Origin of the sequence: Micromonospora sp. CA-248260 (assembly GCF_050942205.1) — a bacterium.
Lineage (GTDB): Bacteria > Actinomycetota > Actinomycetes > Mycobacteriales > Micromonosporaceae > Micromonospora > Micromonospora antibiotica.
Genome location: NZ_CP192021.1, coordinates 3,136,259 through 3,193,239 on the forward strand (window position 1 = coordinate 3,136,259; position 56,981 = coordinate 3,193,239).

50 protein-coding genes (2 of these 50 running past the window's edge) are annotated in these 56,981 nt (G+C 72.7%); 26 read left to right on the forward strand and 24 right to left on the reverse strand.

Features of this window, described 5'->3' with window-relative positions:
- Window positions 1-1,305: the 5' portion of a ricin-type beta-trefoil lectin domain protein gene (locus tag ACQP2H_RS13880; RefSeq protein ID WP_363819342.1), read on the reverse strand. Its footprint begins 174 nt before the window's first position; 1,305 of the gene's 1,479 nt are visible here — the first part of the coding sequence; the start codon lies at window positions 1,303-1,305; its stop codon lies off the left edge, out of view.
- Window positions 1,306-1,639: 334 nt separating this feature from the next.
- On the opposite strand from ACQP2H_RS13880, the gene ACQP2H_RS13885 reads away from it, so the two are divergent.
- From ACQP2H_RS13885 to ACQP2H_RS13895, 3 genes are all read left to right on the forward strand, one after another.
- Window positions 1,640-3,280 carry a beta-1,3-glucanase family protein gene (locus ACQP2H_RS13885; RefSeq protein ID WP_433233092.1) on the forward strand — a complete coding sequence of 547 codons (1,641 nt, stop codon included), beginning with the start codon at window positions 1,640-1,642 and terminating at the stop codon, window positions 3,278-3,280.
- Window positions 3,281-3,501: 221 nt separating this feature from the next.
- Window positions 3,502-4,056, forward strand: coding sequence for a sigma-70 family RNA polymerase sigma factor (locus ACQP2H_RS13890; protein ID WP_208566204.1), 555 nt, complete (start codon window positions 3,502-3,504; stop codon window positions 4,054-4,056).
- Between the two features lie 100 nt (window positions 4,057-4,156).
- Window positions 4,157-5,221, forward strand: coding sequence for a zf-HC2 domain-containing protein (locus ACQP2H_RS13895; RefSeq protein WP_219461363.1), 1,065 nt, complete (start codon window positions 4,157-4,159; stop codon window positions 5,219-5,221).
- 118 nt (window positions 5,222-5,339) lie between these two features.
- Here ACQP2H_RS13895 and ACQP2H_RS13900 read toward each other — a convergent pair whose 3' ends face one another.
- Window positions 5,340-5,777: a DUF4913 domain-containing protein gene (locus ACQP2H_RS13900; protein WP_219461365.1), complete on the reverse strand. Its 438-nt coding sequence runs from the start codon at window positions 5,775-5,777 to the stop codon at window positions 5,340-5,342.
- Window positions 5,778-5,815: 38 nt separating this feature from the next.
- Window positions 5,816-6,619, reverse strand: a complete 804-nt coding sequence (locus ACQP2H_RS13905) for a transglycosylase SLT domain-containing protein (RefSeq protein ID WP_219461368.1) — start codon at window positions 6,617-6,619, stop codon at window positions 5,816-5,818.
- 184 nt (window positions 6,620-6,803) lie between these two features.
- Here ACQP2H_RS13905 and ACQP2H_RS13910 point away from each other — a divergent pair, with 184 nt between their 5' ends.
- The 9 genes from ACQP2H_RS13910 to ACQP2H_RS13950 all read left to right on the forward strand — a co-directional run bounded on the left by ACQP2H_RS13910 (window position 6,804) and on the right by ACQP2H_RS13950 (window position 16,193).
- Window positions 6,804-7,337: a hypothetical protein gene (locus ACQP2H_RS13910; protein WP_433233095.1), complete on the forward strand. Its 534-nt coding sequence runs from the start codon at window positions 6,804-6,806 to the stop codon at window positions 7,335-7,337.
- Window positions 7,334-7,672: a hypothetical protein gene (locus ACQP2H_RS13915; RefSeq protein WP_208566200.1), complete on the forward strand. Its 339-nt coding sequence runs from the start codon at window positions 7,334-7,336 to the stop codon at window positions 7,670-7,672. Before ACQP2H_RS13910 ends, ACQP2H_RS13915 begins: the two co-directional genes overlap by 4 nt.
- Window positions 7,673-7,788: 116 nt before the next feature.
- A complete protein-coding gene (locus ACQP2H_RS13920; RefSeq protein ID WP_255597559.1) occupies window positions 7,789-8,151 on the forward strand; it encodes a hypothetical protein in 363 nt (120 codons plus the stop codon).
- The gene (locus tag ACQP2H_RS13925; protein WP_433233097.1) at window positions 8,148-8,858 is read left to right on the forward strand and encodes a hypothetical protein; all 711 of its coding nucleotides are present in this window, start codon (window positions 8,148-8,150) and stop codon (window positions 8,856-8,858) included. Before ACQP2H_RS13920 ends, ACQP2H_RS13925 begins: the two co-directional genes overlap by 4 nt.
- On the forward strand, window positions 8,859-10,124 hold the full coding sequence (locus ACQP2H_RS13930; RefSeq protein ID WP_433233099.1) for a hypothetical protein: 1,266 nt from the start codon (window positions 8,859-8,861) through the stop codon (window positions 10,122-10,124).
- Window positions 10,121-11,614, forward strand: a complete 1,494-nt coding sequence (locus ACQP2H_RS13935) for an SCO6880 family protein (RefSeq protein WP_219461381.1) — start codon at window positions 10,121-10,123, stop codon at window positions 11,612-11,614. The genes ACQP2H_RS13930 and ACQP2H_RS13935 overlap by 4 nt, the downstream gene beginning before the upstream one ends.
- Window positions 11,611-13,347: an ATP/GTP-binding protein gene (locus tag ACQP2H_RS13940; protein WP_357533720.1), complete on the forward strand. Its 1,737-nt coding sequence runs from the start codon at window positions 11,611-11,613 to the stop codon at window positions 13,345-13,347. Before ACQP2H_RS13935 ends, ACQP2H_RS13940 begins: the two co-directional genes overlap by 4 nt.
- Before the next feature lie 5 nt (window positions 13,348-13,352).
- Window positions 13,353-15,137, forward strand: coding sequence for a type IV secretory system conjugative DNA transfer family protein (locus ACQP2H_RS13945; protein ID WP_357534028.1), 1,785 nt, complete (start codon window positions 13,353-13,355; stop codon window positions 15,135-15,137).
- 63 nt (window positions 15,138-15,200) lie between these two features.
- Window positions 15,201-16,193, forward strand: a complete 993-nt coding sequence (locus ACQP2H_RS13950; RefSeq protein ID WP_219461384.1) for a hypothetical protein — start codon at window positions 15,201-15,203, stop codon at window positions 16,191-16,193.
- A gap of 193 nt (window positions 16,194-16,386) precedes the next feature.
- Here ACQP2H_RS13950 and ACQP2H_RS13955 read toward each other — a convergent pair whose 3' ends face one another.
- The 3 genes from ACQP2H_RS13955 to ACQP2H_RS13965 all read right to left on the reverse strand — a co-directional run bounded on the left by ACQP2H_RS13955 (window position 16,387) and on the right by ACQP2H_RS13965 (window position 20,117).
- Window positions 16,387-16,983: a polysaccharide deacetylase family protein gene (locus tag ACQP2H_RS13955; RefSeq protein WP_357533716.1), complete on the reverse strand. Its 597-nt coding sequence runs from the start codon at window positions 16,981-16,983 to the stop codon at window positions 16,387-16,389.
- Window positions 16,984-16,991: 8 nt separating this feature from the next.
- A complete protein-coding gene (locus ACQP2H_RS13960) occupies window positions 16,992-18,185 on the reverse strand; it encodes an endo-1,4-beta-xylanase (protein ID WP_433233102.1) in 1,194 nt (397 codons plus the stop codon).
- Between the two features lie 306 nt (window positions 18,186-18,491).
- Window positions 18,492-20,117, reverse strand: a complete 1,626-nt coding sequence (locus tag ACQP2H_RS13965) for a glycoside hydrolase family 43 protein (protein WP_219461395.1) — start codon at window positions 20,115-20,117, stop codon at window positions 18,492-18,494.
- A gap of 244 nt (window positions 20,118-20,361) precedes the next feature.
- Here ACQP2H_RS13965 and ACQP2H_RS13970 point away from each other — a divergent pair, with 244 nt between their 5' ends.
- The 5 genes from ACQP2H_RS13970 to ACQP2H_RS13990 all read left to right on the forward strand — a co-directional run bounded on the left by ACQP2H_RS13970 (window position 20,362) and on the right by ACQP2H_RS13990 (window position 25,763).
- Window positions 20,362-21,654 (forward strand): extracellular solute-binding protein, encoded by a 1,293-nt coding sequence (locus ACQP2H_RS13970; protein ID WP_208566191.1) that lies wholly within the window; start codon window positions 20,362-20,364, stop codon window positions 21,652-21,654.
- A 54-nt stretch (window positions 21,655-21,708) separates the two neighbouring features.
- Window positions 21,709-22,707: a carbohydrate ABC transporter permease gene (locus ACQP2H_RS13975; protein ID WP_219461401.1), complete on the forward strand. Its 999-nt coding sequence runs from the start codon at window positions 21,709-21,711 to the stop codon at window positions 22,705-22,707.
- On the forward strand, window positions 22,704-23,543 hold the full coding sequence (locus ACQP2H_RS13980) for a carbohydrate ABC transporter permease (protein WP_208566189.1): 840 nt from the start codon (window positions 22,704-22,706) through the stop codon (window positions 23,541-23,543). Before ACQP2H_RS13975 ends, ACQP2H_RS13980 begins: the two co-directional genes overlap by 4 nt.
- Window positions 23,544-23,637: 94 nt before the next feature.
- Window positions 23,638-24,624: a LacI family DNA-binding transcriptional regulator gene (locus tag ACQP2H_RS13985; RefSeq protein ID WP_244251979.1), complete on the forward strand. Its 987-nt coding sequence runs from the start codon at window positions 23,638-23,640 to the stop codon at window positions 24,622-24,624.
- A 398-nt stretch (window positions 24,625-25,022) separates the two neighbouring features.
- Entirely contained in the window at window positions 25,023-25,763 is a 741-nt protein-coding gene (locus tag ACQP2H_RS13990) for a cellulose binding domain-containing protein (RefSeq protein WP_219461403.1), read from the forward strand.
- Window positions 25,764-25,899: 136 nt separating this feature from the next.
- Here ACQP2H_RS13990 and ACQP2H_RS13995 read toward each other — a convergent pair whose 3' ends face one another.
- The 4 genes from ACQP2H_RS13995 to ACQP2H_RS14010 form a co-directional block, all read right to left on the reverse strand.
- Entirely contained in the window at window positions 25,900-26,364 is a 465-nt protein-coding gene (locus ACQP2H_RS13995) for a hypothetical protein (RefSeq protein WP_433233106.1), read from the reverse strand.
- A 74-nt stretch (window positions 26,365-26,438) separates the two neighbouring features.
- Window positions 26,439-27,566: a glycoside hydrolase family 53 protein gene (locus ACQP2H_RS14000; protein WP_208566185.1), complete on the reverse strand. Its 1,128-nt coding sequence runs from the start codon at window positions 27,564-27,566 to the stop codon at window positions 26,439-26,441.
- A gap of 165 nt (window positions 27,567-27,731) precedes the next feature.
- Window positions 27,732-29,975 carry a M4 family metallopeptidase gene (locus ACQP2H_RS14005; RefSeq protein WP_357533709.1) on the reverse strand — a complete coding sequence of 748 codons (2,244 nt, stop codon included), beginning with the start codon at window positions 29,973-29,975 and terminating at the stop codon, window positions 27,732-27,734.
- Window positions 29,976-30,174: 199 nt separating this feature from the next.
- The gene (locus ACQP2H_RS14010; protein ID WP_433233109.1) at window positions 30,175-31,005 is read right to left on the reverse strand and encodes a PIG-L family deacetylase; all 831 of its coding nucleotides are present in this window, start codon (window positions 31,003-31,005) and stop codon (window positions 30,175-30,177) included.
- A gap of 88 nt (window positions 31,006-31,093) precedes the next feature.
- Between ACQP2H_RS14010 and ACQP2H_RS14015 the strand changes: the two genes are divergently transcribed.
- A complete protein-coding gene (locus ACQP2H_RS14015; RefSeq protein WP_219461416.1) occupies window positions 31,094-31,720 on the forward strand; it encodes a DUF1349 domain-containing protein in 627 nt (208 codons plus the stop codon).
- Between the two features lie 135 nt (window positions 31,721-31,855).
- Here the strand turns inward: ACQP2H_RS14015 and ACQP2H_RS14020 are convergent, their stop codons facing one another.
- From ACQP2H_RS14020 to sthA, 3 genes are all read right to left on the reverse strand, one after another.
- Window positions 31,856-33,049, reverse strand: a complete 1,194-nt coding sequence (locus ACQP2H_RS14020) for an RNA ligase RtcB family protein (RefSeq protein ID WP_219461421.1) — start codon at window positions 33,047-33,049, stop codon at window positions 31,856-31,858.
- 184 nt (window positions 33,050-33,233) lie between these two features.
- Window positions 33,234-34,445 (reverse strand): ROK family protein, encoded by a 1,212-nt coding sequence (locus tag ACQP2H_RS14025; protein WP_357533701.1) that lies wholly within the window; start codon window positions 34,443-34,445, stop codon window positions 33,234-33,236.
- A gap of 153 nt (window positions 34,446-34,598) precedes the next feature.
- Window positions 34,599-36,002: a Si-specific NAD(P)(+) transhydrogenase gene (gene sthA / locus ACQP2H_RS14030; protein WP_208566178.1), complete on the reverse strand. Its 1,404-nt coding sequence runs from the start codon at window positions 36,000-36,002 to the stop codon at window positions 34,599-34,601.
- A gap of 324 nt (window positions 36,003-36,326) precedes the next feature.
- On the opposite strand from sthA, the gene ACQP2H_RS14035 reads away from it, so the two are divergent.
- A complete protein-coding gene (locus ACQP2H_RS14035) occupies window positions 36,327-38,036 on the forward strand; it encodes an LLM class flavin-dependent oxidoreductase (RefSeq protein ID WP_433233112.1) in 1,710 nt (569 codons plus the stop codon).
- 161 nt (window positions 38,037-38,197) lie between these two features.
- Window positions 38,198-38,335, forward strand: coding sequence for a hypothetical protein (locus ACQP2H_RS14040; protein WP_219461432.1), 138 nt, complete (start codon window positions 38,198-38,200; stop codon window positions 38,333-38,335).
- 60 nt (window positions 38,336-38,395) lie between these two features.
- Here the strand turns inward: ACQP2H_RS14040 and ACQP2H_RS14045 are convergent, their stop codons facing one another.
- Complete coding sequence (locus tag ACQP2H_RS14045; protein ID WP_357017466.1) at window positions 38,396-39,418, reverse strand: glycoside hydrolase family 43 protein; 1,023 nt, start codon at window positions 39,416-39,418, stop codon at window positions 38,396-38,398.
- 220 nt (window positions 39,419-39,638) lie between these two features.
- Between ACQP2H_RS14045 and ACQP2H_RS14050 the strand changes: the two genes are divergently transcribed.
- Both ACQP2H_RS14050 and ACQP2H_RS14055 read left to right on the forward strand, forming a co-directional pair.
- Window positions 39,639-40,511 (forward strand): endonuclease/exonuclease/phosphatase family protein, encoded by an 873-nt coding sequence (locus ACQP2H_RS14050; RefSeq protein ID WP_357533695.1) that lies wholly within the window; start codon window positions 39,639-39,641, stop codon window positions 40,509-40,511.
- A 130-nt stretch (window positions 40,512-40,641) separates the two neighbouring features.
- Window positions 40,642-42,186 (forward strand): NAD(P)-binding domain-containing protein, encoded by a 1,545-nt coding sequence (locus ACQP2H_RS14055; protein ID WP_219461441.1) that lies wholly within the window; start codon window positions 40,642-40,644, stop codon window positions 42,184-42,186.
- Here the strand turns inward: ACQP2H_RS14055 and ACQP2H_RS14060 are convergent.
- From ACQP2H_RS14060 to ACQP2H_RS14080, 5 genes are all read right to left on the reverse strand, one after another.
- Window positions 42,170-42,769 carry a nitroreductase family protein gene (locus ACQP2H_RS14060; RefSeq protein WP_255598079.1) on the reverse strand — a complete coding sequence of 200 codons (600 nt, stop codon included), beginning with the start codon at window positions 42,767-42,769 and terminating at the stop codon, window positions 42,170-42,172. The two genes, ACQP2H_RS14055 and ACQP2H_RS14060, sit on opposite strands and share 17 nt — an antisense overlap.
- 177 nt (window positions 42,770-42,946) lie before the next feature.
- Entirely contained in the window at window positions 42,947-44,095 is a 1,149-nt protein-coding gene (locus ACQP2H_RS14065; protein ID WP_219461448.1) for a carboxylate-amine ligase, read from the reverse strand.
- Window positions 44,096-44,169: 74 nt separating this feature from the next.
- Window positions 44,170-45,306: a M20 family metallopeptidase gene (locus ACQP2H_RS14070; RefSeq protein WP_219461451.1), complete on the reverse strand. Its 1,137-nt coding sequence runs from the start codon at window positions 45,304-45,306 to the stop codon at window positions 44,170-44,172.
- Window positions 45,307-45,383: 77 nt separating this feature from the next.
- On the reverse strand, window positions 45,384-46,637 hold the full coding sequence (locus ACQP2H_RS14075) for an RNA polymerase sigma factor (protein ID WP_433233115.1): 1,254 nt from the start codon (window positions 46,635-46,637) through the stop codon (window positions 45,384-45,386).
- A 9-nt stretch (window positions 46,638-46,646) separates the two neighbouring features.
- Window positions 46,647-47,048 carry a YciI family protein gene (locus ACQP2H_RS14080; RefSeq protein WP_208566168.1) on the reverse strand — a complete coding sequence of 134 codons (402 nt, stop codon included), beginning with the start codon at window positions 47,046-47,048 and terminating at the stop codon, window positions 46,647-46,649.
- A gap of 142 nt (window positions 47,049-47,190) precedes the next feature.
- Here ACQP2H_RS14080 and ACQP2H_RS14085 point away from each other — a divergent pair, with 142 nt between their 5' ends.
- From ACQP2H_RS14085 to ACQP2H_RS14095, 3 genes are all read left to right on the forward strand, one after another.
- On the forward strand, window positions 47,191-47,397 hold the full coding sequence (locus tag ACQP2H_RS14085) for a hypothetical protein (RefSeq protein WP_433233117.1): 207 nt from the start codon (window positions 47,191-47,193) through the stop codon (window positions 47,395-47,397).
- A 115-nt stretch (window positions 47,398-47,512) separates the two neighbouring features.
- Window positions 47,513-48,280, forward strand: coding sequence for a neutral zinc metallopeptidase (locus ACQP2H_RS14090; RefSeq protein WP_219461458.1), 768 nt, complete (start codon window positions 47,513-47,515; stop codon window positions 48,278-48,280).
- A gap of 119 nt (window positions 48,281-48,399) precedes the next feature.
- A complete protein-coding gene (locus ACQP2H_RS14095; protein ID WP_219461460.1) occupies window positions 48,400-49,047 on the forward strand; it encodes an HAD family hydrolase in 648 nt (215 codons plus the stop codon).
- Window positions 49,048-49,162: 115 nt separating this feature from the next.
- On the opposite strand, the gene ACQP2H_RS14100 is transcribed toward ACQP2H_RS14095, so the two are convergent.
- The 5 genes from ACQP2H_RS14100 to ACQP2H_RS14120 all read right to left on the reverse strand — a co-directional run bounded on the left by ACQP2H_RS14100 (window position 49,163) and on the right by ACQP2H_RS14120 (window position 55,831).
- A complete protein-coding gene (locus ACQP2H_RS14100; protein ID WP_357533681.1) occupies window positions 49,163-51,715 on the reverse strand; it encodes an ABC transporter permease in 2,553 nt (850 codons plus the stop codon).
- On the reverse strand, window positions 51,715-52,482 hold the full coding sequence (locus ACQP2H_RS14105; RefSeq protein WP_219461466.1) for an ABC transporter ATP-binding protein: 768 nt from the start codon (window positions 52,480-52,482) through the stop codon (window positions 51,715-51,717). Before ACQP2H_RS14105 ends, ACQP2H_RS14100 begins: the two co-directional genes overlap by 1 nt.
- A 388-nt stretch (window positions 52,483-52,870) precedes the next feature.
- On the reverse strand, window positions 52,871-53,476 hold the full coding sequence (locus ACQP2H_RS14110; RefSeq protein WP_244251971.1) for a response regulator: 606 nt from the start codon (window positions 53,474-53,476) through the stop codon (window positions 52,871-52,873).
- 152 nt (window positions 53,477-53,628) lie between these two features.
- A complete protein-coding gene (locus ACQP2H_RS14115; protein ID WP_357017437.1) occupies window positions 53,629-54,822 on the reverse strand; it encodes a sensor histidine kinase in 1,194 nt (397 codons plus the stop codon).
- 97 nt (window positions 54,823-54,919) lie between these two features.
- Window positions 54,920-55,831: a RecB family exonuclease gene (locus ACQP2H_RS14120; RefSeq protein ID WP_433233121.1), complete on the reverse strand. Its 912-nt coding sequence runs from the start codon at window positions 55,829-55,831 to the stop codon at window positions 54,920-54,922.
- 82 nt (window positions 55,832-55,913) lie between these two features.
- Here ACQP2H_RS14120 and ACQP2H_RS14125 point away from each other — a divergent pair, with 82 nt between their 5' ends.
- Window positions 55,914-56,981, forward strand: partial view of a site-2 protease family protein gene (locus tag ACQP2H_RS14125; protein ID WP_308290713.1) — the 5' portion only. It continues 87 nt past the right edge of the window; only the first 1,068 of its 1,155 coding nucleotides appear in the window; its start codon is at window positions 55,914-55,916; the stop codon falls past the right edge of the window.

The following is a 56,981-nucleotide window of genomic DNA, read 5'->3' on the forward strand; positions in this document are numbered from 1 at the left end:
GGCGACCTGCACGGGGGTGCCGTCCTTCTTCTCACCCCAGGCCACGTCGAGGCAGAGTCCGTTGGCCCGGACGGTGCCGTCGGATCGGAAGTCCCACCACTGCGACTTCTCCTCCCGACACTTGCTCAGCACGGCGCGTACCCCGTCGCTGGTGCCGGCGGTGACGCACAGCCCGGTCTCCTTGCCCACCAGTTGCTTCGTGCCGGCCGGCCGGGTCGGTGCCGGCGTGGGCTTCTTGCCCGGCGGGCTCGCGGGGGGCGTCGTCGGGGCGGCCGGGCTGCCGCTCGGGGTGGGCGACGGCGTCGGGCTCGGCGTGGGCGACGGACTGGGCGACGGCGACGCCGCCGCCCGGAGCCGGCTGTCGAGGGCGTAGTAGTCGGTGTGTTCCCGTACGGTCCGCAGGAACGCCTGCGTCCCGGCGTCGAGGTCCCCGCCGGACTGCCGGACGGCGGCGGGACCGTTGCGGTACGCGGCCAGCGCCAACAGCGACGGGTCGCCCTCCAGCCCCGACAGTTCCCGGTGCAGCCCGCACAGGGCGGCACCGGCCGCCGGGATCGCCGCCTGCGGGTCCCAGGCCGAGGTGTCGGTCGGGCCGTACGCCTGCCAGACCTCGGGGCGGAACTGCGCGACGCCCCGCTGACCCTCGGGGCCGAGCAGGTTGACGTCGAAGCCGGACAACGCCATCAGCTGCGCGGCGACCAGCGGGGGCGTGACCTCCGGGCAGACCGAGCCGGCCCGGACCACGAGCGCGGTGTAACCGCCGGGCACCGCCTTGGGCTGCTGGACACCGCTCGACGGGCGGGGCTGACCGGAACCGCCGAACGCGGTCAGCTTGCCGTAGTAGGCGGCGTACCCGCTGGCCTGGTCGACGTACTCGACGGCGTCGGCGGGCACCCCCTTGGCGTCACGTACCTCGTCGAGGCCGGTGTGGAACGCGGCCAGGGACAGCCGCCAGGCCTCACCGGGCACGTTCGCCAGCCGGACCTGCCCGTTGAGGTCACACATGAGGTGCGCCAGGGCGAGGATGTTGGCGGCGGGATCGGAGCGTTCCGCACCGGGCCACGGCGCCCACGACTTCCACGCGGCGGCGTCGAGACCGGCGATGCCCTGACCACCGGAGGCGGTCCGGGTGGCCCGGCCGTCCAACCCTGATTCGGCCATCAGCTGACCGGCCAGCCGGGCCGGGGTGAGCGTCGGGCAGGACCGGGCGGCGGCCTGGATGGTCGTCAGGTGTTCCGTGGAGACGGGTCGACCGGTCAGGTCGTCGTCCCGGGCCGAGGCCGCGCCCCAGCCGACAGCGGCCACCACCGTGGACAGTACGGCCAGGCCGGCGACCAGGCCGGCAACGGTCCGACGGGGGATCGACCCCAGTCGGGAGCGTAAGGAGGGGTGATCGGATTTCACGGGGAGGTGTCCCTTCCGGCGTGACGGCATCGCTGTGGTGACGGACGCGCGATGTCCTTGGTTCACCGGGCTCGGATCGGATCGGATGATTTTGGTCCGGTCGACATTGAACCGAGGGGGGTACCGGGCCGTCAACGTGGCTACCGCCGGGCCCGGCCGATGTCACACCGGGTGCCGGCGGCGATGGCCGTCGTCGATCGGAGCTGTGATGCTGACTCGCCGCAGGATACTCGGGATGGGACTCGCGGGTGCCGCCGTGGTCGGTGTGCCGCTGGTGGCGGCCCCGTTGATCTCCCGGGCGCGGGCCTCGGGCGGCCTGCCGTTGAACGTGGTGAACAGCACAGGCCGGTTCGCCAACTCGGCGATCCGGATGTACGTCGTCGGCACCCACGCGGAGACCGGCGCGATGGGCTACGTCCGGGAGAGCGGGATCTTCACGCCGGCCGACCCGGCGCACAACGGACCGGACGGCGTCGCCGACATCGGTGTGCCGCTGGCCGGCTCCGGTGTGACCCGGTTCGTCCTGCCGATGATGTCGGGTCGGATCTACTTCGCCATCGACGGTCACCTGAGGTTCACGGTCGTCACCGACGGCAACGGGCGGCCGGCGTTGCAGTACCCGGTCGGCTGGGTGGCGGACGACCCGAGCTTCGGGGTGCTGCACGACTGCTGCGAGTTCACGTACAACGCGAGCGGGATGTTCTGCAACACCACCATGGTGGACATGTTCAGCATCCCGATGTCGATCCGGTTGCACGGCGACGTGGAGCAGGCCACCGGCAAGCTGGTCGACGGCGGCCGGGACGCGATCTTCGCCGAGCTGGCCCGCCAGCCCGGGTTCGAGCGGCTGGTGGTCGGCGACGGACTGCGCGTCATCGCCCCCGGCAAGGGCATCGAGACGGGCCGCTTCGACCCGGGATACTTCGACGGCTACATCGCCGAGACCTGGGACCGCTACAGCCGCTCCGAGCTGCGCGTCAGAGGTCCGTTGGGCAGCTACCGGGGGCGGGTGGTCGACGGGCGGTTGACCTTCGACGACGGGGCGCGGTCGTTCGACCGGCCCTCGACGTTGAACGTGTTCCACTGCGACGGGGCGCTCGCCGCGCCCAACGACGGGCACTACGGGCCGGTGGCGGCGATCATCGGGGCCGGGTTGAACCGGTCGGTGCTCGACCAGCCCGACCAGCCGACCACCAACCGGGACGCCTACTACCAGCACCCGGTGACCAACCACTACGCCCGGGTGCTGCACCGGCACAGCGCCGACGGCCGGGCGTACGGTTTCCCCTTCGACGACGTGGCCGACGACGCGTCGTACATCCAGGACACCGCGGCGCACGAGGTGACGGTCACCCTGACCCCGTTCGGCGCCGGTCCGGGGGAGGCCCCGCCACAGCAGGCCGGCGGGCCGGTGGTCGTCGAGCGGGCACCGGTGGTCGTCGAGCCGGCCCCGGTCGTCGTCGCCGGGCAGCGGGGCGTGGGCCAGGAGATCGCGGCGGCGGGCTTCGACCGGCAGCAGGGCGTCCGGACGGAACCGTCCGGCGAGGGCGGCGAGCACCTGGGGTTCCTCGCCCACGGCGACTGGGCCGGCTACCGGGGGGTCGACTTCGGCCGCGAGCCGGCGACGCAGTTCCAGCTGCGGGTGGCCTCCGGCGCCCCGCAGGGGGTGTCGGGCCTGATCGAGGTACGCCTCGACGCCCCGGGCCTGCCACCGGTGGGCAGCATCGCGGTGGCCGGCACCGGCGGTTGGCAGAGCTGGGTCACCGTGCCGGGCAACCTCGCCCCGGTGACCGGTGTGCACGACGTCTACCTGACCTTCGCCAGTGGGCAACCCGAGGAGTTCGTCAACGTCCGCTGGCTGCGTTTCACCCGATGAGCCCGGCCACCCTCCTCGCCCCCGTGGAGCATCCCGACCGGTGCGTCGGGGCCACGGCGTCCACCACCCTGCACCGACGGTTCCGACCGGCCACACGATGGCCTGGTGGACCGTCCGATGAGCACGGTTATGCTCTCTTCCTAGGCGGGCTCGACGTCGAGACGACGGCGCGGCCGTACGGGCACGACCCGTACGTCAGGGGGAGGCGTTCTGTGTCGGCGGTGCCCAACGAAGCGCCCGGGGTGACCGGCGACGCGGCGACCGAACGGGCCTCCCCCGAGGCCCTGATGCGGGCGATCCACGAGCAGTACCGGGGGCCGCTGCTGCGGTTCCTCACCCGGTTGGTCCTCGGCCGGCAGGAACTCGCCGAGGACCTGGTCCAGGAGACGTTCCTACGCACCTGGCGCAACCTGGAGACCCTGGCCGAGGACCCGCGTCGGATCGCGCCGTGGCTCTACACGGTCGCCCGGCACGTGGCCATCGACGCGATGCGCGCCCGGCAGTCCCGCCCGCCCGAGGTGGCCATCCCCGACCTCAACCGGCTCGCCTCGGCCGAGGACGAGATGGACCGGGTGGTCAGCACCCACACGGTCCGGCTGGCGCTGCAACAGATCAAACCGGAGCACCGCGAGGTGCTGGTCGAGATGTACTACAAGGGTTCGTCGGTCGCCGAAGCCGCGCAGCGACTGGGCATCCCGGAGGGTACGGTAAAGTCCAGGACGTACTATGCGGTGCGCGCGCTGCACGCAGCGATCGGCCCGACCGAGTCCTCCTGATGACGCGACGTGTCGATCTCCCGTTCGACCCCCCGGACGCTCACCGTCCCGGGGGTCGTCACACCGTCATCGGTGTCTCCGGGTCGAAAAGGAGGGCGTGATGCGCACCGGCGGCGAACACCCCACCGCTGAGCACTCCGCCCTGGCCCTCTATCTGCTCGGCGCGCTCGACGACACCGACCGGGTCGCCTTCGAGGCCCACCTGGCCGGGTGCGGGGAGTGCCTGTCCGCAGCCGGTGAGATGGGCAGCGTGACCAGCGCCCTCGGCGGGTTGGCCGCCGCCGACTGGGACGACCTGGGTGGCCTGCCGGAGTTCGCGCCACCGGCGGAGTTCCTCCCGCCGGCCGGCCACACACCCGCCCCGGGCCTCGCCCCACCGGCCGGGCCGCCGCCGGCTGTCGGCCCCGACGTGCCGGCGGCGTCCGCCCCGGTAGTGGTGCCGAGGCAGCCGGTGCCCGACCCACCGACCCGCGCCTCCGACCCACCCCGCACCTCCGACCCAGCACCCCGCACCACCGACGCACCCCGCGCGGCTGAGCCGGTCGCCACCGTCACCGGTGCGGACCCGAGCGCCGGGGTGACCCCGCCGAGGGCAGCGGATGAACCGGCCGGGACGGCCCGGCGTGGCGCTCGCCGGGGCACCGGTCCGCGTGCCGACGCCGGCCGTCCGGTCCGGAATCGGCCGTCGGGGAGCCGCCCCGGCGGGGACCGACCGGGGTCGGCGTCCGCAACGGGTGGCACCCGGCCGGATTCGGCCCGCCGTCGTCGGATGCTGTTCTGGGGTGGGGTGGCCGCCGCCCTGGTGGCCGTCGTCCTGGCCGGTGGCGTCGCGGCCGTCACCGGGTTCGGTGGCCATAGCGCAGTGGTGCTCACCGCGACCGGCGAGGCCCCGGCCCAGGGGGTGAGCCTCTCGGTGGCGATCACCACCGACGAGGGGCGCGGCTCCACCATCCGGATCACCGCCACCGGGCTGCGTCAGGGCCTGCGGTACCGGCTGTTCGCGGTGACCCGCGACGGCGTCACGCACGTGGTGCGGGACTGGACCGCCTCGACCGGGCCGCAGGAGGTGACCGGCGAGTTGTCGCTGCCGGTCGCCGACCTGGCCTTCGTCACGGTGGGCCTGGTGGACGGCACCGCCGTCGTCACCGCACCGATCTCCCGCTGAGCCGGCCGGTCTCCCGCTGAGCCGGCCGGTCTCCCCGGCCGGCCGGGTAGACCGGATGCGGCGACGTCGCGGGTGGATCGCGGACGAGACCCCGCCCCCGTCGTCGGGCCACCGTCGGTCAGTACGGGTCGGTGTGCGGGACCTCCTTGGCCCGGTGTGCTCCCGCCTTGCACCCGGCGAACGGCCCGGTCGGGCTACGCAGACTGTTCAGCACCGGTTCCAGATAGTCGCGGTGCCAGTTCGCCGGGCCGCACAGCCCGGCGTCGGGCCCGGTGAGTTCCTGCCAGGCGAGCCACAGGCCGTGCAACTGCGCCACCGCCTCGGGGTGCTGCCACCACCGCCCGCACCACGGCGCGGTCGAGGACGCCTCCCGCGCGTAGATCGGCACGAGCAACAGCCGGACCCAGTTGCTGAGCAGCTCCAGCTCCTCGGCGTACTCCTCGTCGCGCAGGTAGAGGATGAACGGCGAGGTCGGCGGCGCGTCGCTCGGCGGTGGGCCGTCGTCGGGGCGCTGTTGCCGCCCGGCGGGGCGTTGGTCCTGCGGGGTCACCGTCATCGGAACTCCTCATCGGTCGGTCAGCGGGTCGGTCGGGGTCAGTCGCCGGTCGGCGACGCGCTGGGGGAGGCGGTCGGCGGGAACGACGGCGGTGGACCGCCGAGCCCCTGGTACTTCGCGAACAGGGAGCGGACCTGCGCCAGGTAGAGCTGCGCCGCGTTGGTCGAGGGCACACCACCGGACCGGCGTACCTCGTCGATGCCGACGGCGTACGCGGCGAGCGTCAGGTCGAGCACCTCACCGATCGCCTGGCCGTCGTCGATGAGGGCCTGAGCCTGCCCGGCCAGGGCGCAGACGTGCTTGGCCTGTGCCGCGATCGAGTCCTCCTCGTCGGTCGCGTCGGTGTCGCCGTCGTCGTCGGTGTCCTCGCCGTACTGGGCGAAGACCGCGGGCGGGAGCTGGGAGATGCCCTTCTCCCCGTTCGCGCCGACCTTCGCCGGGTCCCATCCGGAGGCCACCTCGATCTGCGCGGCGATCACCACGGGCCCGATCTGGGTGCAGGTCTTCCCGGCGCCCTCGATGCTGTCCACCAGGCCCTCGGGCACCTGGTCGGGGTCGAGGGTCCCCTTGCCGTCGCCCTGCGCGGCGGCCAACGAGTCGTCGGCGACGCTGACCGGGTCGGCCGACCCACCGCCGCCCCCGAAGAACAGGATCAACGCGACCAGCGGGGCCAGCAGCACGCCCAGCGCGCCGATCACGAAGACGGCGGCCGCGCCGACGACCCCGACCACCGGCGTGGCCAGGCAGCTCAGCCCGGCCGCGACGGCCGCGCCGATCAGGGCCGCGCTGCTGCGGTTGGACCCTTGCGTCGGCTCCGCGCCGTCGTTGTCGGACGTTGCCATGTCGCCTCCCAGGCTGCTCACCATCGCGGTGGAAAAAGTTGGTCCCCGGCGTGAACCGGGGGGCGGGAGCCCCCGTAGAGGCGTCCGTCGACTGCCCGGCCCGCCGTGATGACGGGACCGGACCCGGGGTGGTTCAACCGGGACGCCGACGAACTGGAGCGACATTTGGCGAGGAGGTGGGTGCATGGGGTCCGCGACGATGAGCGACCCGGCATCGCGGATGTCACCGGGGCCGTTGTCCGCCCGGACCGGTCCCGGGCCGGTCGCGTCGCCCCGGCGGTCGCTGTCCGAGGTGGGGCTGGGCTGGATCGCGGCGCACGGTGGTGCCGGCGCGACGACGCTCAGCCGGCTCTTCGGCGGCACCGACCTGGGCTGCCGGTGGCCGGACGCGGCGCGGGCGGAGCCGGCCACGGTGATGCTGGTCGGCCGGACCGACGCCGAGGGGATGCGGGCGGTGTCCCGGGCGCTCAACGCCCTGCGGGAGGGCCGTCACCCGCCCGGGATGCGGCTGGCCGGCCTGGTGCTGCTGGCCGACGCCCCGGGCCGGTTGCCGCCGGTGCTGGCCCGCCGGATCCGGGTGTTGCGGTCGGTCGCGCCGGTGCACCGGGTGCCGTGGATACCCGCCTGGCGGCTGGGCCAGCAGCCCGCCCGGATGCCCAAGCCCCTGGAACGGCTCCGGGCGGCGACCGGCCTGGCCAGGGACGGGAGTCCGTCATGACCGTCGGGTACGGCGTGGACCGGCTCGCCGGCCACCTCCTGGCGTTCGGCCCGGGGGCGGCGCCCTCCCCGTTGCCGAGCCTCAAACCCCCGCCGCCGTACAACCCGGCGGGTGGTGCGGCCGACGACCTGCTGAACCTGCTCGCCTGGGGGGTCAGCGCGGCCGGTGTCGCCGGGCTGCTCATCCTCGGCATCTCGATGGCCATCCAACTCAACCGGGGCGTTCCCGGGGAGATGAGCGACCACTTCCGTGGGGCGGTGTTCGTCGCGATGGGCTGCGTGCTCGGCGCGACCGCCGGACCACTCGTCATGTTCTTCGGTGACCTCGGACTCTGAGCCGGATCGCCGCCGGCCGGACAGCGCACCCCGCACTGCCGGCCCGTTCCACCCCGTCACCGCCGGAGCGTCGTCGACGCCTCCGGTGATGCCACCTGCCCGAAGGAGCTGTTCCGATGTCGTTCACGAGCCTGTCCCAGTACGCCGCCGCCTACCTGGTCGCCCGCTTCCCGATGGCCCTCGACCCGGAACCCGCCGGGGGTGGGGGGATCAACCCGACCCCCAACGCGCCGGGGCAGCTGACCACCCTGGTGAACAAGCTGCTGGGCCTGATCGCCTGGGCCGGCACCGCCGCCGGGGTGGCCGGGGTGCTGATCACCGGCACGATGATGGCGATCTCGGTGAAGCGGGGCGAGAGTTCCGAGCACATGTCCCGGCTCGGTCTGGTGCTCGGTGGCTGCATCCTGGTCGCCGTCGCGGGCCCGCTGGCGAACTTCTTCCTCGGCGGTGCCGGCACCACCGCAGGCCAGCCACAGTGACCGGCGGGCGCGGCCGGACCCCGGCGGACCCGCCGTTCTGGACCGAGCGCGGCTGGATCCTCTCGGTGGCGTTCCTCGCCGGCATGGCGCTGCTGGCGGCGGGGGCCTGGATGTCCGGGGCGGCCCGGGAGACCCCGGCCGACCCGGTGGCCCGTAACGCCGCCGCGCAGGTGGCGCAGTGTCCGCCCCGGACGGTGGTCGCGGCGGGGCCGGCGGTGCCGCCGGACGACGTGGCGTGGCGGACCCTCGACGGTGGGGACCGGGTGCCGGTCTCCGCGACCCAGGGACCGTCGCGTACCGCCGACGGGGTGTTGGGCTGTTTCGCGCACACCCCGATCGGTGCGGTGCTGGCGGCACACGCCGTGCCCACCCAACTGGCCGGGGCCACCTGGCGGACGGTGGCCGACCGGCAGGTGGTGCCGGGACCGGGCCGGGACGTGCTGGTGGCCCGGCTGGAGGCCGCCGCCGGGGTCGTCACCAGTCGTGGCGGGGGCAGCTACGCCGGCTTCGCCCTCGCCCGGTACGCGGCCGACACGGCCCGGGTGCAACTACTGGTCAAGACCGGTGCCGGCGGCTACGTGGCGACCCTGGTCGAGCTGCGTTGGGACGCCGGGGACTGGAAGGTGGCGCCGTCGCGGGCCGGGGTGGTGCACGCCTCGCTGGGCACGGTCACCGGCAGCGCCGGCTACACACTCTGGAGGAAGTAGATGGGCGGGTGTTCGCCTCCCAATCCCCTGGACATCATCACCGGCTTCTTCTCGTTCCTCGGTGACCCGATCGGCACCCTGGTCCGGATGATCGCCAACCTGATGCTGGCCGCCGCGATCTCCATCTTCGCCGAGTTGAGCGTCTCGGTGCCGACGCTGGGCACCACGACCGAGGGCGGCCCGGACGACGTGCCGAGCCTGATCAGCGACCAGATCGAGTGGGTCGTGACCTATCTCGCGATCGGGTCGGTGCTGTTCGCCGCCGCCCGGATGGCGATGGAACGCAAGGGCACCGCCGGGCGGACCGCGTTGCAGGGCTTCCTGCGGGTCATCCTGGTCGCCGGGGCCGGCTCGTGGGTGGTGGGCCGGGCGGCCAGCCTCTCCGACGGTTTCTCCGACCACCTGCTCAGGTCCGCGGCGATGGAAGTGATCATGGGGGTGCCCTGTGTGGACAACGGCTCCTCCATCGAGTCGTTCCTGCTGCTGGTGCTGGCCTTCCTGCTGCTGATCGCCGCCATCGTGCACGTGCTGATGCTCTACCTGCGGCTGGGCGTGATGACCATCATGCTCGGCACCCTGCCGCTGGCCGCCGCCGCGTCGATGACGAACTGGGGGGCCGGCTGGTGGCGCAAGCACATCGGCTGGACGATCGCCTGGCTGCTCTACAAGCCCTCCGTCGGTCTGATCATGTTCTCCGGGGCGGAGATGCTCGCCGTCGGCAGCCGTACCCAGAACTCCTCGCACATCCGCATCGCCGGCATCGGCGTCCTGCTGCTGTCGGCGGTCGCCCTGCCGGCGCTGCTCAAGATCGTGGTGCCGGCCACGGCGGCGCTGGGCACCGGTGACCCGACCGGGACCGCCGTCTCGGCCGCGGGCGGCATGGTCGCCTCCGGCGCGAAGCGGGTCGCGGGGTCCGCCCTGTCCTCGGGCGGCGGGGGTGGCGGCGCCCCGTCCGGGGCGCGCGGACCGCAGGGCCGTCGGGGCGACACCGGCGGGCAGGGCCCGGCTGGCAGCGAGGACGCACCGGCCGTACCGGCGGCACCGGTGGCGGCAGCGCAGCCGCCGCGGGTTCCGCGGCCCGGCTGGCCGGACCGGTCGGGGTGGCGATCGACGGGGCGCAACGGGCGGCCCGGACCGGTCGGAACATGGCGGCCGGCACGGTGTCGGGCGCGGACGGCGACGCCGGCCACAACTGACAGCGCGGACCGCCGCCGACCGGACGACCCGGTCGGGCGGCGGTCCGGTGAGACGAGGGAGAGGCAATGACGACCGAAGCCGTCATCGAACCGACGTACGGCAACTGGCGTCGGCCCCGCCGGGCCGGGCTGGGCCCACTCGGCCTGGTCGGCACCGTCGGGGTGTTCGGCGGGCTGGTGCTGGTGCTGCTGGCCTCGCTGGCGTCGCTGCAGGCGGCGTTCGTGGTCGGCGTGCCGCTCGTGGTGGCCCTGCTGCCGATGGCCGTACGCACCCAGGACGGCCGTAACCTGTACCAGCTCCTGGCGTTGCGGATCGGCTGGTCGCGTCGGGTGTCCCGCCGGGAGCACCTGTACGTCTCGGGGCCGCTCTCGGCCCGACCGGGTGGCCGCTTCCCCCCGCCCGGCCTGCTCAGCGGGGTGCTCGCCCGGGAAGGCCGGGACGCCTACGACCGACCGTTCGGGGTGCTGCACCACAAGAGCCGCAACCTCTACACGATCGTGCTGCGGTGTGAGCCCGACGGCGGTTCGCTCGTCGACCCGGAGCAGGTCGACACGTGGGTGTCGCTGTGGGGCGAGTGGCTGTCCCGGCTCGCCCACGAACCGGGGCTGCGCGGGGCGTCGGTGGTGGTGGAGACCGCCCCGGACCCGGGGACCCGGCTCGCGGCGGAGGTGCTGCCCCGGCTGGACGCCGCCGCCCCCGCCGCCGCCCGTGCGGTGCTGGAGGAGGTGGTCGAGGACTACCCGTCGGCGTCGTCGGAGATGAACTCGTACATCACCCTCACCTACGCCCCGGTGGGTGGGCCACGGCGGGACCCGGAGGACGTGGTCACCGACCTGGCCATCCGGGTGCCGAGCCTGCTGACCGGGCTGATCGGTGCCGGTGGGGGTGTCGCCGAGCCGCTGACCGCCGAGCAGATCGCCGAGGTGGTCCGGGTGGCGTACGACCCGGCCTGCGCCGCCGAGGTGCTCAGCGTCCGGGCCGAGCACGGGCGGACCGGCCTGGAGTGGGCCGACTGCGGGCCGGTCGCCGCGGTCGAGTCGGTGGACGCCTACCAGCACGACTCCGGGGTGTCCCGGACCTGGCTGCTCACCCTGGCCCCCCGGGGCACGGTGCGCTCCAGTGTGCTGCGCACCATGCTCGACGCCTCCGCCGGGACCCGCCGCAAGCGGGTGGCGTTGCTCTACCGGCCGATCGACCCGGCGACCTCGGCCCGGATCGTCGAGGCGGATCGGCGGACCGCGCAGTTCATGGCCACCTCCGGGCGGGGCATGGTGCAGGCGCGGGCCGCCGCCGAGGTACGCGCCGCCGAGCAGGCCGCCGCCGAGGAGGCCACCGGGGCGGGGTTGGTGGAGTTCTCGCTGATGCTGACCGTCACGGTCGACGACCGCTCCCAGCTCGACGACGCGTCGGTGCTGGTGCGCAACATGACCGGGGCCACCCGGATCGCGATGCGGCCGGCCCACCGGATGCAGGCGGCGGCGTTCACCTGCACCCTGCCGACCGGAATCCTTCCGTGGGAGCAGACCGTGCTGCCACACGAACTTCAGGAGGCGATGTGACCGGCGCACCGGCACTGCGCGCGGGTGGGCTCGGGGCGGGTTGGCCGGTCGGGACCTCGGGGGCGCGGACCGCGCTGGCCGGGGTGGTCGGCGACCCGGACGACGAGGCCCCCGTTGCGCCGAAGAAGACCCGACCGGCCCGGCCCCGCCGTGAGCTGCCCCCCTCGGCCCGGGGCTGGGAGGGGCCCGGCGGTGGCCGGGTCGGCTACCTGGACGCGCCCACCATGTGGCGGGCCACCACCGTGCAGGCGTGCGGGCTGTGGCCGTTCTCGGCCGGCTCGGGGGCGCCGATGTCCGGGGTGCCGCTCGGTCAGCACCTGTTCACCGGCGCCACGGTCTGCGGTGATCCGATCTCCTGGTTCACCCGGGCCCGCTACATCTCCAATCCGTCGCTGTTCATGCTGGGCATGCCCGGCCTGGGCAAGTCGACCCTGATCAACCGGATGGCGGTGGGCCTGGCCGCGACCGGGGTGGTGCCGCTGGTGCTCGGCGACCTCAAGCCGGACTACGCCGACACGGTCCGCGCCCTCGGCGGTCAGGTGATCCCGATCGGGCGTGGCGTCGGCGGGATCAACGTGCTGGACCCGGGGGCGATGGGGTTGGCCGCCGAACGCATCGGCGGCCGGGCCGGCCGGGCGCTGGCCGCCGAGACGCACGGTCGGGTGCTGAACATGGTGGCGGCGCTGCTGACCATCGTGCGCGGCCGGGCGCTGGACGACCACGAGCAGTCGGTGCTCTCCGCCTGTCTGCGGCACCTGCGGGAACGCACCCCGCAGGGCCGGGCCCCGCTCCTGCCGGACCTGCTGCGGGTGTTGGAGGAGGGGCCCGACCGGGTCCGGGCGGTGACCCTGGACCGGGGGCAGGAGAGCCGCTACCGGGACGCGGTGGACCCGCTGCACCGGTCGTTGCTGGGCATCCTCGACGGTGCGTTGGGTGACACCTTCGGCTCGTCCACCTCCACCCGGATCGACCCGGACGCCCCCGCCGTGTGCATCGACATCTCCCGGATCGGGGAGTCCGACACCCAGCTCACCGCGGCGGCGATGCTGGCGGCCTGGTCCGAGGGCCTGGGCACGGTCGCCGCGTCGCACGCGATGGCCGACGCCGGGCTGGCCCCGCGCCGCTGGTTCTTCACCATCCTCGACGAGTTGTGGCGGCCGCTGCGGGCGGCGTCCGGCATCGTCGACCGGATCGACGCGCTGACCCGGCTCAACCGGTCGCTCGGCCTCGGCGATGCCAAGATCACCCACACCCTCAAGGACGCCGAGGCGTTGGGCTCCGACGCCGACCGGGCCAAGGCGCGCGGCTTCGTGGAACGGGCCGGGATCGTGGCCTGCGCCGGGCTGCCGGCGGCGGAGATGACCGACCTGGGTCGGGTGATCGGCCTGTCCAAACGGGAGATCGAGCTGGTCTCCTCCTGGTCGTCGCCGCCGGGCTGGGCGAGCACCGGCAGCAACGAGGAGCCACCGGGGCGGGGCCGGTTCCTGATCAAGGTGGGTGGCCGACCCGGCATCCCGATCCGGGTCTCCATCACCGACACCGAGCGCCGGCTGCACGACACCAACCAGCGCTGGGTGCAGAACGGGTACGCCGCCCAGCAGGCCGCCGAGCGGGCGGCGGCCCGGCAGGCGGCCTTCGAGGTTGAGGCGGAACTGGGCAACCTGGCCACCCGGCCGGAGCTGGCCCACCTCGCCGACCAGGTCGCCGCCGGTGAGCGGGGGTGGCACGCGTGAGCCGGATGTCGTCGGGCTCGCCCCGGGGCGCGGACCTGTTCTTCTGGGCGTTCTGCCTGGTGGTCCTCGCCAACGCGGCACTGTTCACGGTCGCCTGGCTGGGCGGCACCCTGGGCGCCGGGGTGACCGGACACGGCTGGCAGACGCCGCCGTTCACGCTCGGCGCGTACTTCATGGTGATCTCCGGTGCGGCCGGCGCGCTCTGGCCCGGGGCGTCACCGTACGCGCTCTACTCCGGGATGCTCGTGGTGGCGCTGCTGGTGGTGGTGCCGGCGGTGCTAGTCGGTCGCCGGCTGCTCGACCTGCGCGGGCGCGGCGTCGGGCTGGCCCGGGTGCGTGACCTGGCCCCGCTGACGCCCGCCGGGATCGCGGCCCGGGCCCGGGAGCTGCGTCCCTCGCTGGCCGGGGTACGGCAACTCGCCCCGGACGACACCGGCAACCTGCTCGGTGACCTGTCACCCAACGGCCCGGAGCTGCGCTCCTCCTTCGAGGACGTGGAGCTGGACCTGATGGCCCCCCGGGCCGGCAAGTCCACCGGCATCGCGGTGCCCCGGGTGCTGCGGGCCCGGGGCGCGGTGCTGCTCACCTCCAACAAGTCCGACGTGTACGCGGTGACCCGGGCCGAGCGGGAACGTGTCGGTACGGTGTGGACCTTCGACCCGCAGGGCATCGCGCACGTTCCCCGCCAGATGTGGTGGGACATCCTCGCCGACTGCGTCACCATCGAGGGGGCCCGCCGGTTGGCCGGTCACTTCGTGGCGTCGGTCAACGACGACACCGCCAAGAAGGATTTCTGGATCTCGGCGGCGCAGAACACCCTGACCGCGCTCTTCCTGGCCGCCGCCCGGGGCCGGGCCCCCGTCGCCGAACTGCTCGGCTGGCTGGCCGACCCGGCCGACCGTACCCCGATCGACCTGCTCCGCGACGCGGGTATGGCGGCGATGGCCGAGCAGTTGCAGGGCACCGTACGCGGGGCGGTGGAGACCCGCGACGGCATCTACGAGACGGCCCGGCAGTGCGTGGCGTGCCTGCTCGACCCGGAGATCCTCGCCTGGGTCTCCCCGGACCCGTACCTGCCGCAGTTCCGCCCGGACCGGCACGTGCTCGGCCGGGACACCCTCTTCCTGCTGTCCAAGGACGGCGGCGGTTCCGCCGCCGGGGTGATCGCCGGCCTGGCCGACGCGACCCTGCGGGCGGGGGTGGTCGCCGCCGAACGGATGGGTGGCCGGCTCGACCCGCCGATGACGGCGGTGCTGGACGAGGCGGCGAACGTGTGTCGGATCTCCGACCTGCCGGACCTCTACTCGCACCTGGGATCGCGGGGGATCAACGTGGTCACCCTGTTGCAGAGCTACCGGCAGGGGTCCCGGGTCTGGGGTGAGGCCGGGATGGACGCGCTGTGGGGCGCCGCCACCATCAAGCTGCTCGGCGCGGGCCTCGACGACGCCGACTTCGTGGAGAAGGTCTCCAAGCTGGTCGGTCAGCACGACGTCAGCACGGTGAGCGTCTCCCGCAGCCGGGACGGTTCGTCGCGGTCCACCTCGTACCGGCAGGAACACGTGCTGCCGCCGGACCGGATCCGGGCCCTGCCGAAGGGGACCGCGCTGCTGCTCGCCACCGGCATCCGGCCGGCGGTGATCACGTTGCGGCCCTGGTACAAGGAGCCGGACGCGGGGCGGATCTCGGCGCAGGCCCGGCAGGAGGTCGCGGCGATCACCGAGCGGGCCGCCGGCAAGGCCACCGCGACGCCGTGGCAGGCGAACTGGCGAGAAACCCCGACCGCCGGCTGAACCGGGACGCCGGGCCGGTCGTAATGAGCGTGTCAACCGCTGGTCGAGCATCAAGGAGCCCAGGTGTCCTCACCCCATCAGCCACCACCGGGCGGGAGCGGAAGTCCCACCGGCAGCGAGAGCTACAGCGTCCACTACCCGCCCACCCCGACCGAGTCCGAGCCGCAGGTCGTCTACTCGCCGAGCGTCTACAGCCAGGTCAGTTACACCCCGGGCGCCTACACGCCGAGCAACTACAGCCAGGGCGCCCCGAGCACCTCGTCGGTGCAGTCGGGCTACGGCCAGTACACCGCCGACGACTACCGGGCCGAGGTGGGCCAGCCGTACAGTTCGTCGACCTCCTCGGGCCGCAGCAGCCCCGGCCCGGGGGACTCGATCAGCGTCGAGTGGGGCGCGGGGGAGACCAGCGAGCACCGGCTGGGTCAGAACCGGGTGGAGACCTGGGCGCAGCGGGCCGGCCGGTGGGTCGTGGAGAACGACGAGCGGATCGTCAACTTCGTGTCGTTGGTCGCGTCGCCCGGGGTGCAGGGCAGCGCCGGCCTGCGCGGCAACGCGGTGGCCAACAGCGTGGGCCTGGCCCTGGCCGCCGGCCCCGGCATGTACGTGGTGGGCAAGGAGGTGGTCAACTCGTTGCGCAACGGCCGGCAGGGTGACATGGTGCGGGCCGCCTACGGCGCGGTGGCCGCCGCGGGCGCGCTCACCTGGGGCGTCGGTTACGCGCCGGGTCAGGACACCACGGCCGGCAACGCCGGGGCGATCGTGCACGGCGCGGGCTCCGCGTTCATGGTCACCCGGGGCCCCCGGGAACAGCCGGGGCGTCCCCGGCAGGACACGGAGGCCCGGGGGGACGTCGCCGACACCGCGAGTTCGCACCGCAGGGGCGGGGCCACCTCGCGTAACCACACCTCCCGTACCCACACCTCGCGGACCAGCGGCCGCGACAGCGGCTCGTCGCACGAGCCGGTGAGCCGGCGCAACGGGTCCGACCGCACCCGTGACCAGCACCGGCGCGGCGGCGGTGGCAACAGCGGTGGTGGCGGGGGTGTCGTCCGGTAGGTCACGCCTGCCGTGACCGTCCAGGTCGGGGTGCCGCCGCGTCCAGGGACGTGGACCGGCGGCACCCCGACGGCGTGGTGGGTGGGCGGGTACACCCCGACCCCTCCACCCACCACCCGCACCGGCCGTAACCGGTCGGCCGGTACGTTTCGCCTGCTGCCGGCCCGATCCGCCGGGGCGGGCCGGCAGCGGATCAGTCGGCCGGCAGGGTGAACCGCCAGCGTCGTGCGCGCAGCACGGGCGCGACCCGGTCGACGGCGGCGACGCTCTGGCTGCGGTCCCCGCCGCCGTCGTGCAGCAGCACCACCGCGCCGGGGGTGACCCCGTCGAGGAGCCGGCGGACGAGCTCGTCGGTGCCCGGCGGTTCCCAGTCACCGACGGCCAGCCGCCAGCCGAGCGGTCGCATGCCCAACGCGGCGGCGACGCCGGGACTCGCCCCCCAGGCCCCGTAGGGCGCACGGAAGTAGCGGATCCGGGCATCCGGTACGGCCCGCCGGATGGCCTCGTTGGTCTCCCGCAGATCCGCCTCGATCCGGCCGGGCGACCAGGTGGTCATGTCGTCGTGGTGCATGCTGTGGTTTCCCAGCCGGTGACCGTCGGCCACGATCCTGCGGACCACCTCGGGGTGGGCCTCGACCTGCCCACCGCAGAGGAGGAACACGGCCGTGATCCGGTGCCGCCGCAGGACGCCGAGCAGGCGCAGCGTGTCGGTGGGGTTCGGGCCGTCGTCGAAGGTGAGGCTGACCGTCCGTCCGCCGCCCCGGGCCGTGTCGAGGATGTCGGCGCCCACCGGCCGGCCTACCGGCGCGGCTTCGGCGTGGCCCGCATCCGCACGTACGGTGGGCCGGCGTAGATCAGGTCGGCCTTCATCACCTGGTACGCCCGCTTGGGCTGGTAGTTCTCGTCGTAGATGGTGGCCAGGCCCTGCGGCGGGTCGTCGAAGGTGCCGGGTACCCAGGAGTGCCGGTCGGTGAACCCCCAGACGGTGAACGACAGGCAACGCGGCTCGGCCAGGCAGGCCTGCAACAGCACGTGGAAGTTCGCGGCGGACGCCTGGAGCCGTGGGTTGATCTCCTCGGAGTCGCCGGCCTGCACCCCGTCGGTCAACCGGCTGCGCACGTCGACCTCGGTGAACGCGGTGGACAGCCCCAACCCGGCGAAGCGGTGCAGCGCGTCGGCGACCTGAAGGGTGTCGTAGTTGCCGTACTGGGTGCCCAGGTGACCCTGGCTGCCGACCCCGTCGATCGGCACGCCCCGGGCCAGCAGGCCCTTGACCATGTCGTACACGAACTGGGTCTTGTCGTTGGTCGGGTCGCCGGAGCCGAACGCCTCGATGTTGTAGTCGTTGTAGAACAGCAGGGCGGTCGGGTCGGCGGCGCGGGCCCAGCGGAACGCGTCGGCCACGTAACCCGGGCCGAGGTGCTCGGCCCAGAAACCCTTGTAGTGCAGGGTGGACGGGGTGTCCCAGGGGTCGCTGACGGCCTCGTTGACCACGTCCCACTGCCAGATCTTGCCCCGGTAGCGGCTGGCGACGGTGGTGATGTGCTGGCGCAGGATCGACCGCAACTCGGTGGTGTCGATGGAGCCGTCGGCGACCCCGTCGGTGAGCCACTTGGGCAGTTGGCTGTGCCAGACCAGCACGTGGCCCCGGACCTTCTGGCCGTTGCGTCGGGCGGTGGCGACGAGTTCGTCGGCCGCCGACCAGTCGTAGTTGCCCCGGGTCGGCTCCAGGGACTCCCACTTCATCACGTTCTCGGCGGTGACCGTGGAGAACTCGTCGCGCACGATCTCCCGGTAGCGGGGCTCGGCGGGGTCGTCGAGGGCCGCCATGTCGACTGCGGTGCCGACGTACAGGCCGTGGCGCTGGCCCAGGGCGCGCAGGCTCTGCGCGGTCGGGTCGTACGGCCGCTGTGCGGTGGCCGGTACGGCGTTCAACACGCCGGCGGTCGCGACGGCGACCAACCCGGCAGCCATCCACCGTCTGAGTATCATCTGCGGTCCTTTCCCGAGGCGCGTCGACGGGTCGACGGCGGCGAGGGCGGGGGAGGGGCGCGGCACCGCCACGGCGGGACGTGTGGCGGGCCGCACCGGAGCCAACCGATAGTTGTGCATCGATTTCCGGAAGCCGACTGGAACGTTACGAGCGCGAGCCCACCGGGTCAACCATCGAAACTTCCGGAACTCCTGGTCAGGCCGTCGACCGGTCGTCGCAACAGTTTCGAGATCCGGCCCCCCGGTATCCCGGGCACGGCCACGACCGGCCCCACCCGGAGCCGGTCGTGACGGGTGTGGGAGCGGTCAGTGCTCCCGGTAGGTGGCCCGGTCGAAGTCGGCGTGGCCGCCGTCGCCACCGAGGTCCTGGACCCAGAGACCCAGGAACGCCCCGGTGAACCCCCAGGCTGCCGGCTCGCCGTCGATGATCAGGGCGGCGTGCTCGTCGGACAGGATGGTCGCGTCCAGGTCGATCGGTAGCTGCTGCCAGCCCGCGCCCAGGTCGTAGCCGAAGCGCACCACCGGGCCGTCGAACTCCGCCCGCAGACCCACCCGGGTGGCCCCGTCGGTGTCGACGGTCAGCTCCGGATAGGCGGTACGCCGGCCGTTGTCCGAGCTGAGCAGCTCCAGCACCGTCCGACCGTCGTCGGCCCGGGTCAGGTAGAGGTGGTGCCAGTTGAGGGTGTTGTAGTAGGCGGTGATGCCGGCCAGCTGACGGTGGTCGACCGGGTCGAACTCGACCACCGTGTCGAGGGTGCACCGGGTCGCGCCGACCCGCCGGGCCACCAGACTGGGGGCCTGCCGGCCCACCGGGGACTGCCCACCGTGCACCCGCAGGTGCGACGGGCGCGACCGCAGGTCGATCCAGTCCGGGGTGGCCGGCCGGCGCAACGTCGACCACGCCGGGCCCAGCTCGGCGGCGTCGAAGTCGTCGGTGGCGGGCTCCGCCGGCCACGGGTGCGCCGGCAGGTCCGGCGCGGCGACCTCGTCCGCCGGCACGCCGCCGGGGATCCGCGGCCAACCGTCGGTGGGCCACTCGACGCGCTGGATGGCCGTCTCCCGGCCCAGCACGCAGCTGCCCAGCGGAGAGTAGGGACGGCCGACGAGGTGGGCCAGGTACCACCCGCCGTCCGGGGTGCGCACCAGGCTGCCGTGGCCGGCCTTCTGCAACCGCAGCTCGGGCCGGCCGACGGAGGTGAGCAGCGGACCGTCCGGGTCCACCTCGTACGGTCCGAACAGCTCCCGGGACCGGGCCACCGTGACCTGGTGCTCCCAGCTGGTGCCGCCCTCCGCGGTGATCAGCCAGTACCAGCCGTCGTGGCGGTAGAGGTGCGGGCCCTCGGTGACCCCGACCGGGGTGCCGGTGAACAGGATGCGGGGCCGGCCGACGAGGCGGCGTGCGGCCCGGTCGTACTGCTGGATCTCGATGCCGGCGAAGCGGTCCCGGCCGGGCCGCCAGTCGGCGCTCATGGCGAGCAGCCAGCTGGTGCCGTCGTCGTCGTGGAACAGGGCGGCGTCGAAGCCACGCCCGTGCAGCTTCACCGGGTCGGACCAGGGTCCGGTGATCTCGGGCGCGGTGACCAGGAAGTTCTGCGGGTCCCAGTAGCCGCTGGCGAAGCTGGCCACGTCGCTGTAGACGAGGTGGAACAGGCCGTCGTGGTAGGTCAGGTCGGGCGCCCAGATCCCGTTGGAGTCACCGCAACCGCGCAGGTCGAGCAGGCGGCGGTCGGTGACGACCCCGCCCAGCGCCCGCCAGTGCACGAGGTCGCGGGAGTGGTGCAGCCGGACCCCGGGGTACCACTCGAAGGTCGAGGTGGCCAGGTAGTAGTCGTCGCCGACGCGCAGGATCGACGGATCCGGGTGGAACCCGGCGAGGACGGGGTTGCGGATCGACCGGGCAGCGGTCGCCACTTCAGCGGTGTCGGTCGACACGGGCACTCCTCGGGCAGCTCTCGAAACTTTCGGAATCATGGCCATGGTCGGTGAGGCCCTGCACACGCTAGCCGTTTTCGCCGCGATAGGACAGAGGTCTTGACCCGCGCGGAAACAGCTCGTAGCGTGCCCGCCATCGATCGGTAATACCGGCGACGCTCTGAAAGTTCCGGAGATACACGTTTCGAAATCGCCGGCTCGACCGGCACCCGAGCACCTCGTGAGTCCCCCGAAGGGATGGATCATGACCGCCCACCTCTCCCGCAGATCGCTGCTCGGCCTCGTCGGCGCCGGTGCCGGCGCGTACCTGCTCAGCGGCTGCAGCGACGACGCCTCCGACGACCCGGACGCCCCGCAGACGATCAACTGGTGGCACATCCAGAACACCGAGCCGATGCTGCCGGTCTGGGCGGCGGTGGCCCAGGAGTACCAGAGCGCGCACAGCAACGTGAAGATCGAGATCCAGCCGCTGGAGAACGAGGCGTTCAAGGCCAAGCTGACCACCGCCACCCAGGCCGGCTCCCCGCCCGACCTGTTCCAGTCCTGGGGCGGCGGGGTGCTCAAGCAGCAGGTCGACGCGGGTCTGGTCAAGGACCTCACCGAGACCATCGCCCCGTGGAAGGACGGCCTGCTGCCGCTGTCCCTGGAGCCGTACACCGTGGACGGCAAGATCTACGGGGTGCCGTTCGACATCGGGATGGTCGGCTTCTGGTACAACAAGGACCTCTTCGCTCAGGCGCAGATCACCGCGCCGCCGGCCACCTGGGCCGAGCTGCTCGACGTGGTCCGCAAGCTCAAGGCCGCCGGGATCACCCCGGTCGCGCTGGCCGGCAAGGACAAGTGGCCCGCCCACTTCTACTGGGCCTACCTGTCCATGCGCATCGGCGGGCTCGGTGCCCTCCAGCAGGCCGCCAAGGACAAGAACTTCGAGACCCCCGACTTCGTGGCCGCCGGTGAGCGGCTCAAGGAACTGGTCGACCTCCAGCCGTTCCAGAAGGGCTTCCTGGGCGCGGAGTACGGCTCCCCGGACGGCCAGGCCGCCACGATGGGCAACGGCCGTGCCGCGCTGGAGCTGATGGGGCAGTGGGCCCCGTCGGTGCAGGCGTCCAGCTCCACCAGCAAGAAGGGGCTCGGCGACAAGCTCGGCTTCTTCCCGTTCCCGGCCGTCGACGGCGGCAAGGGCACGGCCACCGAGGTGTTCGGCGGCGGCAACGGCTTCGCCGTCGGCAAGGACGCCCCGCCGGCCACCCTGGACTTCCTCAAGACCCTGCTCAGCGTCGACGTGCAGCGTCGCAGCACCAAGACCGGCGCGGTGCTGCCGACGGTCAAGGAAGCCACCGACGCCGTCGCCGACCCGAACAACAAGGTCGTCGCGCAGACGCTGGCCGCCGCCACCGGCTTCCAGCTCTACCTCGACCAGGCCTACCCGCCCGCCGTCGGCCAGCAGGTCAACGACAGCGTCGCCGCGCTGGTCGCCGGCAGCAAGTCGCCGGCGCAGATCCTCAAGGACATCACCCAGGTGGCGAAGACCCAGTAGTACCGTCCCACCCCATCGATCACCAGCCGCCGGCGAGAACTGAGTGGAGCAGGCATGACCACGCCATCGATCCTGTCGAATGCGGGACCCGGCGGCCGAGTGACCGAACCGTCGGGGCCGGGGCCGGGCGGCGTACGCCGTACCGGCCGCCGGCCCCGGCCGGGCCGTCGCCGGGCCCTCGCCGTCTTCCTGGCCCCGTCCCTGGTGCTGTTCCTGCTGCTGGTGCTGGCCCCCATCGTGGTGGCCGGCTACGCCAGCCTCTACAAGTGGAACGGCTTCGGTCTGCCCGAGAACTTCATCGGGCTGGACAACTACACCCGGGCCTTCGGCGACCCGGTGTTCCGGGGCGACCTGTGGCACGGGCTCGTGCTGATCGTGCTCTCCCTGGCGGTCCAGCTGCCGGTCGCGATGGGCCTGGCGATGCTGCTCAACCAGCCGCTACGGGGGCGCGCGATCTACCGGGTGATCTTCTTCGCCCCGTACGTGCTGTCCGAGGTCACCACCGCGGTGCTGTTCAACCTGGTGTTCTCACCCAACCGGGGGTTCGGTGACGCCATCTCCCGGTTCCTGGGGGCCGACGCCGGGGCCGTCTTCGCCGACCCGGACACCGTCCTGTACGCCGTCTTCCTGGTGGTCTCCTGGAAGTACTTCGGCCTCTACATGATCCTCTTCCTGGCGGCCCGGCAGAACATCCCCAAGGAGCTCAACGAGGCGGCGGTCACCGACGGGGCCAACGCGTGGCAGGCGTTCCGGCTCGTCACCCTGCCGCTGCTCGGCCCGACCATCCGGATCAGCGTGTTCCTGTCGGTCATCGGCACCATCCAGCTCTTCGACATGGTCTGGGTGCTCACCGGCGGTGGGCCGATCCACGCCTCGGAGACCATGGCCGTGACGATGTTCCAGTTCGGCTTCCGCCGCTTCGAGGTCGGCTACGCCAGCGCGATCAGCATCATCATGTTCCTGCTGAGCCTCGTCTTCGCCCTCATCTACCAGCGCGTCGTCCTGCGTCGGGACACCGAGGGCGCCCTCACCGTCCAAGGAGACCAGCGATGACCACCTCGGCGAACCCGGCCCAGCGGGGCCGCCGCCTCCTGTTGCACCTCGTCTGCATCGCCGTCGGCGCGCTCATCGTCGTGCCGGTCTGGTTCGGGGTGATCGGTGGGTTCAAGGACAACGGGCAGCTCTCCACCAACCCGCTCGGCCTGCCCGACCCGTGGGTGCCGGGCAACTACGTCGAGATCTTCACCGCCGGGGTGTTCTGGCGCAACGTGGGCAACAGCGTCCTGATCGCCGTGGCCAGTACGTTCGTCGTGGTCGCGGCGGCGGCGATGGCCGCGTACGTCTTCGCGCGGTTCGCCTTCCGGGGGCGGGAGTTCCTGGTCACCATCTTCGCGATCGGGCTGATGTTCCCCTTCGCGGTGGCGATCCTGCCGCTGTTCATCCTGCTGCGCGGGATGGGGCTGTTGGACAACCCGCTCGGGGTGATCCTGCCCCAGGCCGCCTTCGGCCTGCCGATCACCATCATCATCCTGCGGCAGTTCTTCCGGAGCATTCCCGGTGAGGTCGAGGAGGCGGCGACCCTCGACGGCTGCGGTCCCTTCGGGTTCTTCTGGCGGGTGCTGCTGCCGATGGCCCGGCCCGCCCTGGCCACGGTCTCGGTGCTGGCGCTGGTGAGCAGTTGGAACAACTTCATGCTGCCGCTGGTGGTGTTCACCGACCAGAGTTGGTGGACGCTTCCCCTCGGGGTCCAGGCGTTCCAGGGGCAGTACTCCGACGACACCGCCAAGGTGCTCGCGTACGTCGTGTTGTCGATGATCCCGGCGCTGGGCTTCTATGCCATCGCCGAACGTCAGCTCATCGGTGGGCTCTCCGGCAGCGTCAAGGGGTGACCCCGACCTGCTGCGATAGCCTTCTGCGACCGTAGTTCCCCCGACCGAAAGGGTGACCGTGGGCTCCGAGAACGGCAGGAACGTCACCATCGCGATGATCGCGCGGTTGGCGGGCGTCTCGGTGCCCACGGTATCCCGGGTGATCAACGGCCGGTCCGACGTCGCCCCGCAGACCCGGGAACGGGTGGAGGAGTTGCTCACCCGGCACGGCTACCGCCCCCGCTCGGCGGCCCGCCGTACCCAGTCCGCCCTGATCGACCTGGTCTTCAACGACCTGGACAGCCCCTGGGCCGTGGAGATCATCCGGGGCGTGGAGGACGTCGCGCAGGCCAGCGGCGCCGGGACCGTCGTGTCGGCGATCCACCGGCGGACCTCGTCGGCCAAGCAGTGGCTGGACAACATGCGCACCCGCTCCACCGAGGGGGTCATCTTCGTGACCTCGATGGTGGAGCCGCCGTTGCAGGCGGAGCTGCGCCGGCTGCGGCTGCCGGTGGTCATCGTCGACCCGGCCGGCGTCGCCCCCCAGGAGGCCCCGACGATCGGGGCGACCAACTGGGCGGGCAGCCTGCGCGCCAACCAGTACCTGCTCGGCCTGGGTCACCGGCGGATCGGCTTCATCGCCGGCCCGCCGCAGCTGATGTGCAGCCGGGCCCGGATGGACGGCTACCGGGCCGCGCTCGACGCCGCCGGTCTCGCCGTCGACGACCGGCTGGTCCGGCCGGGTAACTTCTACCACGAGTCCGGTTACACCGCCGGCATGCACCTGCTGGGCCTGCCCGAACCGCCCACCGCGATCTTCGCCTCCAGCGACCAGATGGCCCTCGGGGTCTACGAGGCGGTCCGCAAGCGTGGCCTACGGGTGCCGGACGACGTCAGCGTGGTCGGCTTCGACGACCTGCCGGAGGTCCGCTGGTGCTCGCCGCCGCTGACCACGATCCGGCAGCCGCTGGCCGAGATGGGCATGCTGGCCGCCCGGACCGTGCTGCGGCTGGCCCGGGGCGAGACGATCGAGAGCCCCCGGGTGGAGCTCGCCACCGATCTGGTCGTGCGGGACAGCGCCGCCGCGCCGCGTATCCGCTGATCCGGGCCGGGTCGGCGGTCGGCCGATCGACGCCGGAGGGTGGTCCGTAGCGGCCGGTCGGCCGGTCCGGGCGGCCCGATCGGACAGCATTGCATCGACAGTCATCGAATGCCAGACTGTTCTGGCGTCGTCACGCTCGGGAGCCAGCGTGACCACTCGTGCGCCGATTCGTCGGACACGCGAGGTGGCCGCGCCACCCCGCGCCGGGCAGTCCGCGACGGTGACCACCGGTCGGTCCTCCGCGCCCGTCGACCGGGCCGTCCGGCATCCGCCCGGCCATGACAGCCGCTGATCGCGCAGCACCTCACCCGCCCACCGCACGGTGGGCGACAGTCCCGGATCCGGCACCGCGGGCCCGTCCCGGCCGTCGGTGCCCCCGCAACCCCTCGGAGGTACGGATGCTCCGCACGCTCGGCGTGGTGCTGGCGACCACGACCCTGACCCTGGCCGGTTGGGCCGGCACACTCACCGGCGCCCAGGCCCAGCCGGCGCTCTCGGCCACGCCCCTTCCCACCCCCACCTACGCGTGCCCCCCGGCGCTGCCGGTCTCCGGGCAGTTCATGTCGGCCAGCGCCACGAGCATCACCGTCCGGTACTCGATGCTCATGACCCCGCCGTGCGGCTACAACCCGCCGATGACCCTGGTCCTCTTCGCCAGCCGGGAGGACGCGACGGCCTGGCTGAACCCGGTGGCCTCGGCGGTGTCCGGCCCGGAACGGCAGGGTGAGATCACGGTCACCGGGCTGACCCCGGACAGCGAGTACTGGTACCGGTTCAGCGCCGGGGAGAAGCACGACCCGTACGTCATCAACGGTCCGGTCCGGACGCTGCCGGCCGGGTCCGCGTCGTGCCGGGCGACGATCACCTTCGACAACCGCTGGACCGGCGGGTACGCCGCCACGGTCACCGTGCGCAACACCGCCGAGGAGACGCTCAACGGCTGGCAGGTCACCTGGCGGTGGTTGGGCGACGAGCGCATCTCGGCCCTCTGGAACGGTGTGCTCACCATCTCCGGTCCCGACGTCACGGTGCGCAACGCCTCCTGGAACGGCACGCTGGCCCCGGGTGGCAGCACGACGTTCGGCATGCTCGTCTGGACCAACGCGCCGGGCCCGCTGACGCTGAACTGCGGCCGGTGACCGTCGACGCCGGCCGGCAGGCGACGGCCGGGCCGGCGCGCGGGCGCACCGCACGGGACTGAGGTCCGCACCGGCGGGCCGCCACCCACCGGGGTGGCGGCCCGCCGTCGGCGCGGCCCGCCGCCCCGGTGACCCGTCAGCCGGTCAGCGACTGCCTGATCCGCGCGTACTCGGCGGCCATCTCCGGTGTGGCCAGGAAGTCGTCGAGCGCGGCCGAGACCCGGTGGTCGACCTCCTCGACCGAGCGCAGGGCGAGCTCGTGCAGCTCGCCGCGCCGGTGCCCCTCCAGGTACGTGGTCCAGTGTTCGAGGGCCGACAGGGCGATCAGCGGGCCGGGGTCCATGTCGCCGTCGGCGAGGATGCCCTCGTCGATGCGGTCGAGGTGGGAACGCAGCTCGCCCGCGTCGGCCGTGGCGATCCGCTCCCGCGCGGCGGCCAGCGCCGCCCACGCGTCCTCGTCGAGGTCGTCCGCGCCGGCCTCGTCGATCAGGTCGGCCGCCAACAGGCGGGTGACGGTCGCCAGCCCGAAGGCGTGCAGGGCGTCCTCGTCGGCCGCGTCGACCAGCCCCCGGATGGCCGCATCGCACTCGTCGTATCGCACCGCGCCAGGGTAGTGCCCGGTCGGCGGGCCACCGCCGGTGGCCCGCCGACCGGGACGGAAGCCTTCCGCCCGGCCTACGGCCGCCAGCGGATGCTCGGGTTCACCTGACCGGTCCAGTTGAAGATGGCCATGTTGTCCCACTGGTTGCCGGTGCCGTTGATGTTCGCCGGGTCCCAGCCGTTTCCCGGCACCGCGTACCAGGTCGGCTCCCAGTAGAAGACCCCGACCGCGCCGGCGTTGCGGGCGGTGTCCTGCACCCAGGAGAACTCGGTGGCCTGGCCGCTCCAACTCGCCTGGTGACCCGCGCAGGGTTCGGTGCCGTTGATCGCGTTCGCCTCGTTGTCGGCGTTCGCGGCGGTGAACGGGTACGCCGTCTCGGTGAGCACCACCGGCTTGCCGTACCGGGTGCGGACGTCGGTGATGACGTTGTAGAGGTTGGCCAGCGTGCCGTGCCACATGCAGTAGTAGGACAGGGCGGTCAGGTCCCACTGCACGCCCTTGGCCCGGATGCCGTCGTAGAACCAGCGGGCGTGGTCCATGCTGTCCGCGTTCGCGGTGTGGATGATCACCTGGGTTCCGCCGTTGCACGCCTTGGTGGCCTGGTAGCCGGCCTTGAGCAGCAGGCTGAGGTTGGTGAAGTCGTTGTTGACGACCTTGCCGTCGTTCCAGAGCATGCCGACGTTGATCTCGTTGCCGATCTGCACGCTGTCCGGGGTGGTGCCCTGGTTGCGCAGGCTGGTGCAGACGTCGGAGGTGTAGTTGTAGACGTCGGTCTGGAGCTGGCCGATGCCGTGGTTGGCCCAGGCTGCCGGCTTGTACTGCTTGCCCGGGTCGGCCCAGGTGTCGGAGTAGTGGAAGTCGATCATCAACTTGAGGCCCTTGGCCTTGACCGTCTTCGCGTACGCCAGCACCTTCGCCTTGTTGTTCCAGCCGCTGGCCGGGTTGTTCCACACCCGCAGCCGGACGTAGTTGACGCCGAGGCCCTTGAGGATGTCGAGCGGGTCGCGGGCGGTGCCGCCGGCGTCGTAGTATCGCGCGCCGAGGTCCAGGCTGCGCTGCACGGAGGAGACGTCCGCGCCGAGCATGGTCAGGGTGTTCGCGGCCGACGCCGACGTCGGCGGGCCGAGCAGGGCGGCCGGCAGGGCGACCGCCGCGAGGAACGCGACGGCCCAGGCCCGCAGGCGGGAGCGGTACGGAGTCATCCGGACCTCCTCGGTGGTGGGGTGGTGGTGGGGGACCTGCCGGCGTCGGGGCGGCGACACCAATAGACAGACTTGACTATAGCGGGGTGTGGGGCGGTCGACTCCGTGCCGGCGACGCGAAGCGGGCCACCCGGAAGCCCGGATGGCCCGCCCGCCGTGCCACTGTCAGAGGTTCAGGCTCCAACTGTTGACGTAACCGGTGTCGAGGCTCGCCGCGTCCTGGACCCGCAGCTTCCAGCTCCCGTTCGCCACCTCCGAGGAGAGGTTCACGGTGTACGTCTGGTCGATGTTGTCGGTGCTGCCCCCGGAGCGGCTCTGCAACGTGTACACGCTGCCGTCCGGGGCGACCAGGCTGACCACCAGGTCACCGATGTAGGTGTGCACGATGTGCACCTCGACCTTGCTCGCGGTCGACGGGGTCGCCGCGCAACCGCTGATCACGATGGTGCTCTCCACCGTCGAGTTGTCGGCGATCGGCACGTCGGTGCCGTTGGTGCCGGAGCAGCCCGGCAGCCCGTTCACCGTCAGGTTCAGGGTGGCCGTGCGGGCGATCGAGGGCGAGGTGCCCACCACCGTGATCGCCACCGTGCCGCTGCCGGCAGTGGCGGCGGCGGTGACCGTGACGGTGGTCGACCCACCGGCGGTGACCGACGTCGGGCTGAACGAGACGGTCACCCCGGCCGGCAGCGGGCCGGTCGAGAAGGTGACCGTCTCGGCGGTGCCCCGGACGACCGTGGTGGAGACCGTGGCGGTGCCCGAGGTACCCGGGTTGAGGGTGAGCGTCGTCGGGGCGACCGAGACGGAGAAGTCGTTGGCGGCGCAGGACTCGGTGCCGGTCACGTTCACCGAGGTCCAGGCGGCCATCACCGCCTTGTACTCGGTGGAGCACAGGCCGTACAGGTCGGTGGCGGCCGACAGGGTGTGCAGCCGGGCGGTGTTGGTCGGCTGGGCGGTGTTCACGTAGCGGGTGTTCGACACGAAGTACGCGTCCAGGGCGCGGAACCAGATCTTCTCCGCCTTCTGCCGGCCGATGCCGGTGACCGGCGGGGCCGACCCGCAGAGCGGCGAGGTGCCGTACGAGGTCGCCCCGGAGCCCTCGGCCAGGTTGAAGAAGAAGTGGTTGGCCACGCCGGAGGAGTAGTGCACGTCGATGCTGTTGGTGCTGCTCGACCAGCAGCCGTGCGAGGAGCCGTCCAGCGTCGGGTTGTACATGTAGCGCAGCGGGGTGCCGTTGCCGTTGATGTTGATCTTTTCGCCGACCTGGTAGTCGCCCGGGTCGGCGGTGGTGTTGGCGTAGAACTCCACCATGTTGCCGAAGATGTCGCTGGTGGCCTCGTTGAGGCCGCCGGACTCGCCGGAGTAGGTCAGGCCGCCGGGCACCACGTTCTCGGTGACACCGTGGGACATCTCGTGGCCGGCCACGTCGAGCGAGACCAGCGGCTTGGCGTTGCCCGCGCCGTCGCCGTAGGTCATCTGCGCGCCGTCCCAGAAGGCGTTGACGTAGGCGTTGCCGTAGTGCACCCGGCTCGGCACGCCGGTGCCGTTGCCGAAGATGCCGTTGCGGCCGTGCACGTTGGTGAAGTAGTCGAAGGTCGCCGCCGCGCCGAAGTGCGCGTCGACCGCGGCGGACTGCCGGTTCGAGGGTGCCCCGGTGCCCCACACGTTGTCGGCGTCGGTGAACGTGGTGCAGGTCGACGTGCCGTTGTTCATGTCGCAGGTCCGACCGTTGCCCCGGGTCGGGTCGATCAGGCTGTACGTCGCACCGGACAGCGTAGTGTCGACCGCGACCGGGCCGGCGTAGACGCTGTTGCCGGTGCCGACGACGGACTCGATCTCGTCGTACGAGCCGATCCGGGCGCCGGTGAGCGCGTCGCTGATCACGTGCAGCTTGGAGGGGGTCTGCCCGTCCGGCGCCCAACCGGTGACCACGGTTTCCCAGGCGAGCCGCCCGGTGCCGCTGCTGGCGTCGACGAACAGCTCCGCCGCGCCGGTGCCGGTGACCTTGCCGGAGAACTCGGCGGTCGCCGCCTTGCGCGCCTTGGCGGCGGTGACCTTCGGGGTGGTGGCGAGGGTCAGCGGAGCGGCCAGGCCGACCGAGCTGCCCGCGTAGTCGCCGTCGGCCTCGGTGCGGATCACGAAGTCCCCGCCGTAGACGCGCAGCCCGTCGTAGGTGCGGGTGTAGCGGACCGCGCCGCCGCCCTTGGCGTCCCGCCGGCTGCTGTGCACGGCGTAGCGGTCCTTCGCCGAGGACCTGACGGCTCCGGCGTGATCCTTGAGGGCGGTGTCGGCGGCGGCGACCAGCGCCGGCCCCGGGGTGGATGGTGGGGCTGCGGACACGCTCGTGGTGGTGACCACGAGACCGCTGCCGACCAGCATGGTGACGCCGGCCAGCGCTAGGGCTGATCTCAAACTGACCTCCCCAATCCGAGATGCTCTCGCATCTTTCGATAGCGAGATCATCGTCGGCTGTGGAGAGTCTGGGAAGACAGTTGTCGATGGCTATTCATACCGAGTTGCCCATCCGGGCGATGGTATGACCGACGAGTTGTGCCGGGGGCGTTCCATCCCTGTTACGGACGGAACACCCCGGCAACACCCGCTCGCGCCGTCAGCGCAGGCCGGCGAAGAGGTCGTCCTCCGGCAGCGCCGACCCGGTGGTGTCGCGGACCCGGACGAAGGTCTCCTGACCCATCAGCTCGACGAACCGGTCCCGGCCCATCCGCAGGAAGAAGATGTTCTCGGTCTGGCTGGCGTGGGCGGCCAGCGCGTCGAACTTCTGCACGCCGAAACTGCTGGTGTCCACCCAGGTGGTGATCTCGTCGTCGGGCAGACCGAGCTGCGGCCCCGGCGCGTCCGCCGCGTCCGGCTCGGCCCACTCGACGCCCAGCTCCTTCATCACCCGACCGAACTCCGCGAACGCCGTGCGCGGCACGGTGGTCCAGTACACCTTCGCCGGGATGTCGGTCATCGCCACGGCGGCCATGGTGATCCGGTGGGCCTGGATGTGGTCGGGGTGGCCGTAGAAGCCGTTCTCGTCGTAGGTGACCACCACGTCCGGGCGGTAGTGCCGGATCAGCTCCGCCAGCCGGTCCGCCGCCTCCACCACCGGAGTGGTCCAGAACGCGCCCGGCGACTCGTTGGTCGGCCAGCCCATCATCCCGGAGTCGGCGTAGCCGAGCGTCTCCAGGTGGCCGACCTTCAACGCCGCGCAGCTGGCCTCCAACTCCTCCTGCCGCATCGCCACCACGGCGGCCGGGTCGTGCCCCGCATCGCCCGGCTTCACCCCGCCGGGACCGTCGCCGCACCGCCCGTCGGTGCAGGTCACCAGCACCGTGGTGATGCCCTCCGCCGCATACCGGGCCAGCACGCCGCCGGTGCTCGTCGCCTCGTCGTCGGGGTGCGCGTGCACCGCCATCAGGGTCAGACCTCGCTCAGCCATACCCTCACCCTAGGCGTCCCGACCGACGACGGCGGGTACCGGCCCACCGGGACAACGTGTGCCGGCGCCCCGGCAGATAATGGACGCCATGACCACCACCTGGAACGTCCCGGGTCTGCCGTTCACCCTGTCCCCGTCTCCCGAGGCGGCGTGGACGATCGCCGAGGCGGACGGTGTGGTGAGCGCGTCGGCCGCCCCGCGTACCGACATCTTCATCGACCCGGCGTCGGGCGACCCGCTCCACGCCGAGCCGACGATCACCGCGGCCACCCTGCTCGGTCTGCCCCCGGACGGCGACTTCCAGTTCAGCGCCCGGGTCGGCGTCGACTTCGCGGCGACCTACGACGCCGGGGTGCTGCTGCTCTGGGTCGACGAGCGGCACTGGGGCAAACTCTGCTTCGAGTTCTCTCCCGACGGCGAGCCCATGATCGTCTCGGTGGTCGGCCGGGGGGTCGCCGACGACGCCAACGCCTTCGTCGTCGACGGCCGTTCGGTGTGGCTGCGGGTGTCCCGGATCGACCACGCGTTCGCGTACCACGCCTCGGTCGACGGGCGGACCTGGCGGATGGTCCGGTACTTCACCGTCGACGGTGCGGCCACCGCCGCCACGATCGGTTTCGAGGCGCAGTCGCCGATCGGGGACGGCTGCCGGGTCACCTTCGACGACATCCACTTCACCCGCGACCGGCTGGCCGACCTGCGCGACGGCTCCTGACCCGTACCCCGGTCGTCGCCGCCGACCCTTCGGGTGGGTGCGGACGTTCGACCCGCACGGCGTCACCCCGGACGAGGTTCCGGTGCTGGCCGCCGGGCCCGCCGGTGTGACCGGCCGACAGGAGCAGGTGGACGCTCATCCCCGCCCCCGCCCCCGCCCCCGCCCCCGCTGCCGACGCTCGTCCCGGCGTGCCGGTCGGAGCTCGGACCCGAGGTCGGGTGTCTTGTAGGTGACCAGTGGGACGGTGCTCGCCACGGGGGTGGCCAGGCCGTGGCCGACCAGATCGGCGATCACCTGCTCGATACGTTTGTAGGCCGTCGGGGCCTCCTCGAAGAGCAGTTGCCGGTCGCCGCACACCACCAGCGAACCGACCGGCGTCCGCCGCAACTCGGCGACCGTGTGCTTGGCCCGGCCCCGACGCAGGGCGTCGGCGCGGGACATCTTGCGACCCGCCCCGTGCGCCACCGAGTAATTGGCCGCCGGGCCCGCGTGGCCGGCGACGAGGAACGAGCGGGTGCCCCGGGTACCGGCGACCAGCACGTCGCGGCCGTCACCCGGGGCCGCGCCCTTACGGTGCAGGTAGCTGCCGTCACGGACCTCGACCAGGTTGTGGCACTGGTCGACGATCGGCGCGGTGGGCTCGGCCCCCAGGGCATGGGCGACCCGGGTGGCCAGCAGCCGACGGTTGAGCGCACCCCAGCGGACGGCGTCGTCGTGCCGCGCCAGGTAGCCGGCCGGATCGGGGGCCGGACCCGCGCCGTGGGCCTCGGTGTGTGCCCGCAGGATCCGCTCACCCAGGCCGCGGGATCCGCTGTGGACGATGAGCACGAGATCACCGGCGGCGAGCCCGAGCCGGCCCGCGTGGTCCGCCGCGAAGACGGTCTCGATCCGGGCCAGTTCGACGAAGTGGTTGCCCCGCCCGACCGTGCCGAGGCCCTCGACGTGGCCGCCGGGCGGATCGCCGGCCGCGGCGGCCCAGGCCGGATCGTCGGCGTCCCGCCCGGGGTCCAGCGCCCGGTCCAGGTCGGGGAAACGGGCGGCGAGCCGCTCGGGTACGACGCGCCTGAGGCCGATCGGGAACACGGCGATGCCGCACCCGATGTCGGAGCCCACCAGATGCGGGTAGAGCACGGTCGAGGCCATCGCGGCGCCGATCGGGGCGCCCTTGCCCGGGTGCAGGTCGGGCATGGCGGCGACGTGGCGCATGCCGTCGAGGGCCGCCACCTGGTGGCACTGCCGGACGGCGTCGGACTCGATCCAGCTCTCGGGGGAGGCGAAGACGGTGACGGTGGCCGTGGTCGACGGCGGCGGGAAATGCTGTGGGGACACGGACGCTCGTTTCGGGTGACGGGAACGGACGGCGCGGCGGCGCGCGATGGCGCGCGGTATCACGGCGGCATGCGGCGCACGCGGTGGCGCGGCGCGGGCGGGATGCGGAGGTGTCCGTCAGTACGTCATGCCCACCAGCCTGGCCCACCGGACCGCTGCGGCCAACGGGTTTTCGGCCGGCCGCTCAGCCGACCGGGATCCCCAGCGGATCGGCGAGCAGCCGCGTGAAGCCGAGTTCCGCCGCGCCGACCAGGGTGGCGTCGTCACCGAGGGCGCAGACCCGCAACTGCGCCCGGGACCGTGAGACCGGCAGCACGTTGGCGGTGATCCGTTCCTGGACGTGCGTCGCCGTGCCCCGGTACACCTCCCGCAGCACGCCACCGAAGATCACCATGCCGGGATTGAACAGGTTGATCACGTTGGCCACCCCGATGCCCAACCAGTCGCCGACGGTCCGCAGGGCGTCGCGGGCTGCCGGTTCGCCGCGACCGGCCGCCTCGACCACCTCCCGGACCGCGTCGCGGCCGATCAGGTCGGCGGGTCGACCGGCCGCGTCGAGCAACGCCCGCTCGCCGACCTCCGCCTCCAGACAGCCGCGCGAACCACACCCGCACGGCCTCCCGTCGTACGGGTTGACGAGCATGTGACCAACCTCGGAGCCGTACCCGCCGTCGCCGCCGAGCAGGTCGCCGCCGACGATGATGCCGCCACCGACCCCGACGTCGCCGTGCAGGTAGACCAGGTTGTGCACCCCGACGCCCACCCCACGCTGGTGTTCGGCCAGCGCGCCCAGGTGGGCCTCGTTGCCGACCAGGACCGGCAGGCCGAGATCGAGTCGACGCCCCAGCTCCGCGCCGAACGCCTGGTCCACCCAGCCCAGGTCCGGGCCGAACCGCACCATCCCGTCGCCGGGCCGGATCATCCCGCAGTACGACGCGCCGATCCCCACGCAGACCGCCCCCGGTGCCGCTGCCCGGTGCAGGTCACGCCCGAGGTCGGCCAGCACCCCCGCCACGGTCTCCAGGTCGACGCCCGCCCGGGCCCGGGGCGCCTCCCGGCGGTCCTGGATCTGCCCGCCCAGCCCGACCCGGGCGGCCACCAGCCGGTCCACCGCGATGTCGAAGGCGAGCACGAAGACCCGGTCGGACGCGGGCCGGACCACCAGGGACGGCCGGCCGGCCCGGCCGGTCAGCTCGGGGAAGCCCTCCCGCACCAGGCCGGCCGCCACCAGTTCGGCGGTGAGCGCCAGGACCGTGCTGCGATTCACGCCCAACCCGGCGGCCAGCCCGGCGCGCGACACCGGTCCGCCGAGGTGCACCCGGCGCAGCAGCGCGCCCAGGCTCCGGCGGCGGCTGTCCCCCGGCGACTGCCCGTCCACGGTCGGACTCTTCGGCATCACGAGGCGGACCCTGTCGATCGGCGGCTGACTACCCGTCGAGCGTAGTTGCCGCCGCCGCCGTGCGTCACCTCGCGCGCCCGGCCGGTGCCGTCCCCACCCACCGGTGCGGGCCCCGCGTGTCGCGTCGCGGAGCCCGCACCGGGCGGTGGGTCAGCCGTCGATCCGGGTGATGTTGCGGATCTTGTTGGCCGCGTCCAGGGCGGCGACCTTGTACGCCTCGGACAGGGTCGGGTAGTTGAAGACCGTGTCGATCAGGTAGTCGACCGTGCCACCGCACCCCATCACGGTCTGCCCGATGTGGACGATCTCGGTCGCGCCGGTGCCGAACACGTGCACCCCGAGCAACCGGCCGTCCTGCGGGGAGACGAGCAGCTTCAACATGCCGTACGAGTCGCCGACGATCTGCCCCCGGGCCAGCTCGCGGTAGCGGGCGATGCCCACCTCGAACGGGGTGGAGCTGTTGGTCAGCTCCTCCTCGGTCTTGCCGACGAAGCTGATCTCCGGAATCGTGTAGATGCCGATCGGCTGCAACTCCTGGAGTTCCCGGGCCGGCTCGCCGCAGGCGTGCTGCGCGGCCATCCGGCCCTGCTCCATCGAGGTGGACGCCAACGCCGGGAAGCCGATCACGTCACCCACCGCATAGATGTGCTCCACGCTGGTGCGGTAGTGCTCGTCGACCGAGATCCGGCCGCGCTTGTCGGCCTCCAGGCCCGCCGCGTCCAGGGCCAGGTCGTCGGTCTGCCCCTGCCGGCCGGCCGAGTACATGACCGTGTCGGCGACGATCTTCTTGCCGCTCTTGAGGATGCACAGCGCGGCGTTCTGGTGCTTCTCCACCGCGGCGACCTCCTCGCCGAAGCGGAACGTCACCGACAGGTCACGCAGGTGGTACTTGAGCGACTCGATGATCTCCTCGTCGCAGAATTCGAGCATCCGGTCCCGGCGCTCCACCACGGTCACCTTCGTGCCCAGCCCGGCGAACATGGAGGCGTACTCCATGCCGATCACGCCGGCACCGACGACGACCATGCTGCGCGGCACGGCCTGGAGGTTGATCACCCCGTCGGAGTCGACGATCGTCCGGTCGTCGAAGTCGACGCTGTCCGGGCGGGCCGGTCGGGTGCCGGCGGCGATGACGGCCTTGTCGAAGGTGATCCGGGTGTCGTGCCCGGAGCCGCCGTCCACCCAGATCGAGTGCGGGTCGGCGAACCGGCCGGTGCCGGTGATCAACGCGACCCGGTTGCGGCCCAGTTGGTTGCGGATCACATCGGTCTGCCGCTCGATCACGTGCTGGGTACGGGCGGCCAGGTCGGCGACGGTGATCTCCTCCTTGACCCGGTAGCTGCTGCCGTAGAGGTCCCGCTGGCTCAGGCCGGTCAGATAGAGCACGGCCTCCCGCAGCGTCTTGGAGGGGACGGTGCCGGTGTTGATGCACACCCCACCGATCATGTCGCGGCGGTCCACGATGCCGACCCGCCTACCGAGCTTCGCGGCGGCGATCGCGGCCTTCTGACCGCTGGGCCCGGAGCCCAGCACCAACAGGTCGTAGTCATACACGGCACCTAGCCTTGCAAGCTGCCGCAACTTCCGCCACTCGTGATCGTCGGGCGGGCGCTATCTCGTCCCGGGCAGGGCCCGGGTGCGTACGGCCGAGGGGATCGAGGTGGGGGAGCAGGTGGCCGCACACCTCACCCTCGACCTCGGGACGGCCCGGCACCGCGGCCCTGACCGGCCCGAACTCCGCGACCGCCCGGCAGAGCACCGTGGGACGGCGCTACGGTGGGCCGGTCGCCCCGGCCACCCGCCGTGGCCGCGTCCCGATGCCGGGCGTGCCGCTGGGCGACGCCGGGCGCGACGAAGGGATCAGGTGACGGCAGCGTCATGACCGACTACGGACACGAGTTGCTGTTCGGCGGCTTCCTGACCCCCGACGCCCGGCAGCCGGAGCAGGTCGTCGCCCGGGCCCGGCTCTGCGAACAGGTCGGCCTGGACCTGGTCACCTTCCAGGACCACCCCTACCAGCCGGGATTTCTCGACACCTGGACGCTGATGTCCTACCTGGCGGCGGCGACCAGCCGGATCAGGTTGGCCGGCAACGTGCTCAACCTGCCGCTGCGGCAGCCGGTGGTGCTGGCCCGTAGCGTCGCCAGCCTCGATCTGCTCAGCGGCGGCCGGGTCGAACTCGGCCTCGGTGCGGGTGCGTTCTGGGACGCCATCGAGGCCAACGGTGGCCGACGGCTCGCCCCGGGGCAGGCGGTGGACGCGTTGGACGAGGCGATCCGGATCATCCGCGAGGTCTGGGCCGCCGACCGGCGCGGCGGGGTGCGGGTCGACGGCGAGCACTACCGGGTGGTCGGCGCGAAGCGTGGTCCCGCCCCGGCGCACCCGGTGGGGATCTGGGTCGGGGCGTACAAGCCGAGGTTGTTGCGGCTGGTGGGCCGGGCGGCGGACGGCTGGTTGCCGTCGCTGTCGTACCTGCCGAAGGGGCCGGCGGAGCTGGCCGACCTCAACGCGCTCGTCGACGAGGGTGCGGCGGCGGTCGGGCGTGACCCCGCCGAGGTGCGGCGGTTGCTGAACGTCTCCGGTCGGTTCACCCGTTCCGGTGCGGGTTTCCTCGAGGGGCCGCCGCAGCAGTGGGTGCGGGAACTGGCCGACCTGGTGCTGACGTACGGCACCTCCGGCTTCATCCTCGGCACGGATGATCCCACCAGCATCCAGCTGTTCGCCCAGGAGGTCGCCCCCGCCGTCCGTGAACTGGTCGCCGCCGAGCGGAGCGCGTCGGGCGGGCCCGGCTCGACCGGACCCGCCCCGGCCGCCCAGGCGGGCTCCGGCCCGGCCGCCCAGGCCGGGGCGGGCGAGGGCGGTCCGGCCGGGACGGGTCCGGTGGCGCAGGGCGGGCCGGGCGAGGGCGGGTCGGCGGCGGGCGCCGGCGGGTCGGGCGACGCGCGGCCACGGGAGGTCGTCCGGGCCGGGGGCGTCGCCGGGCTGGCGGTCACCCCCACCCCGGCACCGCAGGTACGGCACAGCGACCACCGGCTCTGGGACGAGTCGACCCGGCCGGTCGCCCCGCCGGCCCCGACCGGGCACGTCTACTCCCCGCAGGCCCAGGCCGTCGGCGGGCACCTGGTCGACGTCCACGACCACCTGCGCCGGGAGTTGGGCGAGATCCGCGACCTGCTCGATCAGGTCCGCCGGGGGGTGGTCTCCGCCGGGGACGCCCGGGGGGTGCTCAACCGGATGACGATGCGGCAGAACAACTGGACGCTGGGGGCGTACTGTGCCGCCTACTGCACGCTGGTCACCCAGCACCACGGGTTGGAGGACGACGCGATCTTCCCGCACCTGCGGCGGGCCGACCCGGCGCTGGTGCCGGTGATCGACCGGCTGGAGCAGGAACACGTGGTCATCCACGACGTCGTGGAGGGCGTCGACCGGGCCCTGGTCGCGCTGATCGAGGACCCGGAGCGGCTGGCCGAGCTTCAGCGGGCGGTGGACGTGCTCACCGACACCCTGCTGTCGCACCTGTCCTACGAGGAGCAGAACATCGTCGAGCCGTTGGCCCGCTACGGCTTCTTTCCCGGTCAACTCTGACCCGTCCCGGTGCGGCGGCTACGGCTGGGAAGCGGGACCGGGCGGGTGACGGCGTTCGGTTCGTGGTGCCATAATCGTGATGGTGCCCGTGGATGTCACCCGGGCCCGGGGGGCGCCTCCGCACCGCGCGGACGGCGGGGACCGACCCCCCGGAGGCCACAGTGGAATCCCCCTCTCTCACCGACCTCGTCGACCTCGTCGACGGACTGCTGCAACTGGGTGCTGCGGCGCTCAGCCTCGCCGCCGCCGTCGTGGTCGCCCGGACCGGCCGCCGGTCGGGCCGACAGCGCGACGACTGAGCCGGCCTCGGCGGGGGTCGGCCCGCATCGACAGGGCGACCGCTGCCGCCGCCGGACGGCTCAGAGGAACGCCCCGACGCGCGGGGTGGCGCCGTCCCAGCGGAAGATCGCCGCGTACAGCGCGCGGCGGGCGTTGGCGGGCAGCGAGCCGTCGGCCTGTTGCCGGCACGGGGTGGTGCCGGCGCAGACCCAACCGTGCAGGAAGAGCCGCTGCTCGTCGTCGACCAGGGCCGGGACGAGATCCGCGCCTCCCGGGCCGCAGATCCCGGTGCCGGACGTGGTGAGCAACGAATGCTCGGTCCTGCCGTGGAAGTCCCACCGGTCGGTGGAGGTGAGATAGACGGTGGCGTAGCTGCAGTTGTCGTAGCCGTACCGGGAGGCGAACAGCACGTACGTGGAGCCCCGCTGCCGCAGCACCGGGTTCTCGATGATGCCGGCGTTGCGGACCAGCTCACCACTGGCGTTGCCGACCCAGCGGGTACCCGTGTCGTCGAGCCGCAGCATCCGGATAGACGACGGGGTCTGCTGCGTCTTGTAGAGCACGAACCGCTTGCCGTCGGCGTCCTCGAACGGGGACGGGTCGATCACGCCAGCGGCGGCGACCGGCCGTCCCGCCACCGCGTCGTCCGCTCCGTGCGCGCCACCCGGGCAGATCAGCGGCGCGACACCCACCGGCGTGTACGTCCCGTCGACGGTGTCGGAGGTCGCGGCCCCGATGCACCGCTGTCCGTTCTTGCCCTTGGCGGGCGCCGAGTAGTAGAGCACCCATCCGGTGGCGGTACGGACCGCGTCGGGGGCCCACACCGCGCCGTTCTCGGCCCAGTCCGGGACCGATCCGAGGGTCGTGCCGAGGGCGCTCCACGGCCCGGACGCGGTCTCACCCCGGTAGGCCGGGGCCCGGGTGCCGGTGGCGAACACGACGAAGGTGTCGTTGTGCCGCACCACGCCGGGGTCGGCGATCCCGCCCGAGGGGGCGTACACCGGTTGCGGGGTGGCCGCTGCGGCGGGCGCGGCGGCGGTGCCGGCGACGAGCGCGACCACGACGGCGATCAGCGACGGTCGCCAGGTCGTTCGTGGATGCATGGGGTCTCCCGGTGCGACAGGCGGGTGGAGGACGGCGTCCGGGCCGGTGTCGAGCGGGCCCCTGCGCCACTCCGTCGGCAAGATCGGCAATTCATTCCGGACAATGTGTTTCCGTTGTCCGGGTGGTGAAACTAAGCTACCGTGCCGGAAGAAAGCAAGACAGTATTCTTCATCGCCGGATCGCGTTGCGGCGGTTGCCGGGACTCAGGAGAGGACCACCATGTCACGCGGAAAACTCTGGTCGGCGCGCGGGGCGGGTGCCCTCGTCGGCGCGGCGGTGCTGCTGGTGAGCCTGGTGCCGGCGACCCCCGCCGCCGCGAACTCCACCTTCCAGGCGGCGACCCTGAACATCCTCAACGAGCTGAACCAGGCCGACTTCGTCCACGACCTGGAACTGATCACCGCGAAGGCGGACCTGGTCGGGCTCAACGAGGTCGGCAACCGCAAGGCGTTCCTGCAGAACTGGGCGGCGGACAACGGCTGGTGGCTGTATGCGCCCGAGCCGACGCAGGCGGCCAACGAGGCGCTGCTGGCCAAAAAGAGCGTGTTCGACGTGCTCGACAAGGGGTCGAACTTCGTGTGCGACACCAACGGGCCCGGTGAGGTGCCACCGGCCCGCTACAACAACTGGGTGCGCTACCGGCACAAGGCGACCGGGCGCAGCGTCTACCACCTCAACGCCCACGCCAACTCCAGCATCGACAACAACGGCCGGCCCGAGGACCTGCCCCGGACCGCCTGCGCCGAGCAACAGTTCCAGGCCCTGAAGAACTTGGCGGCTGCCAAGAAAGACTCCGGTCAGGTGATCGTCAGCGGCGACCTGAACGTCGACTTCAGCGCCGACCGGGCGTACGGGTACCAGAAGTTCCCCTGGAAGGTGTTCGAGGCCAACGAACTGCCGAACCTGCGCTCCTGCTACAACCTGTACGGCGAGAAGGGGAACGGGACGCACGGCAACCGGCACATCGACTACATCTACTTCTGGAAGCGCGTCGAGGAACACCGCGAGATGTGGATGACCGACTACAACATCGTCAGCGGCACCAACTCCGACCACAATGGCGTGGTGGCGGCGTTCACCATCTCGTCGTAGCCTCCGGCCCGGCGACCCCCGCCGGGTGCCCACCGGCGCACCGCCGTCGATTCCGACCGTCGACCATTGACACATCTCGTGGTCCACTCCATCGTCGGGGGAACCGTCTCCGCGTCGAAGGGTTCACCTGATGGTCGACACCACGCACACGTACGTCATCGTCGGAGCCGGGCCCGCCGGCCTGCAGCTGAGCTACTACCTCCAGCAGCAGGGTGCCGACTACCTGACGCTCGAGCGCGGCGCCGAGCCCGGTGGCTTCTTCCGGCGGTTCCCGCGCCACCGTCGGCTGATCTCGCTCAACAAGGTGCACACCGACAGCACCGACCCCGAGATCCGGTTGCGGTGGGACTGGAACTCGTTGCTCAACGACGACCCGGAGCTGCTGTTCCCGAAGTTCAGCCAGGAGTACCTGCCGGCGGCGGACGACCTGGTGAGCTATCTCGCCGAGTTCCAACGGGTCCACCAGCTCCGGGTCCGCTACGGCACCACGGTCGAGCAGATCAGCCGCGACGACGAGGGGTTCGTCGTGCGCACCGACCGGGGGGTCGTGCGGGCGCGCTGCCTGATCGTGGCGACCGGCTGGGGGCGGCCGTTCGTGCCGGACATCAAGGGCATCGAGTACGCCACCGGCTACGAGGAGATGGACGTCGACCCCGACCGCTACGCCGGCAAGCGGGTCCTGATCATCGGTAAGGGCAACTCCGCGTTCGAGACCGCCTCGGCGATCCTGGGCAAGGCGTCGATGGTGCACCTGGCCAGCCGGCAGCCGCTGCGGCTGGCCTGGAACACCAAGCACCCCGGTGACGTCCGGGGCCAGTACGGCGCGATCCTCGACAGCTACCAGTTCAAGACGCTGCACTCGGTGCTCGACTGCACCATCGACGAGATCCGGCCGGTCGACGGAAGGTTCCAGGTCTCCATCACCTACACCCACGCCCAGGGGGAGACCGCCGAGCTGGATTACCACGAGGTGCTGCGCTGCACCGGGTTCCGGATGGACACCTCCCTGTTCGACGCCGCCTGTGCCCCGGACATGGTGCGGGACGGCCGGATGCCCGGCCTGCGCCCCGACTGGCAGTCGAGCAACGTCGACGACCTGTACTTCGCCGGCACCATCGCGCAGGCGCGGGACGTGAAGCACGCCTCGTCGCCGTTCATCGACGGGTTCCGGTACAACCTGCGGACCTTCACCCGGCTGCTGCGCGAGCGCTACGACGACGTGCCGGTGCCGGTGGCCACGACGCCGGGGGAGCCGGCGTCGCTGACCAAGGTGATGCTGGACCGGGTCAACTGGAGTTCGGCGCTGTGGACCCAGTTCGAGTACCTCTGTGACGTGTTCGTCCGCGACGACGCCACCGGCGACTTCCGGCACTACGAGGACCTGCCGGAGGACTACGCCGTGGAGCGGTTCGCCGCCGCGTCGCACCTTTACACCCTCGCCCTGCGCTGGGGTCGCGACGACTACGGCGACGTCTTCGCCATCGACCGGCACCCCACGCCGGACCGGGCCCGGGAGAGCGCCTTCATCCACCCGGTGATCCGGCGGTACCGCCACGGCGAGCTGGTGGCCGAGCAGCACCTGTTGGAGGATCTGCTGGCCGAGTGGCGGCGGCCGGACCGGCACGTCGACCCGCTCGTCGAGTTCCTGACCGGGGACCTCACTGGCGGATCATGATCTCGTCGAGCGGCTTGCGGGCCAGGTCGGGGACCCGGGCGCCCGGGGCCGGGTACCCGACCGGCAGCACCAGGTTGGGGCGTTCCTCCGGCGGGCGCTCGCACACCTCGTTGAGGAACCGCATCGGGCTGGGCGTGTGGGTCAGTGTGACCAGGCCCGCGTGGTGCAGCGCGGAGATCAGCAGGCCGACCGCGATGCCGACGGACTCCTTGACGTAGTACGGCTTGGGGCTGTGCGGCCCCTGGTGCACCTCGAACACGACGATGACGGCGGGCGCGGTCTCCAGGAACGGCTTCTCCCAGTCGGTGCCGAGCTGGGCGATCGCCCCCAGCCACTCCTGTGGCGCGCGGCGCTGGTAGAAGTCGCGTTCCTCGGCCTCGGCCGCCTCACGTAGCCGGCGCTTGCGGGCCGGGTCGGTCAGCACGACGAACCGCCACGGCTGCACGTTGGCCCCGCTGGGGGCGGTCGACGCGGCCCGGACCGCCGCCTCGATCACCCCCTCGGGTATCGGGTCGGGCGCGAAGTCGCGTACCGAACGGCGGCCGGCCATCCGGTCGGCGAACGCCTCCGCCGCGCGGAGCATGTCCGCCGCCGGCCGGCGCTCGTGTCGGATCGGGACGGTGGGTAGCAGGACCGTGTCGGCCATCTGTCGCCTCCCTGCGATAACCGACCCGCCGGGCACCACGCAGCTAGTTCCACAGTGGACGCCACGCCCGTGGGTCGGCTGCTCCCAGCATTTCCGAGGCGGGCCGGTTCGTCGTTACGCCACCGTGCTGTCTTGCCGATCGGGCACGTCCGGAGCGGTCGCGGTGACCAGGGCGGCGACCACGTCGGTGAGTCGCCCCCCGGCCGCCGCCGCCCGCTGCCGGGTCGCCCCGTCACCGTCGGCGGCCAGCCCGGCCAGCCACCGCCCGACCCGGGGTCCGTCACCGGTTTCCGCCAACGCCGGCCGGGCCAGCTCGACCAGCTGCGCGGCGAGCACCCCGGCGGGCAGCAGCCGCCCGGTGCCCACCTCGACGCCGTGGCCACCCATCCCGTCCCGGGCGGCCCGCCAGTACGCCAGCCGCATCAGGTCCGGGTCGGTGCGGGGGCCCTCGTCGCCCCGGTCGACTGCCGCTCCGGCGACCATCGCCAGGGCCCGGACCAGGGCGGCGAACCCGGCGGACTCGGCGGCGGTGATCGGCATGTCAGCCACCCGGACCTCCAGGGTGGGGTGGCGTGCCGACAGCCGCATGTCCCAGAAGATCGTCCCGGAGTCGACCAGCGCGCCCGCGTCGAGCAGCAGGTCGATGTGGGCGTCGTACTGCTGTGCGGAGGTCACATACGGCGGCGGGCCGGCCACCGGCCAGCGCTGCCAGGTCAGGCTGCGCCAGCTCGCATAGCCGGTGTCGCGCTCACGCCAGTAGGGCGAGTTGGCGGTCAACGCCAGCAACACCGGCAGGTGCGGGCGCAGGTGGTTGCCGACCAGCACCGCCCGGTCCCGGTCCGGCTGCTCCACGTGTACGTGCACCGCGCAGATCGCCAGGTCGTCGTGCAACCCCCGGTAGGTGGCGTTGCCCCGGTCCTGGCGTGGCCCCTGGGTGATCGGCGGCGGCACGGCCCGGCCGAGCACCGGGGAGCCGGTGGCGACCACCCGCAGCCCGGCCCGGCCCGCCGCCGCCTGCAACGCCGCCCGGGCCTCGACGAGTTGCGCCTCGATGTCCGCCACCGCGTGGCAGGGATCGGTGCGGGTCTCGATCTGCAGCTCGGTGATCTCGCCACCCACCCGACCGCCGAGCGCCGGGCGGGCCAGGTCGACCACCGTGGCGGCCTCCGGCCTGACCTCGCCCCGCTCGGCGTCGACGACGAGGAACTCCTCCTCGACGCCGAGCAGGGGAATGGTCGACCCCGACCACTGTGCCGTAGTCATGCGCGCGTCCGACCCCTCGCCGTCGGTCGCTCGCCGACAGGGAGCAGCCTACGGCCCGTTCGGCCACGTCGTCATCAATGCCCCTCCACCGTGGACAACCGGTCGATCAGTCCGGCCAACAGGGCCGTTCGCTCCGGCATCCGGTCGAGCTGGACGTACTCGTCCCGGGCGTGCGCCCCACCACCCACCGCACCCAGCCCGTCCAGCGTCGGCACCCCCAACGCGGCGGTGAAGTTGCCGTCCGACGCGCCCGCCGCGTGCGCCCCGCCCAGGGTCGACAGGCCCAGTCGACCGGCGACCGACTGGGCGACGGCCAGCAGCGGCCGGGCCAGCTCCGGGGGCATCGGATGGCGGCCGATGCGGCCCTCCACCGCCACCGTCGCCTCGGGCAGGAACGGCACCAACCCGTGGATGGCCCGGTCGACGCGTTCGAGTTCGGCACTGGTCCACGCCCGTACGTCGACCGCCAGGCTGGCCAGCTCCGGCACCGTGTTGGTGGTGGTACCGGCCGCCAACAGCGTCGGGGTGACCGACGTGCCGGCGCTGTGCCCCGCGCCGAGGGCGCGCAGCGTGAGAATCTGGTGGGCGACCTCGACGGTGGCGTTCACCCCCCGCTGGGGCTCCACCCCGGCATGGGCGGCCCGGCCCCGCACGGTCACCCGGTACACCGAGCCCCCCTTGCGGGCCACCTTCACCTCCCCCTGCGGGGTGGCCGCCTCGCAGACCAGCACCGCGTCCGAGCGCTGCGCCTCGCGTTCGATCAACGGCCGGGACGTGCCCGAGCCGCTCTCCTCGTCGCAGGTGAGCAGCACCCCCACCCGGGAGCTGTCGGCCAGCAGGCCCAGTGCGGTGAACATCTGCACGATGCCGGCCTTCATGTCGCACACCCCGGGACCGGTGGCGACGTCCCCGCGTACGGTGAAGGGCCGGGTCCGGACGGTGCCGGCGGGGAAGACCGTGTCGAAGTGACCGAGCAGCAGCACCCGTTGCCGGGCCGCCGGCCACAGCAGGTGCGGCAGCCCGTCCACGACGACCCGTTCGGCGGGCCGGCCGAGCACCTCCTCGCCCCAACCCGCGAGCAGGTCGGCACAGGACTCCAGGCACGGCAGGTCATCGGGGGGCGACTCGGCGGACACCAGGACGCGCAGCCGGTCCACCATCTCGGGGCGGAGTTTCGTCGCAGCGTCGAGCAGATCGCGCGGATGGTCCATCGAGCCCTCCAGCTTCGAAGACGGTGACGGGCCTGGCCAGGCGACCCATCCACCATCGCAGCGTCGCCCGCGCACGGTCATCCGTTGCCGTGCTCACCGTCCCCGGCGTCGGTCAGCCGCGCCAGCCGGCCGTACAGGTAGCGCTGGCGGGGGAGGTTCGTCGACAGCCGGGCCGCGTGCGCGTACGCCGCCCGGGCCTCGGCGAGGCTGCCGCAGCGTTCCAGCAAGTGGGCGCGGGCGGCGTGCCGGCGGGGGTCGTCGCCGATGCGGGGATCGGCGGCCAGCGCGTCGAGCAGGCGCAGCCCGTCGACGGGACCCCGGGCCATCGCCACCGCCACCGCGTGGTTGAGCGCCACCACCGGGTTGTCCGAGATCCGCATCAGCACCTCGTAGAGGGCCACGATCTGCGCCCAGTCGGTCTCGTCGGCACTCGGTGCCTCGTCGTGCACCGCCGCGATCGCCGCCTGGAGCTGGTACGGCCCGACGTCCCCACGCGGCAGCACCGCGCTGATCAGGGCCACCCCCTCGGCGATCTGGTCGCCCCGCCAGCGGCGGCGGTCCTGCTCCGCCATCGGCACCAGCTCACCCTCCGGACCGACCCGGGCCGGGCCCCGGGCGTCGGTGAGCAACATCAACGCCAGCAGCCCGGTCACCTCCGGGTCGTCCGGGAGCAGCCGGTGCAGCAGCCGGGCCAGCCGGATCGCCTCGGTCGACAGGTCCACCCGGCGCAGGTGCGGGCCGGCGGTGCTCGCGTACCCCTCGTTGAAGACCAGGTAGAGCACCTGCCGGACGGCGTCGAGCCGGGCCGGGCGCTCGTCGGCGTCGGGCAGCGCGAACGGCAGCCCGCTGTCGCGGATGCGCTGCTTGGCGCGGGTGATCCGCCGGGTCATGGTGGCCTCGGGCACCAGGAACGCCCGCGCCACCTCGGCGGTGCTCAACCCACCGACCGCGCGCAGGGTCAAGGCGATCTGGGCGGCCGGCGGCAGCGCCGGATGACAGCACAGGAACAACAGGACCAGGCTGTCGTCGACCGGCTCCCGGTGGTCGGCCGCCGGGGCGATCCACCGCTGCGCCCGGCCCTCGTCGTCCTCCCGCCGACGCCGGGCCTGCCCGGCGCGCAGCAGGTCGGTCAGCCGCCGGGCGGCCACCGTGATCAGCCAACCCCGGGGGTGCTCCGGCAGCCCCTCGACCGGCCAGCGGGTCGCGGCGGCCAGCAGCGCCTCCTGGACGGCGTCCTCGGCGGTGTCGAAGTGGCCGTACCGGCGGACGACCGCGCCGAGGACCTGCGGCGCGAGCACGCGCAGCAGGTCCTCGACGGTGGACGGGCCCACGGGAACGGGTCAGCCGTCCAGGTCGTCGATGCCGTCGGCGACCGGCCGCACGTCGACGTACCCGCCCTCGGCGTCCGGGTCGACGAACCGGGCGGCGATCTCGGTCGCCCGGTCGAAGCTGACACAGTCGACGACGGTGAACCCGGCCAGCACCTCCTGCGTCTCCGGGTACGGCCCGTCGGTGACCACGGGCGTGCCCTGCCGCAGCCGCACCCGGCGGGCGTGCACCGGCGCGGTCAACCCCTGCCCGTCGACCAGCTCACCGGATTCGGCCAGCTCCTGGTGTACCGCCGCCATGTGGGCGTGCATCGCGGCGACCTGCTCCGGCGTCATCGGCGGCTGCGCGCCGGGCCGGCCGGCCATCGCGTCGTAGTCGCGCTGCGAGCCGTACAACATGATCATGTATTTCATGTTCTCTCCTCTCGGCCGGCCGTGGCCCGGCCGGACACCGGAGACGTCGGTGCCGCGGGGCCGATCCGGACACCGGCCCCGAGGTTAACCGCCGACCGGGCGGGGGACGCCCGGATGGCGACGGGTTACCTATCGTGGTCCCATGACGACGATGTGGGTCACGCTCGGGGTGGCGGCGCTGGTGACGGTCGGCACCCTCGGCTGGGTCGCCTGGCGCGACCGGGCCCGCACCGCCGGGGCCGAGGACCGGGCCGCCAGGCTGGACGCCCAGGCCAGACAGCACCGGTACGAGGCGGGACGCCACCTCGCCCAGGGCGACACGATCCGCCGGGGCCAGGAGCACCACTGACCGTCCGGTCGGGTCGGTCCGGGCCCCCCATGGTCAACGGGACGTCGGCCGGGCATGATCGTTCCACGGTCGGGGTACCACCGGCCGCAGGACCGGGACGCCTGGGAGGCACACGGTGACGGCAGGCTCACGACGCCGCTCGCACGGACCACTGGTCGCCGCGTTGACGGCGCTGGTGGTGGCGGTCGGCTGTGCTGCCGGCGGGGTGCGGGAGAACGCCCCGCAGGCACCCCGGGAACCGGCCCCACGACAGTCGTCGCGCCCGGCGGCACCGGCCTCGCCCGAGGCGGAGACCACCCGCGCCGACGGCACCACCAGCGTGGCCGAGTTCAAGAGCGACATCGACGACGCCGTCACCATCGCCGAACGCTACTGGGCCGCCCAGTTCCGGACCTCCGGGCAGCAGTTCCGGCCGATCCGCCAGGTCCTGCCCTACCAGCGGGAGGGTGAGATCTCCTGCGGCGGCCAGGCGCTGCCCCGCAACAACGCGGTCTACTGCTCCCAGGGCGACTTCATCGCCTACGACGTCAACTGGTCGGTGGCGGCGTTCCGGCAGGTCGGTGACGCGTTCGTGTTCTACCTGCTGGGCCACGAGTACGCCCACGGCATCCAGATCCGGCTCGGCATCCGCGCCAACTTCACCATCCAACAGGAGTTGCAGGCCGACTGCATGGCCGGGGCGTACCTCGGCGACTCGGTACGCGACGGCACCCTCAAGCTCGACGCCGGCGACCTGGACGAGTTCCGTGAGGGGCTGCTCGCCGTCGGCGACGACCCCGACCAGCCGTGGTTCGCCGAGGGGTCGCACGGCACCGCCGAACAGCGCACCGACTGGTTCTTCCGCGGCTACGAACGGTCCCTGGACGCCTGCAACCTCGGCTGAGGACCACGTCACGTCCGGGTGGTACGGCGGCGCGCGTCCCGGGCCGGGCTGGCAGGATCGCCCGGAGACCACCCGCGACCGCCAGGAGGATTCCGCTGAGCAGCCCACACCCCGCCGCCGTGCTCTTCGACATGGACGGCACCCTGGTCGACAGCGAAAAGCTCTGGGACGTCGCCCTGCACGAGTTGGCCGCCGTCTACGGCGGCACGCTGACCGGCCCGGCCCGTCGGGCGATGATCGGCACCGCGATGGCCGCGTCGATGCGCATCCTCCACGACGACCTCGGTCAACCCGAGCGGGACCCCCAGGCCAGCGCCGAGTGGATCAACGCGCGGATCCTGGAACTGTTCCGCACCGGGCTGCGTTGGCGGCCGGGCGCGTTGACCCTGCTGCGGGCGGTCCGCGCCGCCGGCATCCCCACCGCCCTGGTCACCTCCAGCGGCCGGCCCCTGGTCGAGGTCGCCCTGGACACCCTCGGCCGGGACAGCTTCGACGCCGTGGTCTGCGGCGACGAGGTCGACTCGGCCAAGCCGCACCCCGAGCCGTACCTGACCGCTGCCCGGCTGCTCGACGTGCCGATCGGCCGGTGCGTGGCGATCGAGGACTCGCCGACCGGGGTGGCCAGCGCGCTCGCCGCCGGCGCGGCGGTGCTGGCCGTACCGGCGGAGGTGCCGGTGCCGCCGGCCGACGGCGTACACCAGGTGGAGAGCCTGACCGCCGCTGATCTGGAGCTGCTGGCGGCGCTGCTCGGCGAGCCACCCGGCTGAGCCGCCGTCACCCACGGGGGCGGCCGGCCCGCCGTGACCGGCGGGGCGGGTGGCGCGGGCCGGTCACGGCGAAGGGGTCCCGCCGACCGGCGGAACCCCTTCGCGGCGGACGGGATCAGTCGTGCGCGATCGCGCCCAGCACGTTGATCCGGGCCGCCCGCACCGCCGGCAGCACCGCCGCCACCACGCCGATAATCGCCGCCAGCAGCAGGAACAGCCCCATCTGACCCCACGGCAGGATCAGGTCGGTGATGCCGTCGTCCTTGAGCGCCCGGACCACCGCGGCACCGAGACCGACGCCGACCACGATCCCGAGCAGCGCCCCGAAGACCGAGATCACCACCGCCTCCACGGTGATCATGCGCATGGTCTGCGCCCGGCGCAGCCCGATCGCCCGCAGCAGGCCCAGCTCGCGGGTCCGCTCCAGCACCGACAGGGCCAGGGTGTTGACGATGCCGAGCACCGCGATCACGATGGCCAGCGCCAACAGGATCTGGATCATCGTGAGCAGGCTGTCCAGCGAGCCGGTCTGCTGCTCGATGAACGCGTCCCGGTCGGCCACCGACACCTCGGGGCTGTCCACGAGTAGCGCCTCCACCTGCGGCTGCACGTCCGCCACCCGGGTGCCCGGGGCCAGCTGGATGAACCCCTGGTTGGGCTTCGGGATGGCGAAGTCCTTCACCGCCTGCGGCGGCAACTGCACCGGGCTGGTCAGCTCGGAACTCTCGTAGATGCCGCTGACCGTGTAGGTGCGCGGCTCACCCCGGGAGGCCTGCACCGTCACCGTCGAACCGACCGAGATGTTGCGGGACTCCGCGGCGTCCGAGCTGAACAGCATCTGGTCCGGGCCGAGCCGGCTGATGTCACCGGCGGTCGCCTTCGCCCCGAAGATCCGCTGCAACGCCGTCACGTCGCTGGACGCGGCCAGCCAGGTGACCTTCCCGTCGACCATGCCCATGTCGCCGTACTCGCCGTCGGCCAGCTGCACACCGGGCAGCGCCGCCACCTTCGTCAGCACCGCCGGGTCGAAGCTCGCCGGCCGTGGGCCGGTCGACGCCCCCGAGATCACCAGCTCGGCCTTGATGGTGTCCTGGGCCAACGCGCCGATGCTGCCCTTCGCCGAGTCCAGGATCACCGTCACCCCGGTCACCAGGGCGATGCCGACCATCAGCGCCGCCGCCGTGATCGCCGTCCGGCGCGGGTTGCGACCGGAGTTGAGTCGACCCAGCTTGCCCGGCACCGACCAGGCGAAGATCGCCCCCAGCAGGGAGACCACCGGGCGGCTGATCAACGGAGTCAGCAGCGCCACCCCGATGAAGGCGAACAGCACCCCACCCAGGATGACCGCCAGCGTGTTGTCCCCGGCGTTGCCGCTGAGCCCGAGGAACAGCAGCACCGCGCCGATCCCGGTGATCACCCCACCGGTCACGGTGATCCGGGTCAGCGGCCGGTCCGGGTTGGCCACGTCCTGCATCGCCGCGATCGGCGGGATGCGCGACGCCCGCAGCGCCGGCAGCAGCGCCGCCACCACCGTGATCACCAGACCCACCGCGAAGGAGCCGATCACCGCCGAGGCCGGCACCCCGATGCCCGCCAGCGTCAGCCCTCCGGCCAGGTTGCCGAAGACGTACGCCAGCAGCGCGCCGATGCCGATGCCGGCGCCCAACCCCAGCACCGAGGCGATCAGGCCGATCGCCACCGCCTCCAGCACCACCGAACCGATGATCTGCCGACCGCTGGCCCCGATCGCCCGCATCAACGCCAGCTCCCGGGTCCGCTGCGCCACGATGATCGAGAAGGTGTTCAGGATGAGGAACGTGCCCACCAGCAGCGCGACGGCGGCGAAGCCGAGCAGGATCTTGTTGAAGAAGGACAGCCCCTCCTTCAGGCTCGCCGAGGCGTCCGCCGACAACTGCGCGCCGGTCTTGACCTCGAAGCCGTCGCCGAGCGTCCGGGCCACGTCGTCGCGCAACGCCGAGTCGCTGACCCCGTCGGCCGCCCGGACCGTGACGTTGGTGAAGACGTCCCGCTCACCCAACAGCAACCGCTGCGCCACCGGCGTGGTGAAGGCGACCTCGTTGACCCCGCCGATCGAATCCCGGTCACCGCTGTACCCGAAGATCCCCACCAGGGTGAAGGTCTGCTTCGGCGACAGCGGGGTCAGCACCCCGACCCGGTCGCCGACCTTCACCTTGCCCGCCTGCGCCAGCGCCGCGTTGACGACGATCTCGTCGTCCGCCCGGGGCTCGTGCCCCTCGCGCAGCTTCACCAGGTCGCTCTCGCCCTGCCAGTTCGACCCGAGCTGCGGCGGCCCGAACGAGGTGACCACCTTGCCGTTGCTGCCGATCAGCTGGGCCCCGTCGGTGGCGACCACGCCGGTGGCCTCGGCGACCCCGGCGACCGCGCCGATGCGCTGCACCGTCGCCGCCGGCACCGTGGTCGGCACCTGCTCACCCTGCATCTCGCTGAGCGCCACCTTGGGCTTGCCGGCGACGTTGACGTCGATGCCCTCGTACGCGTCGGCGAAGACCGCGTCGAACGAGCGGCCCAGGGTGTCGGTGAGCACGAACGCCCCCGAGACGAACATGACGCCCAGCACCACGGCCAGGCCGGACAACAGCAGGCGCACCTTGCGCGCCAGCAGACTCTTGAGGGTGGCCCGCAACATCAGCCGGCCACCTCGACCGGGGTGTCCAGCTTCTTCATGGTGTCCAGGACCGTGTCGGCGGTCGGCTCGATCAGCTCCGAGACGATCTGCCCGTCGGCCAGGAAGACCACCCGGTCGGCGTACGCGGCGGCGGTCGGGTCGTGGGTGACCATCACGATGGTCTGCCCGTGCTCACGTACCGAGTTGCGCAGGAAGTTGAGCACCTCCGCGCCGGAGCGGGAGTCCAGGTTGCCGGTGGGCTCGTCGGCGAAGATCACCTCGGGGCGGGCGACCAGCGCCCGCGCGCAGGCGACCCGCTGCTGCTGACCCCCGGAGAGCTGCGACGGCCGGTGCCCCAGCCGGTCCCGCAGGCCGACGGTGTCGATGACCGTGTCGTACCAGGCCGGGTCGGGCTTGCGGCCGGCGATCGACATCGGCAGCAGGATGTTCTCCTGGGCGGTGAGCGTGGGCAGCAGGTTGAACTGCTGGAAGATGAAGCCCACCTTGTCCCGGCGCAGCTTCGTCAGGCCCGAGTCACCCAGCCCGGTCACCGTCGTGTCGCCGATCTGCACGGTGCCCTTGCTCACCGAGTCCAACCCGGCCAGGCAGTGCATCAACGTCGACTTGCCGGAGCCCGACGGGCCCATGATCGCGGTGAACCTGCCCCGCTCGAACTCGGCGCTGACCCCGCGGAGCGCGGCGACCTGCGCCTCGCCGGTGCCGTACACCTTCCACACGTCGTTCGCCCGGGCCGCGGCCTGCGCATGCCGGCCTACCGTCGCGGTCACGTCATCTACCTCTTCCGTCTGGCTGTGTGTGCCCCCACCGCCCCCGCTGGTCGGTGGGGTCGATCCCATCCTCGGTGCCGGTCGGTGGAGATCCGTCCGACCACGGGGTGACCCGAGGCGGATTTCCCGCTGCGGGTCGGCCCGGAGCCCGACTCAGGGTTGCCCCTGAGTCGACGACCGGTCACTGTTCGTCGCGCCGCCTGCGGCGGTGCCGACGCCGACGCTAGAACCTGACGCCGTGTCATGGTCAACCGCGCCGCGCCGTCTTTCGTCACGGTAGGTGAGCGGGGCAACGCTGCCGTCCGCCCACCGGCCTCACTGCGGGTACACCCCGAGGGGGACCCGCCATCACCCGGCTACGTCCCGGGGCGGACCCGCCACCACCCGGCTACGCCTTGGGGCGGACCAGCCCCGACTCGTACGCCAGCACCACCGCCTGCACCCGGTCGCGCAGCCGTAGCTTGGTCAGCACGTGCCCGACGTGGGTCTTGATGGTCGTCTCGCTGACCGACAGCGCGGCGGCGATCTCCGCATTGGACAACCCCCGGGCCACCTGGACGAGCACCTCGCGTTCCCGCTCGGTCAACGTGCCCAACGCCTTCGGTGGGCTCGCCGCCGGGTCCGGCAGCACGGTGGCGAACCGGTCCAGCAGCCGCTTGAGGATGCGCGGCGCCACCACCGCCTCCCCGGCGGCCACCGTCCGGATGGCGGTGACCAGGTCGTCGGCCGGCACGTCCTTGGCCAGGAACCCGCTCGCCCCGGCCCGCAACGCCCCCACCACGTACTCGTCGAGGTCGAAGGTGGTGAGGATGAGCACCCGCACCGGCAACCGGGCGTCCACGATCGCCCGGGTCGCGGCCACCCCGTCCATCCGGGGCATCCGGATGTCCATCAGCACCACGTCGGGCAGCAGCCGGCGGGACAACTCCACCGCCTCCTGACCGTCCCCGGCCTCGGCCACGATGTCCAGGTCGTCCTCGGTGCCCAACACCATCCGGAACCCGGTACGCAGCAACGGCTGGTCGTCGGCGAGCAGGATGCGCACCGGCCGCCCCGGCGCGCGGGCGGGCCCCCGCACCTCGTCCGGCACGACGGAAGGGGAGCTGCCGTACGTCTCGCCCATCTGCTCTCCCCGTTCTGCCGCCGTCACGTCGGGACCGCCCCGACCGGTTCCACCGGGATCCGGGCGTACACCCGGAAGCCGCCACCGGGACGTGGCCCGGTGTGCAGGATCCCACCGTAGAGGCCGACCCGTTCCCGCATACCGACCAACCCGTGCCCGATCCGGTCGGGTTCCGGCCCGGGACCCCGCCCGGTGTCGGTGACCACCACCGTCAGGCAGCCGTCCGTCACCCCCAGCCGGACCGTCGCGGTGGCCCGTCCGGCGTGCTTGAGCGCATTGGTCAACGCCTCCTGCACGATCCGGTAGACGGTCAGCGAGATGCCCTCCTCGACCGTCGGCACCGGGTCCGCGACCTCCAGGGTGACCGGGAGCCCCGCCTCGCGTACCTGCTCGGCCAGCGCGGCGATGCCGGCCAGGCCGGGCTGCGGGGTGAGGTCGGCGGCCGGCTCGGCGTCGGTACGCAGCACGTCCAGCAGTCGCCGCATCTCCCGCAGCGTGACCCGACTGGTGTCCTCGATCGTGGCGATCGCCTCGTCGGCGGCGGCCAGGTCCCGCCGCAGCACCCGCCGGGCCCCGGTGGCCAGCACCCCCATCACACTGACGTGGTGGGCGACCACGTCGTGCAGCTCCCGGGCGATCCGTCGCCGCTCGTCGGCCACCGCCTGCTCGGCCAGCGACCGTTGGTTCTCCTCGGCCACCCGGGCCCGTTCCCGCAGCGCCCGCAGCGAGGTGCGCCGGGCCCGCACCGCCCGCCCCACCGCGTAGGCGAGCAGCGCGGTCAGCAGGTTGTTGAGCACCAGGTACGCCGGGCCGACGTCGAGCCCGGTGTCCAGTGGGGTGAGCACGTTGAGCGCCGCCACCGGCACCCACAGCAGCACCGTGGCGGCGACCGCCGGGAGCGCCGGCCGGTTGACCGTCATCGTGTAGGTCAGCACCAGGAACGTCAGGCTCTGCGTGGTCGGGGCGTGCCCGAGCACCGCCGGCACGGCCAGGGTGGCCAACGCGGCCCCCACCGCAGGCCACGGGGCGACCCGCCGCAGCGCCACCGGCGCGGCGCACAGCAGGCTCCAGGCCAGCGCGGACGGCAGTTGCCGAGGCCAGAACTCGCGGGGGGTGATCAGGATGAAGGCGACCTCCAGCACCACCAGCGCGACGGCGAAGAGAGCGTCACCGGCCAACGGCCGGCGCACCCACCAGCGCTCGCCCCCCTCGGTCATACCGTGACGCTAGCCGCCCGGCGGGCCGTCCGGTCGTCGCCGACGGTGAACCTCGTCTCCTCCTCGCGGATGAGCCGGTCTCCGACCCGCCGACCCGTTACTCGTCGGCACCCGGGGTGGCCGGTCGGGACCGGGCGTCGCGCAACGGGTCGGCCGCCCCGGCCCGCTGCGGGAACGGCGGCGGGGTGCCGCCGAAGGTCGGGCAGTGCGCCTGGTGGTTGCACCAGTCGCAGAGCCGACTCGGTCGGGGCCGGAAATCCTGCCGCACGGTGGCCTGCTCGATGGCCTGCCAGAGCGCCACCACGGTGCGCTCGAACCGCAGCAGCTCCTCGGCGTCGGGGGAGTAGTCGCAGACCTCGGCGTCCTTGAGGTAGAGCAGGCGCAGCACGCGGGGCACCACGCCCCGGGTGCGCCACAGCACCAACGCGTAGAACTTCAGCTGGAACAGCGCCCGGGCCTCGAACGCCTCCCTCGGCGCACCGCCGGTCTTGTAGTCGACGACCCGCAGCGCCCCGTCGGGGGCCACGTCGAGCCGGTCGACGTAACCACGGATGAGCAGCTCGTCGTCGACCACCGCGGAGATCAGGCTCTCCCGCTCGGCGGGCTCCAGCCGGCGCGGATCCTCCACCGCGAAGTAACCCGCCAACAGCGCCGTCGCCGAGCGGAGGAACTCGGCCGTGCCCGCCTCGTCGCCCGGGCCGAACAGGCCGGCCAGCTCGGGCTGCTCGGTGACCAGCCGGTCCCACTGCGGGACGACCAGGTCACCGGCGGCGTCGGGGGTGCGCCCGCCCGCCGGCAGGTCGAACAACCGCTCCAGCACCGCGTGCACCAGGGTGCCCCGGGCCTGCTCGACGCTGGGTCGCTCGGGCAACCGGTCGATGCTGCGGAACCGGTAGAGCAGCGGGCAGGTCTTGAAGTCGGCGGCCCGTGACGGCGACAGTGAAGCCCGGACCGTGGCGGGCAACGCCGCCGGAGGATGCTGCTGGTCGGTCACCGGTTCCGCCGTCATGCCCCGAAGGTTAGGGCACCGGTGTGACACCACCGCGCTCGCCGCACCGGGCATGATCGAGTCGGCGCGTAGCATCGGGGCGGTGGAGTCCCGTCCCCGCGCACCGCGCCGGCCCCGCCGGGGTGCCGGCCTGACCGTCGGCCGGGTGTTCGGGGTGCCGCTGCACCTCAACCTGTCGATGCTGCTGCTCACCCTGCTGGTGACCGTCACCTATGCCGAGTTCGCCCGGGACCGCCTCGGGCTGTCCCCGCTCGGCGGCTACCTGATCGGTCTCGGCTTCGTGGTGTCGCTGCTCGGTTCCGTCCTGCTGCACGAACTGGGGCACGCGCTGACCGCCCGCCGCTACGGCATCGGTGTGCGCGGGATCACCCTGGAACTGCTCGGCGGCTACACCGAGATGGACCGGGACGCCCCCAACCCCCGGGTGGAGCTGCTGGTCGCCCTGGCCGGCCCGGCCGTCTCGGCGCTGCTCGGCGGGATCGCCGTGGCCGCCACGCTGGCCGCCCCCGACCACACCCTGGCCCACCAGCTCGCGCTGCAACTGGCACTGAGCAACGTCATCGTGGCCGTGTTCAACGTGCTGCCCGGCCTGCCCCTGGACGGCGGCCGGGCGCTGCGCGCCGTGCTGTGGCGGCTCACCCGGGACCGGCACCGGGCCACCGAGATCGCCGGCTGGGTCGGGCGGGCCGTCGCGGTGGCCACCGCCGGGCTGGTCGTGCTGCTCACCATCCAGCGGATCCTGGTGCCGCTGGCGTTGCCGCTGATGCTGCTGGTCGCGATCACCCTCTGGCGGGGCGCCGGCCAGTCGATCCGGTACGCCCGGATCAGCCGCCGGGTGCCGCTGCTCGACCTGGGCCGGCTGGCCCGCCCGGTCCACGCCGTACCCACCGGCACGCCACTGGCCGAGGCGCAGCGTCGGCACGCCGAGCAGGGCCCGCCCCGGTCCGCCCTCCTGGTCGTCGACGGCGCGGGCCGGCCCGTCGCCCTGGTCGACCCGGCGGCGGCGGACGCCGTACCGGTGGACCGTCGGCCCTGGTTGGGGGTGGACGCGGTGGCCCGGCCGCTGACCGCGCTGCCGACCCTGCCGCTCGGTCTCGACGGCGAGCGGCTGATGGCGGCCGTCCAGGCCCACCCGGGCGCACGGTACGTG

Coding starts and splice junctions, on each gene's coding strand:
- ACQP2H_RS14025 (WP_357533701.1), bottom strand. CDS start 34,445: ATGCCGAAGAGTCCGACCGTGGACGGGCAGTCGCCGGGGGACAGCCGC.
- ACQP2H_RS13900 (WP_219461365.1), bottom strand. CDS start 5,777: ATGACGGTGACCCCGCAGGACCAACGCCCCGCCGGGCGGCAACAGCGC.
- ACQP2H_RS13985 (WP_244251979.1), top strand. CDS start 23,638: ATGATCGCGCGGTTGGCGGGCGTCTCGGTGCCCACGGTATCCCGGGTG.
- ACQP2H_RS14000 (WP_208566185.1), bottom strand. CDS start 27,566: ATGACTCCGTACCGCTCCCGCCTGCGGGCCTGGGCCGTCGCGTTCCTC.
- ACQP2H_RS14070 (WP_219461451.1), bottom strand. CDS start 45,306: ATGGACCATCCGCGCGATCTGCTCGACGCTGCGACGAAACTCCGCCCC.
- ACQP2H_RS14120 (WP_433233121.1), bottom strand. CDS start 55,831: ATGACGGCGGAACCGGTGACCGACCAGCAGCATCCTCCGGCGGCGTTG.
- ACQP2H_RS14055 (WP_219461441.1), top strand. CDS start 40,642: ATGGTCGACACCACGCACACGTACGTCATCGTCGGAGCCGGGCCCGCC.
- ACQP2H_RS14085 (WP_433233117.1), top strand. CDS start 47,191: ATGACGACGATGTGGGTCACGCTCGGGGTGGCGGCGCTGGTGACGGTC.
- ACQP2H_RS13920 (WP_255597559.1), top strand. CDS start 7,789: ATGTCGTTCACGAGCCTGTCCCAGTACGCCGCCGCCTACCTGGTCGCC.
- ACQP2H_RS13970 (WP_208566191.1), top strand. CDS start 20,362: ATGACCGCCCACCTCTCCCGCAGATCGCTGCTCGGCCTCGTCGGCGCC.
- ACQP2H_RS13930 (WP_433233099.1), top strand. CDS start 8,859: ATGGGCGGGTGTTCGCCTCCCAATCCCCTGGACATCATCACCGGCTTC.
- ACQP2H_RS13885 (WP_433233092.1), top strand. CDS start 1,640: ATGGGACTCGCGGGTGCCGCCGTGGTCGGTGTGCCGCTGGTGGCGGCC.
- ACQP2H_RS14010 (WP_433233109.1), bottom strand. CDS start 31,005: ATGGCTGAGCGAGGTCTGACCCTGATGGCGGTGCACGCGCACCCCGAC.
- ACQP2H_RS14045 (WP_357017466.1), bottom strand. CDS start 39,418: ATGCATCCACGAACGACCTGGCGACCGTCGCTGATCGCCGTCGTGGTC.
- ACQP2H_RS14035 (WP_433233112.1), top strand. CDS start 36,327: ATGACCGACTACGGACACGAGTTGCTGTTCGGCGGCTTCCTGACCCCC.
- ACQP2H_RS13975 (WP_219461401.1), top strand. CDS start 21,709: ATGACCACGCCATCGATCCTGTCGAATGCGGGACCCGGCGGCCGAGTG.
- ACQP2H_RS14065 (WP_219461448.1), bottom strand. CDS start 44,095: ATGACTACGGCACAGTGGTCGGGGTCGACCATTCCCCTGCTCGGCGTC.
- ACQP2H_RS14060 (WP_255598079.1), bottom strand. CDS start 42,769: ATGCTCCGCGCGGCGGAGGCGTTCGCCGACCGGATGGCCGGCCGCCGT.
- ACQP2H_RS13905 (WP_219461368.1), bottom strand. CDS start 6,619: ATGGCAACGTCCGACAACGACGGCGCGGAGCCGACGCAAGGGTCCAAC.
- ACQP2H_RS14100 (WP_357533681.1), bottom strand. CDS start 51,715: ATGTTGCGGGCCACCCTCAAGAGTCTGCTGGCGCGCAAGGTGCGCCTG.
- ACQP2H_RS13915 (WP_208566200.1), top strand. CDS start 7,334: ATGACCGTCGGGTACGGCGTGGACCGGCTCGCCGGCCACCTCCTGGCG.
- ACQP2H_RS14050 (WP_357533695.1), top strand. CDS start 39,639: ATGTCACGCGGAAAACTCTGGTCGGCGCGCGGGGCGGGTGCCCTCGTC.
- ACQP2H_RS14110 (WP_244251971.1), bottom strand. CDS start 53,476: ATGGTGTTGGGCACCGAGGACGACCTGGACATCGTGGCCGAGGCCGGG.
- ACQP2H_RS13990 (WP_219461403.1), top strand. CDS start 25,023: ATGCTCCGCACGCTCGGCGTGGTGCTGGCGACCACGACCCTGACCCTG.
- ACQP2H_RS14115 (WP_357017437.1), bottom strand. CDS start 54,822: ATGACCGAGGGGGGCGAGCGCTGGTGGGTGCGCCGGCCGTTGGCCGGT.
- ACQP2H_RS13960 (WP_433233102.1), bottom strand. CDS start 18,185: ATGATACTCAGACGGTGGATGGCTGCCGGGTTGGTCGCCGTCGCGACC.
- ACQP2H_RS13945 (WP_357534028.1), top strand. CDS start 13,353: ATGTCGTCGGGCTCGCCCCGGGGCGCGGACCTGTTCTTCTGGGCGTTC.
- ACQP2H_RS13935 (WP_219461381.1), top strand. CDS start 10,121: ATGACGACCGAAGCCGTCATCGAACCGACGTACGGCAACTGGCGTCGG.
- ACQP2H_RS13980 (WP_208566189.1), top strand. CDS start 22,704: ATGACCACCTCGGCGAACCCGGCCCAGCGGGGCCGCCGCCTCCTGTTG.
- ACQP2H_RS14015 (WP_219461416.1), top strand. CDS start 31,094: ATGACCACCACCTGGAACGTCCCGGGTCTGCCGTTCACCCTGTCCCCG.
- ACQP2H_RS14080 (WP_208566168.1), bottom strand. CDS start 47,048: ATGAAATACATGATCATGTTGTACGGCTCGCAGCGCGACTACGACGCG.
- ACQP2H_RS13895 (WP_219461363.1), top strand. CDS start 4,157: ATGCGCACCGGCGGCGAACACCCCACCGCTGAGCACTCCGCCCTGGCC.
- ACQP2H_RS13910 (WP_433233095.1), top strand. CDS start 6,804: ATGGGGTCCGCGACGATGAGCGACCCGGCATCGCGGATGTCACCGGGG.